At 71.4% G+C, this 55361-nt stretch carries 53 protein-coding genes (2 of these 53 running past the window's edge); 25 read left to right on the plus strand and 28 right to left on the minus strand.

Going from position 1 to position 55361, the window contains the following annotated elements; all coding sequences use genetic code 11:
- The 3 genes in view from ACLQ3F_RS02590 to ACLQ3F_RS02600 are tightly spaced (at most 7 nt apart) and all read right to left on the minus strand, a layout consistent with a single transcriptional unit that may run on beyond the window.
- Positions 1 to 1085 carry the beginning of an FtsX-like permease family protein gene (locus ACLQ3F_RS02590; RefSeq protein ID WP_425845601.1) on the minus strand. Its footprint begins 2080 nt before the window's first position, so the window shows 1085 of its 3165 coding nt (coding positions 1-1085); it begins with the start codon at positions 1083 to 1085; its stop codon lies off the left edge, out of view.
- 7 nt (positions 1086 to 1092) lie between these two features.
- Positions 1093 to 1815: an ABC transporter ATP-binding protein gene (locus ACLQ3F_RS02595; protein ID WP_357202232.1), complete on the minus strand. Its 723-nt coding sequence runs from the start codon at positions 1813 to 1815 to the stop codon at positions 1093 to 1095.
- The gene (locus ACLQ3F_RS02600) at positions 1812 to 2744 is read right to left on the minus strand and encodes an ABC transporter ATP-binding protein (RefSeq protein WP_357202235.1); all 933 of its coding nucleotides are present in this window, start codon (positions 2742 to 2744) and stop codon (positions 1812 to 1814) included. Before ACLQ3F_RS02600 ends, ACLQ3F_RS02595 begins: the two co-directional genes overlap by 4 nt.
- 203 nt (positions 2745 to 2947) lie before the next feature.
- Between ACLQ3F_RS02600 and ACLQ3F_RS02605 the strand changes: the two genes are divergently transcribed.
- From ACLQ3F_RS02605 to ACLQ3F_RS02615, 3 genes are all read left to right on the plus strand, one after another.
- Positions 2948 to 3370 (plus strand): RNA polymerase sigma factor, encoded by a 423-nt coding sequence (locus ACLQ3F_RS02605; RefSeq protein WP_425845605.1) that lies wholly within the window; start codon positions 2948 to 2950, stop codon positions 3368 to 3370.
- Between the two features lie 91 nt (positions 3371 to 3461).
- Positions 3462 to 3929, plus strand: a complete 468-nt coding sequence (locus ACLQ3F_RS02610) for a hypothetical protein (RefSeq protein WP_425845608.1) — start codon at positions 3462 to 3464, stop codon at positions 3927 to 3929.
- A gap of 93 nt (positions 3930 to 4022) precedes the next feature.
- Entirely contained in the window at positions 4023 to 5015 is a 993-nt protein-coding gene (locus tag ACLQ3F_RS02615; protein WP_425845610.1) for an NAD-dependent epimerase/dehydratase family protein, read from the plus strand.
- 15 nt (positions 5016 to 5030) lie between these two features.
- Here the strand turns inward: ACLQ3F_RS02615 and ACLQ3F_RS02620 are convergent, their stop codons facing one another.
- Complete coding sequence (locus ACLQ3F_RS02620) at positions 5031 to 6005, minus strand: Acg family FMN-binding oxidoreductase (RefSeq protein ID WP_425845612.1); 975 nt, start codon at positions 6003 to 6005, stop codon at positions 5031 to 5033.
- A gap of 193 nt (positions 6006 to 6198) precedes the next feature.
- Between ACLQ3F_RS02620 and ACLQ3F_RS02625 the strand changes: the two genes are divergently transcribed.
- The gene (locus ACLQ3F_RS02625; protein WP_425845615.1) at positions 6199 to 6837 is read left to right on the plus strand and encodes a response regulator; all 639 of its coding nucleotides are present in this window, start codon (positions 6199 to 6201) and stop codon (positions 6835 to 6837) included.
- 15 nt (positions 6838 to 6852) lie between these two features.
- On the opposite strand, the gene ACLQ3F_RS02630 is transcribed toward ACLQ3F_RS02625, so the two are convergent.
- Together ACLQ3F_RS02630 and ACLQ3F_RS02635 are read right to left on the minus strand one after the other, a co-directional pair.
- Positions 6853 to 8583 carry a GAF domain-containing protein gene (locus ACLQ3F_RS02630; RefSeq protein ID WP_425845618.1) on the minus strand — a complete coding sequence of 577 codons (1731 nt, stop codon included), beginning with the start codon at positions 8581 to 8583 and terminating at the stop codon, positions 6853 to 6855.
- Between the two features lie 40 nt (positions 8584 to 8623).
- Positions 8624 to 9607 (minus strand): Acg family FMN-binding oxidoreductase, encoded by a 984-nt coding sequence (locus ACLQ3F_RS02635; protein WP_425845621.1) that lies wholly within the window; start codon positions 9605 to 9607, stop codon positions 8624 to 8626.
- A 232-nt stretch (positions 9608 to 9839) separates the two neighbouring features.
- Here ACLQ3F_RS02635 and ACLQ3F_RS02640 point away from each other — a divergent pair, with 232 nt between their 5' ends.
- Positions 9840 to 12185 carry a heavy metal translocating P-type ATPase gene (locus ACLQ3F_RS02640; RefSeq protein ID WP_425845623.1) on the plus strand — a complete coding sequence of 782 codons (2346 nt, stop codon included), beginning with the start codon at positions 9840 to 9842 and terminating at the stop codon, positions 12183 to 12185.
- 46 nt (positions 12186 to 12231) lie between these two features.
- Here ACLQ3F_RS02640 and ACLQ3F_RS02645 read toward each other — a convergent pair whose 3' ends face one another.
- The 3 genes from ACLQ3F_RS02645 to ACLQ3F_RS02655 all read right to left on the minus strand — a co-directional run bounded on the left by ACLQ3F_RS02645 (position 12232) and on the right by ACLQ3F_RS02655 (position 16410).
- Positions 12232 to 13128 carry a universal stress protein gene (locus ACLQ3F_RS02645; protein ID WP_425845625.1) on the minus strand — a complete coding sequence of 299 codons (897 nt, stop codon included), beginning with the start codon at positions 13126 to 13128 and terminating at the stop codon, positions 12232 to 12234.
- Complete coding sequence (locus tag ACLQ3F_RS02650) at positions 13089 to 15482, minus strand: phosphoketolase family protein (RefSeq protein WP_425846173.1); 2394 nt, start codon at positions 15480 to 15482, stop codon at positions 13089 to 13091. The genes ACLQ3F_RS02645 and ACLQ3F_RS02650 overlap by 40 nt, the downstream gene beginning before the upstream one ends.
- Positions 15483 to 15549: 67 nt before the next feature.
- The gene (locus ACLQ3F_RS02655; RefSeq protein ID WP_357263756.1) at positions 15550 to 16410 is read right to left on the minus strand and encodes a universal stress protein; all 861 of its coding nucleotides are present in this window, start codon (positions 16408 to 16410) and stop codon (positions 15550 to 15552) included.
- Between the two features lie 152 nt (positions 16411 to 16562).
- Between ACLQ3F_RS02655 and ACLQ3F_RS02660 the strand changes: the two genes are divergently transcribed.
- From ACLQ3F_RS02660 to ACLQ3F_RS02685, 6 genes are all read left to right on the plus strand, one after another.
- Positions 16563 to 16799, plus strand: a complete 237-nt coding sequence (locus ACLQ3F_RS02660) for an HTH domain-containing protein (RefSeq protein WP_030336062.1) — start codon at positions 16563 to 16565, stop codon at positions 16797 to 16799.
- On the plus strand, positions 16799 to 17377 hold the full coding sequence (locus ACLQ3F_RS02665; protein ID WP_357204523.1) for a Clp protease N-terminal domain-containing protein: 579 nt from the start codon (positions 16799 to 16801) through the stop codon (positions 17375 to 17377). The genes ACLQ3F_RS02660 and ACLQ3F_RS02665 overlap by 1 nt, the downstream gene beginning before the upstream one ends.
- 93 nt (positions 17378 to 17470) lie before the next feature.
- Positions 17471 to 18475 carry a diacylglycerol/lipid kinase family protein gene (locus ACLQ3F_RS02670; protein WP_393225581.1) on the plus strand — a complete coding sequence of 335 codons (1005 nt, stop codon included), beginning with the start codon at positions 17471 to 17473 and terminating at the stop codon, positions 18473 to 18475.
- Positions 18468 to 19469 carry a YihY/virulence factor BrkB family protein gene (locus ACLQ3F_RS02675; RefSeq protein WP_425845628.1) on the plus strand — a complete coding sequence of 334 codons (1002 nt, stop codon included), beginning with the start codon at positions 18468 to 18470 and terminating at the stop codon, positions 19467 to 19469. Before ACLQ3F_RS02670 ends, ACLQ3F_RS02675 begins: the two co-directional genes overlap by 8 nt.
- A 68-nt stretch (positions 19470 to 19537) precedes the next feature.
- Positions 19538 to 21028, plus strand: a complete 1491-nt coding sequence (locus ACLQ3F_RS02680; RefSeq protein WP_357204510.1) for a phosphatase PAP2 family protein — start codon at positions 19538 to 19540, stop codon at positions 21026 to 21028.
- An 8-nt stretch (positions 21029 to 21036) separates the two neighbouring features.
- Positions 21037 to 21846, plus strand: coding sequence for an endonuclease/exonuclease/phosphatase family protein (locus ACLQ3F_RS02685; RefSeq protein ID WP_425845631.1), 810 nt, complete (start codon positions 21037 to 21039; stop codon positions 21844 to 21846).
- A gap of 111 nt (positions 21847 to 21957) precedes the next feature.
- Here ACLQ3F_RS02685 and ACLQ3F_RS02690 read toward each other — a convergent pair whose 3' ends face one another.
- The 3 genes from ACLQ3F_RS02690 to ACLQ3F_RS02700 are packed head-to-tail and all read right to left on the minus strand — an operon-like array spanning position 21958 to position 23917.
- A complete protein-coding gene (locus ACLQ3F_RS02690) occupies positions 21958 to 22086 on the minus strand; it encodes a hypothetical protein (RefSeq protein WP_256443305.1) in 129 nt (42 codons plus the stop codon).
- Positions 22083 to 22958 (minus strand): alpha/beta fold hydrolase, encoded by an 876-nt coding sequence (locus ACLQ3F_RS02695; RefSeq protein ID WP_425845633.1) that lies wholly within the window; start codon positions 22956 to 22958, stop codon positions 22083 to 22085. Before ACLQ3F_RS02695 ends, ACLQ3F_RS02690 begins: the two co-directional genes overlap by 4 nt.
- Positions 22955 to 23917, minus strand: a complete 963-nt coding sequence (locus tag ACLQ3F_RS02700) for a TIGR03557 family F420-dependent LLM class oxidoreductase (protein ID WP_357204517.1) — start codon at positions 23915 to 23917, stop codon at positions 22955 to 22957. Before ACLQ3F_RS02700 ends, ACLQ3F_RS02695 begins: the two co-directional genes overlap by 4 nt.
- Before the next feature lie 374 nt (positions 23918 to 24291).
- Here ACLQ3F_RS02700 and ACLQ3F_RS02705 point away from each other — a divergent pair, with 374 nt between their 5' ends.
- Positions 24292 to 25653, plus strand: a complete 1362-nt coding sequence (locus ACLQ3F_RS02705) for a cellulase family glycosylhydrolase (protein WP_425845637.1) — start codon at positions 24292 to 24294, stop codon at positions 25651 to 25653.
- A 55-nt stretch (positions 25654 to 25708) separates the two neighbouring features.
- Here ACLQ3F_RS02705 and ACLQ3F_RS02710 read toward each other — a convergent pair whose 3' ends face one another.
- From ACLQ3F_RS02710 to ACLQ3F_RS02740, 7 genes are all read right to left on the minus strand, one after another.
- Positions 25709 to 26029, minus strand: coding sequence for a DMT family transporter (locus ACLQ3F_RS02710; RefSeq protein WP_112585076.1), 321 nt, complete (start codon positions 26027 to 26029; stop codon positions 25709 to 25711).
- Positions 26030 to 26555: 526 nt separating this feature from the next.
- Complete coding sequence (locus tag ACLQ3F_RS02715) at positions 26556 to 27836, minus strand: RNA polymerase sigma factor (protein ID WP_425846177.1); 1281 nt, start codon at positions 27834 to 27836, stop codon at positions 26556 to 26558.
- A 3-nt stretch (positions 27837 to 27839) separates the two neighbouring features.
- Entirely contained in the window at positions 27840 to 28241 is a 402-nt protein-coding gene (locus ACLQ3F_RS02720; protein WP_425845639.1) for a YciI family protein, read from the minus strand.
- Between the two features lie 94 nt (positions 28242 to 28335).
- The gene (locus ACLQ3F_RS02725; RefSeq protein ID WP_425845641.1) at positions 28336 to 30471 is read right to left on the minus strand and encodes an alpha-galactosidase; all 2136 of its coding nucleotides are present in this window, start codon (positions 30469 to 30471) and stop codon (positions 28336 to 28338) included.
- Positions 30468 to 31382: a carbohydrate ABC transporter permease gene (locus ACLQ3F_RS02730; protein WP_355007034.1), complete on the minus strand. Its 915-nt coding sequence runs from the start codon at positions 31380 to 31382 to the stop codon at positions 30468 to 30470. Before ACLQ3F_RS02730 ends, ACLQ3F_RS02725 begins: the two co-directional genes overlap by 4 nt.
- A complete protein-coding gene (locus tag ACLQ3F_RS02735; protein ID WP_357263776.1) occupies positions 31379 to 32335 on the minus strand; it encodes a carbohydrate ABC transporter permease in 957 nt (318 codons plus the stop codon). The genes ACLQ3F_RS02730 and ACLQ3F_RS02735 overlap by 4 nt, the downstream gene beginning before the upstream one ends.
- Positions 32336 to 32356: 21 nt before the next feature.
- A complete protein-coding gene (locus tag ACLQ3F_RS02740; protein WP_357201524.1) occupies positions 32357 to 33685 on the minus strand; it encodes an ABC transporter substrate-binding protein in 1329 nt (442 codons plus the stop codon).
- Positions 33686 to 33967: 282 nt separating this feature from the next.
- Between ACLQ3F_RS02740 and ACLQ3F_RS02745 the strand changes: the two genes are divergently transcribed.
- A complete protein-coding gene (locus tag ACLQ3F_RS02745; protein ID WP_425845645.1) occupies positions 33968 to 35986 on the plus strand; it encodes a beta-galactosidase in 2019 nt (672 codons plus the stop codon).
- Between the two features lies 1 nt (position 35987).
- Positions 35988 to 36764 carry a DeoR/GlpR family DNA-binding transcription regulator gene (locus ACLQ3F_RS02750; RefSeq protein WP_425845648.1) on the plus strand — a complete coding sequence of 259 codons (777 nt, stop codon included), beginning with the start codon at positions 35988 to 35990 and terminating at the stop codon, positions 36762 to 36764.
- Between the two features lie 289 nt (positions 36765 to 37053).
- Here ACLQ3F_RS02750 and ACLQ3F_RS02755 read toward each other — a convergent pair whose 3' ends face one another.
- Both ACLQ3F_RS02755 and ACLQ3F_RS02760 read right to left on the minus strand, forming a co-directional pair.
- Positions 37054 to 37314, minus strand: coding sequence for a hypothetical protein (locus tag ACLQ3F_RS02755; RefSeq protein ID WP_425846180.1), 261 nt, complete (start codon positions 37312 to 37314; stop codon positions 37054 to 37056).
- Between the two features lie 86 nt (positions 37315 to 37400).
- Positions 37401 to 37673: a DivIVA domain-containing protein gene (locus ACLQ3F_RS02760; protein ID WP_425845650.1), complete on the minus strand. Its 273-nt coding sequence runs from the start codon at positions 37671 to 37673 to the stop codon at positions 37401 to 37403.
- 330 nt (positions 37674 to 38003) lie between these two features.
- On the opposite strand from ACLQ3F_RS02760, the gene ACLQ3F_RS02765 reads away from it, so the two are divergent.
- The 3 genes from ACLQ3F_RS02765 to ACLQ3F_RS02775 all read left to right on the plus strand — a co-directional run bounded on the left by ACLQ3F_RS02765 (position 38004) and on the right by ACLQ3F_RS02775 (position 40235).
- Complete coding sequence (locus ACLQ3F_RS02765; RefSeq protein WP_425846183.1) at positions 38004 to 38867, plus strand: helix-turn-helix domain-containing protein; 864 nt, start codon at positions 38004 to 38006, stop codon at positions 38865 to 38867.
- The gene (locus ACLQ3F_RS02770; protein WP_355007027.1) at positions 38864 to 39085 is read left to right on the plus strand and encodes a DUF397 domain-containing protein; all 222 of its coding nucleotides are present in this window, start codon (positions 38864 to 38866) and stop codon (positions 39083 to 39085) included. Before ACLQ3F_RS02765 ends, ACLQ3F_RS02770 begins: the two co-directional genes overlap by 4 nt.
- A 181-nt stretch (positions 39086 to 39266) precedes the next feature.
- Positions 39267 to 40235, plus strand: a complete 969-nt coding sequence (locus ACLQ3F_RS02775) for a sporulation protein (RefSeq protein ID WP_425845652.1) — start codon at positions 39267 to 39269, stop codon at positions 40233 to 40235.
- Between the two features lie 67 nt (positions 40236 to 40302).
- Here the strand turns inward: ACLQ3F_RS02775 and ACLQ3F_RS02780 are convergent, their stop codons facing one another.
- Together ACLQ3F_RS02780 and ACLQ3F_RS02785 are read right to left on the minus strand one after the other, a co-directional pair.
- Positions 40303 to 40680 (minus strand): hypothetical protein, encoded by a 378-nt coding sequence (locus ACLQ3F_RS02780; protein WP_357231521.1) that lies wholly within the window; start codon positions 40678 to 40680, stop codon positions 40303 to 40305.
- Positions 40681 to 40858: 178 nt separating this feature from the next.
- On the minus strand, positions 40859 to 42901 hold the full coding sequence (locus ACLQ3F_RS02785; RefSeq protein WP_425845655.1) for a glycerophosphodiester phosphodiesterase family protein: 2043 nt from the start codon (positions 42899 to 42901) through the stop codon (positions 40859 to 40861).
- A gap of 191 nt (positions 42902 to 43092) precedes the next feature.
- Between ACLQ3F_RS02785 and ACLQ3F_RS02790 the strand changes: the two genes are divergently transcribed.
- Positions 43093 to 43512 (plus strand): hypothetical protein, encoded by a 420-nt coding sequence (locus tag ACLQ3F_RS02790; protein WP_425845657.1) that lies wholly within the window; start codon positions 43093 to 43095, stop codon positions 43510 to 43512.
- A gap of 90 nt (positions 43513 to 43602) precedes the next feature.
- Here ACLQ3F_RS02790 and ACLQ3F_RS02795 read toward each other — a convergent pair whose 3' ends face one another.
- A complete protein-coding gene (locus tag ACLQ3F_RS02795) occupies positions 43603 to 45915 on the minus strand; it encodes a HelD family protein (RefSeq protein WP_425845660.1) in 2313 nt (770 codons plus the stop codon).
- Positions 45916 to 46061: 146 nt separating this feature from the next.
- Between ACLQ3F_RS02795 and ACLQ3F_RS02800 the strand changes: the two genes are divergently transcribed.
- Positions 46062 to 46688 (plus strand): SGNH/GDSL hydrolase family protein, encoded by a 627-nt coding sequence (locus tag ACLQ3F_RS02800; RefSeq protein ID WP_357201494.1) that lies wholly within the window; start codon positions 46062 to 46064, stop codon positions 46686 to 46688.
- A 67-nt stretch (positions 46689 to 46755) separates the two neighbouring features.
- Here ACLQ3F_RS02800 and ACLQ3F_RS02805 read toward each other — a convergent pair whose 3' ends face one another.
- Positions 46756 to 47883: a LolA family protein gene (locus tag ACLQ3F_RS02805; protein WP_425845663.1), complete on the minus strand. Its 1128-nt coding sequence runs from the start codon at positions 47881 to 47883 to the stop codon at positions 46756 to 46758.
- 95 nt (positions 47884 to 47978) lie between these two features.
- Here ACLQ3F_RS02805 and ACLQ3F_RS02810 point away from each other — a divergent pair, with 95 nt between their 5' ends.
- Together ACLQ3F_RS02810 and ACLQ3F_RS02815 are read left to right on the plus strand one after the other, a co-directional pair.
- The gene (locus ACLQ3F_RS02810; RefSeq protein WP_355007020.1) at positions 47979 to 48635 is read left to right on the plus strand and encodes a response regulator transcription factor; all 657 of its coding nucleotides are present in this window, start codon (positions 47979 to 47981) and stop codon (positions 48633 to 48635) included.
- A gap of 74 nt (positions 48636 to 48709) precedes the next feature.
- Complete coding sequence (locus ACLQ3F_RS02815; RefSeq protein WP_425846185.1) at positions 48710 to 50116, plus strand: sensor histidine kinase; 1407 nt, start codon at positions 48710 to 48712, stop codon at positions 50114 to 50116.
- Positions 50117 to 50405: 289 nt separating this feature from the next.
- Here ACLQ3F_RS02815 and ACLQ3F_RS02820 read toward each other — a convergent pair whose 3' ends face one another.
- The gene (locus ACLQ3F_RS02820; RefSeq protein WP_425845666.1) at positions 50406 to 52034 is read right to left on the minus strand and encodes a tetratricopeptide repeat protein; all 1629 of its coding nucleotides are present in this window, start codon (positions 52032 to 52034) and stop codon (positions 50406 to 50408) included.
- A gap of 57 nt (positions 52035 to 52091) precedes the next feature.
- Positions 52092 to 52553, minus strand: coding sequence for a MarR family winged helix-turn-helix transcriptional regulator (locus ACLQ3F_RS02825; protein ID WP_425845668.1), 462 nt, complete (start codon positions 52551 to 52553; stop codon positions 52092 to 52094).
- Positions 52554 to 52602: 49 nt separating this feature from the next.
- Between ACLQ3F_RS02825 and ACLQ3F_RS02830 the strand changes: the two genes are divergently transcribed.
- Both ACLQ3F_RS02830 and ACLQ3F_RS02835 read left to right on the plus strand, forming a co-directional pair.
- Complete coding sequence (locus ACLQ3F_RS02830; RefSeq protein WP_357201482.1) at positions 52603 to 53124, plus strand: VOC family protein; 522 nt, start codon at positions 52603 to 52605, stop codon at positions 53122 to 53124.
- Between the two features lie 24 nt (positions 53125 to 53148).
- Entirely contained in the window at positions 53149 to 54033 is an 885-nt protein-coding gene (locus ACLQ3F_RS02835) for a hypothetical protein (protein WP_425845670.1), read from the plus strand.
- A gap of 81 nt (positions 54034 to 54114) precedes the next feature.
- Here ACLQ3F_RS02835 and ACLQ3F_RS02840 read toward each other — a convergent pair whose 3' ends face one another.
- Positions 54115 to 54294, minus strand: a complete 180-nt coding sequence (locus tag ACLQ3F_RS02840) for a DUF4236 domain-containing protein (protein WP_030333600.1) — start codon at positions 54292 to 54294, stop codon at positions 54115 to 54117.
- 248 nt (positions 54295 to 54542) lie between these two features.
- Between ACLQ3F_RS02840 and ACLQ3F_RS02845 the strand changes: the two genes are divergently transcribed.
- The gene (locus ACLQ3F_RS02845) at positions 54543 to 54620 is read left to right on the plus strand and encodes a putative leader peptide (protein ID WP_349881247.1); all 78 of its coding nucleotides are present in this window, start codon (positions 54543 to 54545) and stop codon (positions 54618 to 54620) included.
- A gap of 131 nt (positions 54621 to 54751) precedes the next feature.
- Positions 54752 to 55361, plus strand: partial view of an ABC transporter substrate-binding protein gene (locus tag ACLQ3F_RS02850; RefSeq protein ID WP_425845673.1) — the 5' portion only. The gene runs 422 nt beyond the window's last position; the window shows 610 of its 1032 coding nt (coding positions 1-610); it begins with the start codon at positions 54752 to 54754; its stop codon lies beyond the right edge, outside the window.

Raw genomic sequence — 55361 nt, forward strand, 5'->3', positions numbered from 1 at the left:
GCGACGGCGACGGCGGCGACGAGCCCGGCCTCGAGTGTCGCGGTGGCGGCGAGCTGGCGACGGCTGGCGCCCAGGGCGGCCCGCAGGGCGGTCTCGTCGGCGCGGATGCCCGCGGTCAGCCGGCCCGCGAGGACGAGTGCTGTCGCGGCCAGGACACCGCCGAGGACGGCGACGGCGAGCACGACGGCGGCGGTGACGTGCCGTTGGTCGTCGGCGGCCCGCAGGGTCAGCGGCAGGTCGGAGGCGACCCGTGCGAGCTGGACGCGCTCGCCGAGGGTGCCGGCCAGCCGGCGGTCGGCGTTGTCGACGGCCCCGGCCACGGTCTCCAGGTTGCTGCGGTTGTTGTGGGACAGGTCCGGATGGGCGGTGACCTCCATCCGGTCGACTGTGGCGCCGGTGGTGAGCAGGTCGGCGAGGTCGACGAGGAACGGGCCGTAGGCGTTGACCGGCTGCATGAAGCGGCCGTCCCGGTAGCCGATGGCGGAGCCGGCCGCGGCCAGCGGGTCACGGTCCCAGCCGCGTCCCGCGAGGGGGCGCACCACACCGACGACTGTCACGTCGATGGCCGGGACGGGCGCGTGGGCCAGTTCGGCGCCGAGGCGTACCCGGTCACCGGGGGTGAGGCCGAGCAGTTGTGCGGTGGACTCCAGCAGCATCGCGTCGCCCGGGTGCTGTGGCCAGCGCCCGGTGGCCAGCTCGGCTCGGGTCGGCAGGTCGTCCAGCCCCGACAGGTAGGCCTGCGGCGGGACTGTGGTGCCCGTGGCGAGCGTGGGCGGCAGCGCCCGCAGCACCGTTGACGCCCGCGCGGTTGTCGTCACCGGGATCGGTGCGAGCGTGGAGGCCACCACGGTGCGGGTGTCGGCGGCGACGGACTGCGTGTCGCGGCCCTCGACGGTGCCGGTGTAGACGGTCACGTCGACGTCGGCGGGGGCGGCGCGAGCCATGGCGACCTCCAGCGCCCGCTCGGCGGTGCGGGTGACGAGCAGGGTGCAGGTGCCCAGCAGGGTCGCGCCGATCGTGACGACCCCGAGGAGGGCTGCCAGCAACGGCCACTGCGCGCGGGCGCGCCGGCTGACCAACCTCATCGTCGCGTCACCCGGCGTCCGGCACGGGTACGTACGGCTGCCCGGCCGCCTGTTCGTCGAGGTGCCCGTCGTGGATGCGGATCACCCGGTCGGCCAGGGCCATCATCACCGCGTCGTGGGTCGACACCAGTACCGTGACGCCCTCGGATTCCACTATCCCGCGCAGCAGCGCCATCACCGACAGGCCGGTCTCGGCGTCCAGTTGCCCGGTGGGCTCGTCGGCGAGCAGGAGCTTGGGTGAGGCGGCCAGCGCGCGGGCGATCGCCACCCGCTGCTGCTGGCCGCCGGACAGCTCGGCCGGCCGCTGCCGGGCGTGGTCGGCCAGGCCGATCAGCTCCAGCAGCAACTCGACCCGCCGCTCGCGCTCGGGTGGGGCGACGCGGGCCATCCGCAGCGGGGCCGCGACGTTCTCCGCCGCCGACAGCACCGGGATCAACCCGAAGCTCTGGAAGACGTACGACACCTTCTCGCGTCGCAGCCGGGACAGGCCGTCCTCGTCGAGCGCTGTCACGTCGGTGCCGTCGACGTGCACGGTGCCGGCGTCCGGGCGGTCCAGGCCACCGATGACGTTGAGCAGGGTGGTCTTGCCCGAGCCGGACCGGCCGACCAGCGCCACCATCGAACCGGCGGCCACGTCGAGCGACACGCCGTTCAGGGCGTGCACGACGGTCGGCCCGGTACGAAAGCGCCGGTGTACGCCGCGGACGCTCAGCAGCGGCTCGCTACTCATTCGCCGCTTCCCGAGTCGGGGTGGATCGTGATGTGGTCGGGTTCCAGGGCCAGCCGGACCCGTCGGGTCAGCGCCAGCGCCTGGCGGAACTCGCGGGGCACCTGGACCCGCCCGGCCCGGTCCATCACGGCGTACTCCTCGGCGATCATGTGCGTGTCGCCCTCCGCGTCGGTGGTGGTGCGGCGCAGCACCTCGCTGCTGGTGCGTCCGTCCCGGATCGCGACGGTCCGTTCGACCTGGCCGCTGACCTCCGGATCGTGGGTGACCACGACGACGGTGACGCCGTAACGCCGGTTGACATCGCGCAGCACACCGAAGACCTCGGCGGACGTGGCGGCGTCCAGCTCGCCGGTCGGCTCGTCGGCGAGCAGGACCCGCGGCTGGTTGGCCAGCGCCACCGCGATCGCGACCCGCATCTGCTGCCCTCCGGAGAGTTGCCCGGGGCGGCGATCGGCGCAGTCGGCGACACCGAGGCTGTCCAGCAGCTCGGCCGCGCGGTCCCGGCGTTCCTGCTTCGGGGTACGGGCCGCCGTCATCGGCAGGTCCACCATCTCCCGTGCGGTCAGGTAGGGGATCAGGTTGCTCGCCGTCTGCTGCCGTACGAACCCGACGGTGTGCCGTCGGTAGTCCACCCGGTCAGCGCGGGACATCGCCAGCAGATTCCACTCCTCGACCCGGACCCGCCCGGCGGTGGGGGCGTCGATGCCGGCCAGGATGGAGAGCAGTGTCGACTTGCCCGATCCGGAGGCACCGACGACGGCGACCAGCTCACCGCTCTTCACGGCCAGGTCCAGCCCCTGCAGTGCCTGCACCTCGATCGAACCGGTCTGGTAGATCCGCACCAGGTTCTCGCAGACGATGAGCGCGTCGTGGCCGAACTCGGGTGCCCGTGCGGAGGGCTGCGGCAGGGACAGCGGGGTGCTGGACATTCCCTGCTCCGTCCGGGTTGTGCTGAGGCAGATTGAAGCAGTTTCGCAATCGGCGGCTTCGTTGACCATGCCCGGGGTGGCTTTCCTGCATTCTGGGCGGGGGTCTACCGTCGCGACCCTCCCACCCGCCGAGGCCGGTTTCGCTGTGGCGGGTCGTGAACCTGCCGGGCTTCCACGCCGACTGAACAGGCGAAGGAGGGCCGATGAGCGATGAGTTGCTGGTGGTCCGCTGCCAGTTGGGTGAACGGGAGGCGTTCGCCGAGCTGGTGCAGGGTTGGCATCCGGCGGTCGAACGGTACGTCGGGCGGATGCTCGGTGGGTCCGACGACGATGTGGTGCAGGAAATCTGGTTGGCGGTCTTCAAGGGGTTGCCGACGTTGCGGCAGCCGGACCGGTTCACCCCGTGGCTGTTCATCATCGCCCGGCGGGCGGTGATGAACCGGCTGCGGGACGCGTACGCCCGTCCGGAGCCCGAACCGATCGACGACCTGCCCGGCGGTGACGAGGCGCAGGAGGTCGTCGACCGGGAGACGCTGGCCGGGGCGCTGGCGGCGCTCCCCGCCCGGGAACGGGAGGTGCTTCTGCTGTTCTACCTGGAGGACCAGCCGTTGGCGCCTGCGCGCTGATCTGCGGCGTACCCGTCGGCACTGTCAAGTCGCGGCTCAACCGGGCCCGCAGGTTGTTACGTCACGAGCTGGTGCGGAAGGGGTACGAGGCATGACTCCGGAAGAGGTGCTGGCGCGACTGGACGCGCCGTTGTCGCTGCGCAGGCGGGTCGGCTACCTGGCCCTGGCCTTCACCGGTCTCACCGCCAGCGCCCTGATCGGCCTGCTCTGGGCCACCGAGCCCGGGTTGCCGACGCGCACCAACGTGGCCTTCGCCGTCCTGGTGGTGATCGGCCTGTGCTGGGCGGTGTTCGGTGGTTGGGCAGTGACTCGACGGACTCCGCTGTTCGCCCGGGATCGGGTGGTCGCCGGCTGGCTCGGCGTCGGAGCCTGGCTGGCATTCAGCGTTGGCGCGCTGGTCATCAGCCTGCTGCGACACGAACTGGAGCCGGCGCTGCTGGGCGTTGTGTTCCTGCTCGGCGCGGTGGCGGCCCTGAACCTGCGGGCGGCCCGTCGGGCGCGTGCGGCGCTGCTGCGCCGCAGGAGGGTGCTGGCCGGACCGGCGACCGGCAGCAGGTGAACGGCGGCATCACCGTCCGGTTCTGCCACGGGCAGATCCGCTGCCGGCGAACGGGGGTGCCCTTCGCCGACCGGTGCCAGCAGGGTGGAGCGCATGAGACTGCTGGTGCTGGGTGGTACGGGATTCGTGGGCGGGGCCACCGTCGCCGAGGCGGTACGCCACGGCTGGTCGGTGACGGTGTTCAACCGAGGGCTGCACGGCACGGTGCCGTCCGGCGTACACCGGTTGCGGGGTGACCGCACCGCGCCGGACGGTCTGGCCGCGCTCGCCGACGGCGAGTGGGACGTCGCTGTGGACACCTGGGACGGTGCGCCGAGGGCCGCCGGCGACGCCGCACGCGCCCTGGTCGACGCGGTCGGCCACTACGTGTACGTGTCCAGCGGCTCGGTCTACACCGACCATGCCGCAGCGGGGTTGCACGAGGACTCCCCGGTGGTGGACGCCGACCCGGGCTCCGTCGACGGCGACTACCCGCAGCTCAAGGCCGGTGCCGAGCGCGCCGTGCGGGAAGTGTTCGGTGGGCGTGCGCTGGTCGCCCGGGCCGGCCTGATCCTGGGCCCGGGCGAGGACATCGGCCGGCTGCCCTGGTGGCTTCGGCGCATCGAGCGGGGCGGGGACGTGCTCGCCCCCGCCCCGGCCGACCTGCCGGTGCAGTACGTCGACGTCCGCGACCTGGCGGGGTGGATGCTGGCCGCGGGCGCCCAGCGGGTGGGCGGCACGTTCAACGCGGTCGGCCTTCCGACGCAGACCACGATGGGCGAGCTGCTCGACGCGTGCGTGGCCGCCACCGGTGCCGACGCCCGGTTGCGGTGGACGGATCCGGCGGCGATCCTCGCCGCCGGGGTGCAGCCGTGGAGCGACCTGCCGATCTGGCTGCCGCGTGGGCACCCGTCCCGGGGGTTGCTGGAGCGGGACGTGACCCGGGCCCTCGCTGCCGGGTTGACCTGCCGGCCGGTGGCCGAGACCGTCGCCGACACCTGGCGGTGGCTACGCGAGGTCGGTGCGGTTCCGCCGCGCGCCGGGCGACCGCACCGCAGCTCGATCGGGTTGAACCCGACCCTGGAGGCCGCCGTGCTCGCCGCCTGACCGTGCCCCGGCGGGTCAGGCGGGCACCACCGGCAGGTCCAGCACCTCGTCGACACCACGTCGGGGGGTCGGTCGACCCGGCTGGCCGTACCCGATCCGCAGCACCATCTGCGGTGTGCCGAACCGGCCCAGTGCCAGCCGCAGTTGCTCCCGCGCGGTGGGCACCTCGATCGGCTGGGAGAGCATCGACACGCTGAGCCCGGCGTCCGTGGCGGTGAGCAGCAGGCGTTGCAGGGCCTGCCCGGCGATCACCTGGTCCACGGCGGTGTTGCCCGCCGAGCCCAGCACCCCCACCAGGGGCTCCGGTTCGAAGTCCCGCCCGGGGGCGCGGTCGCGCCCACCGTAGCCGCGCGTCGGGAGGACGTCCTGCGGCTCGCCCTGCGGTCCTCCGGCTGAGACGGGTACGCCGTCCGGGGTGGACTCCCGGCGCAGCCACCGATCCCGTTCGGCCCGGTACGCGGGGTCGCGCTCCAGCACCCGGTGCGCGCTGCGCGCGATCTCCCCGAACGCGGAGACCGCGCTCACCCCGATCAGCAGCTCCAACCAGCACTGCTCGGCACGGGCCGCCTCGCCGAGGCGCCAGCGGGCGTCGGCCGGCACCGGGTCCGGCCAGAACGGCAGGCGGTTGCTGAACCGGCGCGGGATGGCCCCGTGCAGGCTCTGCTCGGCGGGGGTGGGTCGACGCAAAAGGTCCGGTACCAGCCGGGCCAGCAGGTCCGGCTCGGCCGGGTCGGGGCGCAGCCGCACCCGGGCTGGGACTCCTGCCACGGCCAGGGCGATGCGCAGGTTGAACAACGCCGCGCCGCAGGCGATCCGGACACCCCACCCGCTCGGGTCGGTCGCCGGCAGCCGGCGGGCCGGGTCGGCCAGCACCTCGATGCCGCCGTCGCGCAGCCGTAGCCGCCACGGTTGGGTGTTGTGCAACGACGGTGCCCGGACCGCGTCCACGGCGGCGGTCCGCAACTGGGCTGCGGTGTAGCCGATGTCCATGTCGGTGCTCCTCTCCCGCTGGGCCGGCGGCGGGTGGTGCCGCTGTGCTGGCGTACCTCCACGGTCCGTCGTTCGGTCGTCGCCCAGCAGGGCCGGACGTCCCGACCAGTCGGGTCCGAGCGCCCGCTCGCTCCGTGCCGATCGGGACCTTCGGCCCGTGCGGTGGGCCACGGGCAGCGGGTAGAAAAGAGGGATGATCCGGGTTTTCCTCCTCGACGACCATGAGGTCGTCCGCCGTGGCCTGGCCGACCTGTTGCAGAGCAGCGGCGACATCGAGGTGGTCGGCGAGTCCGGCTCGGCGCAGGAGGCGGCCCGCCGCATCCCGGCGCTGCGGCCCGACGTGGCGATCCTCGACGCGCGGCTGCCCGACGGCAACGGCATCGACGTATGCCGCGACATCCGCGCCGTCGACTCGTCCATCAAGGGGCTGATCCTCACCTCGTACGAGGACGACGAGGCGCTGTTCGCAGCCATCATGGCCGGTGCCGCCGGGTACGTGCTCAAGCAGATCCGTGGCACCGACCTGGTCGACGCGGTGCGTCGCGTCGCGGCCGGGCAGTCACTGCTCGACCCGGCGATCACCACCCGGGTGCTGGAGCGCATCCGCAACGGCGTCGAGCAGCCGCGCGAGCTGAAGTCGCTCACCGAGCAGGAACGGCGGATCCTGGAGTACGTGGCCGAAGGGCTGACCAACCGGGAGATCGCCGGTCGGATGTTCCTGGCGGAGAAGACAGTGAAGAACTACGTCTCCAGCGTGCTGGCCAAGCTGGGCCTGGAGCGCCGCACGCAGGCCGCCGTTCTGGCCACGCGTCTGCTCGGCAAGGCGCCCTGACCCGGGTCGCGGGAGTCAGTCGCGCAGCGGCACGGCCCAACACACCTCGGTGCCGCGCGACTCGGCCGCGGTGACAGTGAAGGTGCCGTCGAGGCGGCTGGCGCGTTCGCGCAGGTTGACCAGGCCACCCCGGGCGGCGGCCGGGTCGCAGCCCACCCCGTTGTCGGTGACCGTCACGGTGACCTGGCCGGAGTCGACGCGTACGGCGACATCGACGCGGGTGCACTGCGCGTGGCGGACCACGTTCGACAGCGCCTCGCGCAGCACGGCGGTGAGGTCCGGGCGGATGGCGTCCGGCACGGCGCTGTCCACCGGCCCGGAAAGCTCCAGGTGCGGCTTGAAGCCCAGCGCTTCGGCGGCGGCCTCGACCGCCGCACGGATCTCAGTGCGCAGCTCCGAGGTCATCGGCGTACGCAACTCGAAGATCGTCCGGCGGATGTCGCGGATGGTGGCGTCCAGATCGTCGACGGCCGCGTTGATTCGCTTGGCCACCTCAGGGCGGGCCATCGGTGCGGCGCTCTGGAGTTGCAGGCCGGTGGCGAAGAGTCTTTGGATCACCACGTCGTGCAGGTCGCGGGCGATCCGCTCGCGGTCCTCCAGAACCACCAGCAGTTCCCGTTCCTCCTGGGCGCGCGCCCGTTCCATGGCCAGCGCGGCCTGCCCGGCGAAGCTGCCCAGCAGCGTCAGGTCCTCCTCGCTGGCACCACCGCCGCGCTCCGGCCGGTGCGCCACGATCAGCACGCCGTGCAGGGCCTCGGCGGTGGTGAGAGGCGAGATCATCGCCGGGCCGGTGTGCAGCAGCGCCGGCCACGGCGCGGCGTGCGCCAGGTCGTCGACCTGATCGTGCCGGCCCTCGGCGACAGCCGCGCCGAAGCTGGTGTCGGCGGCGGGCAGGACCGCGCCGACGAGCGCGTGGGCCTGCTCGTCGGGGCCGTCGACCACCTCCACGGAGAACTGCTCGCTGTCGGTGTCGTAGAGCAGCACCAGCGCCAGCTCGGCCTCGGCGACCTCGCGGGCTCGGCGGGCGACCAACGCCAACGCGTCGGTACGGCGTACCTCGCCCAGCAGCACCGAGGTGATCTCGGCCGTGGCGGCGAGCCAGCGTTCCCGCCGGTGCGCCAGGGCGTACAGGCGGGCGTTCTCGATGGCCACGCCGGCGGCGGCGGCGAGCGCGACGACGATCTCCTCGTCGTCCTCGGTGAACTGGGCACCGCCCTGCTTCTCCGCCAGGTAGAGGTTGCCGAAGATCTGGTCGCGGATGAGGACCGGTACGCCCAGGAAGCTGTGCATGGGCGGGTGGTTGGCCGGGAACCCGTAGGAGCGGGGGTGCTGGGTGATGTCGGGCATCCGCAGCGGCCGGGGATCGTCGATGAGCAGGCCGAGCACGCCCCGCCCGTGCGGCAGGTCGCCGATCTGCTCGTGCTGCTCGGGCGTGATGCCGTGGACGATGAAGTCGTGCAGCAGCCGGTCCGGGCCGACCACGCCGAGCGCGCCGTACCGGGCGCCGACCAACTCGCAGGCCGCCTGCACGATGCGTTGCAGGGTGGTGCGCAGATCCAGGTTGGTGCCGATGCCGACCACCGCGTCGAGCAGGGCCCGCAGGCGCTCCCGGCTGGTCACCACCTCACCGACGCGGACCAGCATCTCCTGCAGCAGCTCGTCGAGGCGGACCCGCGACAGCGGGCTCAGCCCGAGCGACGGTGTCGCCGTTGGTTCCGGACGGGGCGGCGGCACGCTGCTGGTCATCGAGGCATGGTAGCGCCGGTGCCGTTCGTCCCCAGACCCGTCAACGGACAGCAGAGGTGTCGACCATCTGCGCGGTGGTCAACCGCGGCGTGTGCGGCGGACCCGCCTGCGTCGGGTCCGCGATGCCCAACCGCAACGCGATGTACGGGAAGCCGATCCCGGAGAGCATCTGACGCAGGGTCTGCCGGGTGCCCGGCACCTCCACCACCGCGCTGAGCGGCACCACTGACACGCCAAGCCGAGTGGCGGTCAGCCAACCGGCGGAGAGGGCCTCGCCCGCGCGCAACCAGCTGTCCCGTTCGTCCTCGTCGCCGTGCAGCATCGCGTACACCGCCATCCGGTCGTGGCCCGGACCTATCGGCAGGCTGCCGGGACGGCCGAAGTCGCGGCCCGGCACTGTGGTCTGCGCGGGCTGCTCGGGCAGCACCTCCGCCGGCAGGCCGGTGCCCGGGTCGGCCCGGCTGGTCCAGTACGCCAGCTCGGCGCGCAGCTCCGGATCCTCGGCCTCGACCGTGTCGGCGTGCCCGGCGGTGGCGGCCAACTCCAACATCTCGTCGCGGTCGAGGATCTGCAAACGACAACCCTCGGCGGTGACCGCCCGGGTGATCTCCTCGATCGCGGTCGGCGGCACCGGCTCGTCGCTGACCGGCCGCCGGTCGGTGTGCCGGACCTGCATGCACTGCACCATGCGCATGGCGTCCGGGTCGGCCGTGGTGTGGCTGAGGTCGGTCAGCCGGGCCAGTAGCTCGCTGTCGGCCGGGTCGGGCAGCCGTTCCACCACGGCTCGCCACCCTTCGGCGGCCAGCGCCAGTCGGGCGTGGTGCAGGGCGGTGCCGCAACTGATCGCGAGCAGTCGACCCTCGGGATCGCTGGCGGCGAGCTGTCGGTCGGCGACCGAGCGCAGCTCCAGCGCGTCGGGCAGCACCCGCCAACGCCACGGCTGGGTGTTGTGCACCGAGGGGGCGTGGCCGGCTGTGGCGGCGGCCTCCGCCAGCGCGGTGGTCAGCTGACTCTCCTGACTCATGGTCACGACCTTTCCGTCTCTGCTCATCGTGCCGTACGGCGCGTCGCCGTGTCTGGGGTTGCCGCCTCATCCTGTGCCATCCGGTGGTGTGCCCGCAGGGGCCGCAGGTCCCGACCACGCCGAGCCGTTACGCCCGCCTTACCAGGTCCGGCACACCGCCACGACGTCCGGACACCGGGTAAAACGTCCGGTGTCCGGCCGCTGGCCGCCCACCGGCTGCGACGATGCGCAGGTGGGGGCCGAGCCGAACGAGTGCGTACCGGAGCAGCCGGTCCGCGGACGTGTCCGGCGGTGGTGGGCGTGGGCGCCGCTGGTCGGGCTCACCGCCGCAGTGCTGGCGGGTGCGGTGTTGCGCATCGCCGGCCGGGCCGGCGCGGCCGACCTGATCTGGGCGGCCGTCACGGTGGTCGCGCTGCTGCCCGCCGTCTGGTCGATGTTGCGGGCGTTCTGGCACCGGCACTTCGGCGTGGACGTGATCGCCGTGCTGGCGCTGGCCGGCGCGCTCGGGGTCGGGGAGTACCTGGCCGGGGCGGTGATCGCGGTGATGGTGGCGACCGGACGGTCATTGGAGGCGTACGCGCAGCGCCGGGCCACCCGCGACCTGCGGGCCCTGCTGGAGCGCGCTCCGCGTACCGCACGTCGGCGTGGGCCTGCCGGCGCGATCGAGGTGGTGCCGCTGGAGCAGGTGGCGGTGGAGGACCGGTTGCTGGTCGGCCCGGGAGACGTGGTGCCGGTCGACGGGACCGTCGACGAGGCGGCCACGCTGGACGAGTCGGTGGTGACCGGAGAGTCGCGGCTGGTTCAGCGGGCCGCCGGGGAGGCGGTGGCCAGCGGTGTGGTCAACGCCGGCGCGGGGTTCGGCATGCGCGCGACAAGGAGCGCGGCGCAGAGCACGTACGCCGGGATCGTCCGGTTGGCCCAGGAGGCGACCGCCCGCAAGGCCCCGATGGTGCGGCTGGCCGACCGGTACGCCGCCGCTTTCGTGCCGTTCACGCTGGTCCTGGCCGGGCTGGGCTGGCTGCTCTCCGGCGACGTGGTCCGGGCGGTGGCGGTGCTGGTGGTGGCCACCCCCTGCCCGCTGCTTCTGGCCACCCCGATCGCGATCGTGTCCGGCCTGTCCCGGGTGGCCCGGCGCGGGGTCCTGGTCCGCGACGGTGGCGCGCTGGAGCTGCTCGGCCGGGCTCGGACACTGCTGGTGGACAAGACCGGCACGCTGACCGCCGGCCGCCCGCGCGCCGCCGAGACGGTGGTCGCCCCGGGCGGAGACCGGGACGAGGTGCTGCGGCTGGCCGCCTCGGTCGAACAGCTCTCCCCACACGTGCTGGCCGCCGCGCTGGTCCGGCAGGCCCGGGAGCGCGGGCTGGCGCTGACCGAGCCGACCGGAGTCACCGAGGAGCCGGGCCGGGGGGTCAGCGGCCGGGTCGACGGGCGGCTGATCCAGGTCGGCCAGTTCACCGGTGAGCTGCCCGACTGGGCGGACCGGGCGCGGGCCCGCACCGAGCTGGCCGGTTGGTCCGCGGTGTGGGTCAGCGACGAGGGTGGCGTGCTCGGCGCGATTCTGCTGGAGGATCCGGTGCGCCCCGACGCCCGCCGAACCGTACGCCGGCTGCGCGCGGCAGGGCTGCGGCGCATCGTGATGGTCACCGGTGACCAGCCGGCCACCGCCGCTCAGGTCGCCGAGGCGGTCGGCGTGGACGACGTACTCGCCCACTGCACGCCGCAGGAGAAGGTGAACCGGGTACGGGCCGAAGCCGACCGGGCGGTCACCGTGATGGTCGGCGACGGGGTCAACGACGCTCCTGCGCTGGCTGAGGCGCACGTGGGCGTGGCGATGGGCGCGACCGGCGCGAGCGCCTCGGCGGACGTGGCGGACGCGGTGCTCACCGTGGACCGGCTGGACCGGCTCGCCGACGCGGTGGAGATCGCCCGGTACGCCCGGCGGATCGCCGTGCAGAGCGCCACCGTCGGGATGGGGTTGGCCGTGCTGGCGATGCTCGTGGCGGCAGCCGGTCGGCTGCCCCCGGTCGCTGGCGCGTTCCTTCAGGAGGGCATCGACGTGCTGGTGATCCTCAACGCGCTGCGGGCACTGGGAGGTGGGCTGCGCCGGCGCGACGTCCCGCCGCGCACCCGGGAGTTGCTCGCCCACTACGGGGCGGAACATCAGGCGGTCCGCGACGTGCTGGCCGGGTTGCGGGACACCGCCGACCTGGTCGCCACCGACCCGGCCTCGCCGAGGTGCCTGCCGGCGGTACGCGAGACGCACCGCCGGTTGACCGAACGCGTGCTGCCGCACGTGACTGCCGAGGAGCGACAGCTCTACCCCGCGCTGGCCGCCCCGCTGGGCAGCGAGGAGGCGACGTCGACGATGAGTCGGGCACACGTGGAGATCCGCCGCCAGGTGGACCTGCTCGGCGCCCAACTCGCCCAGACCGCCGACGGCCGGCCGCGCCCCGATCAGGTTCCCGATCTGCTGGCCACCCTCTACGGGTTGGACGCGGTGCTGCGCCTGCACCTGGCTCAGGAGGAGGAGGAGTTCTTCTCCCTCGACCCGTCCGACCCGACGATCGCGCGGCGGTGACTTCGGGCCAGGTCGCGCACACCGGTGCGGCCCCGCCCGGTGGATGTCAGCGTTCGCGGACCACGGCGACCGGGCAGTGGGCGTGCTGGATGAGCTGTTGGCTGACCGAGCCGAGCAGCATTCCGGCCAGCCCGCCCCGGCCGCGGCTGCCGACCACCACCAGCTGCGCGTCCCGGCTCGCCTCGATCAGCATGGCCGCCGGGCTGGTCGGGACCAGATCGACGGCGATGGTCAGCTCGGCGAACGTCCGCCGCCACGGCTCCAGCGCCTGCTCCACGGCGGCCCGCTCGTCGGGCACCCCGGCCTCGGCGTTGGGGCCCGGTGTCCAGGCGTGCAGGACACGCAACGGCACCTGACGCTGTGCCGCCCGTTCGGCCGCGAAGCCGAGCGCCACCAGCGACGGTTCCGAGCCGTCCACGCCGACCGCCACGGGGCCGGCCAGGGCTTTGTCGGCTCCGTCCCGGACCACCACGACCGGGCAGTGGGCGTGCGCGGCGACCGAGACCGCCGTCGACCCGGCCAGCAGGCCACCGAAGCCGCCGTGCCCCCGGCTGCCGAGCACCAGCATCCCGGCGTCCGCCGAGCGTTCCTGCAACACCAGCGCGGGCGGCCCGTCGTACACCTCGCCGGTGATGGTCAGCCCGGGGTTTGCCGCTGTGGCGTCCGCCGCGGCCTTGCGCACCAGGTCGTCGACCTGACGGCGGGCGGTGTCGTCCGGCCACACGCCGGGGGCCACGCCCGGACCGACCCAACTGGCCACCGTCAGCCATTCGAAGACGTACGCCAGCCGCACCGGCTGGCCGCTGTGCCGCGCCTCGTCGATGGCCCAGTTCAGGGCCATCGAGGCGTCGGTGGAGCCGTCGTAGCCGACCAGGATCTCCGCGTTGCGCACGTCGTCCTCCTTCAGGGGGTGGTCGGGTCGGTTTCGCGGACCCAGCGCCATTCGGCGACCTGGGGGTCGTCCTCGCCGTACTGGCGGGTGTAGTCGCGGGCCGCCTGCCGGGCGTCGACCATCCGTTGGCGCAGGTGCGCGGCGCTGGCGGCCAGCCCGGGCACCCGGTCGATGACGTCGATGACCAGGTGGAAGCGGTCCAGGTCGTTGAGCATCACCATGTCGAACGGGGTGGTGGTGGTGCCCTCCTCCTTGTAACCGCGCACGTGCAGGTTCTCGTGGTTCGTGCGGCGGTAGGTGAGTCGGTGGATCAGCCATGGATAACCGTGGTACGCGAAGATGATCGGCCGGTCCTGGGTGAAGATGGTGTCGAACTCGTTGTCGGTCAGACCGTGTGGATGCTCGGTGTCCGGCTGGAGGCGCATCAGGTCGACCACGTTGACCAGGCGCACCTTCAATTTCGGCAGGTGCTGGCGCAGCAGTTCGGCGGCGGCCAACGTCTCCAGGGTGGGCACGTCTCCGCAGCAGGCGAGCACCACGTCCGGTTCGGTGTCGCCGTCGTTGCTGGCCCATTCCCAGATGCCCAGGCCGCGCCGGGTGTGCTGGATCGCCTCGGTCATCGTCAACCAGTTCGGGGCGGCCTGCTTACCGGCCACCACCACGTTGATGTAGTGCCGGCTGCGCAGGCAGTGGTCCATCGTGGCGAGCAACGTGTTGGCGTCCGGCGGCAGATAGACCCGCACCACCTCGGCCTTCTTGTTGACGACGTGGTCGATGAAGCCCGGGTCCTGGTGGGAGAAGCCGTTGTGGTCCTGCCGCCAGACGTGGCTGGAGAGCAGGTAGTTCAGCGAGGCGATCGGCTGCCGCCAGGGGATGGCCCGGGTCACCTTCAGCCACTTGGCGTGCTGATTGAGCATCGAGTCGACGATGTGGATGAACGCCTCGTAGCTGGTGAACACGCCGTGCCGGCCGGTCAGCAGGTAGCCCTCCAGCCAGCCCTGGCACAGGTGCTCGGAGAGCACCTCCATGACCCGCCCGTCGGGGGAGAGGTGGTCGTCGCCGGGCACGGTGGCGGCCACCCAGGCCCGGTCGGTCACCTCGAACGCCGCACCCAGCCGGTTGGACGCGACCTCGTCCGGGCCGAACAGCCGGAACGTCTCCGGGTTGGCGCTGATGACGTCGCGGATCCACGGGCCGAGCACCCCGGTCGCGCCGGCGATCGGCGTACCAGGTTCGGGAACCTCCACGCCGTAGTCGCGGAAGTCCGGCAGGGTCAGGTCGCGCAGCACCACGCCGCCGTTGGTGACCGGGTTGGCGCTCATCCGCCGGTCACCGCTCGGCGGCAGCGTCAGCAGCTCCTCCACCGGCGCGCCGGTCGCGTCGAACAGCTCCTCCGGCCGGTAGCTGCGCAGCCAGCGCTCCAACTCGGCCCGGTGCGCCGGGTTGTCGCGTACGCCCGACAGCGGCACCTGGTGGGCGCGGTAGGTGCCCTCCACCTGGGTGCCGTCGACCTCACTCGGGCCGGTCCAGCCCTTCGGCGTCCGCAGAATGATCATCGGCCAGCGGGGGCGTTCGACGACGCCTCCGGAGCGCGCCCTCCGCTGGATCTCGGCGATCTCGCTCAGCACGCGGTCCAGCGTCGCGGCGAGGGTCCGGTGCACCCGGGCGGGCTCGTCACCGGCCACGACGTACGGCTGGTAGCCCGATCCACGCATGAGGTCCAGCAGGTCGTCCTCGGGGATCCGGGACAGCACCGTCGGGTTGGCGATCTTGTAACCGTTGAGGTGCAGGATGGGCAGCACCGCGCCGTCACGGGCCGGGTTGAGGAACACGTCGGAGAGCCAACTGCCGGCCAGCGGCCCGGTCTCCGCCTCGCCGTCGCCGATCACGCAGGCCACCAGCAGGTCCGGGTGGTCGAACGCGGCGCCGTAGGCGTGGCTCAGCGCGTACCCCAGCTCGCCGCCCTCGTGGATCGAACCCGGCACGTCCGCCGCGACGTGGCTGGGGATGCCGCCCGGGAAGGAGAACTGGCGGAACAGCCGGGACATCCCGGCCTCGTCGCGCGCCACGTCGTGGTAGCGCTCCGACCAGGTGCCCTCCAGCCAGGTGTTGGCCACGATGGCCGGGCCGCCGTGGCCGGGGCCGGTGACCAGCATGGCGTTGAGGTCGCGCGCCACGATCACCCGGTTGAGGTGGGCGTAGATCAGATTGAGGCCGGGGCTGGTGCCCCAGTGCCCGAGCAGTCGGGGTTTGATGTCGTCGGGGGTCAGCGGCTCGCGCAGCAGCGGATTGTCCAGCAGGTAGATCTGCCCGACGGTGAGGTAGTTCGCGGCGCGCCAGTAGGCGTCCAGCCGGCGCAGCTCGTCGTCGGTGAGGGCGTGGTGCACGTCGAGAGCGGTCTCCATCATGCTGCCTCTCGCGGGTAGGAGTGGGGCCTCCGGCGTCCAGCCTGACCGGTGCGGACGCCCGGGGTCAGGGCCGTTGGTCCCGCGCCGGGCGGGCACCGGGCCCGGTCAGCGGCGCCTCGGCCAGGCCGCGGACGACGACCACCGGGGCCGGGGAGTGGTAGAGCAGGGACTGGGCGACCGCGCCCAGCATGGCCCGCCCCGGCTCGTCGCCGCGGGCGGCGACCAGCGCCACCTGCGCGTTGCGGGAGGTGTCGATCAGCACGTCGGCGGGGTCGCCGCGTACCACGCGACACTCGGTCGGCACGGTGTTGTCGCGGCCGGCGTGCCGGGCCATTGCCTCGTTGAGTTGCTCGGCGACCGCGTCGGTGTCCTCGTCGTACTCCACCACCCGCAGGGCCAGCAGTCGGGCGTCGCGGCGGGCCGCGCACGTCAGGGCCCATCGCAGGGCGAGGTGTGAGCTGGGGGAGCCGTCGACGCCCACCAGCACCGGGCCCTGTGGCGGCGGTTCACGTCGGACCACCAACAGGGGGCATCCGGCCCGGGCGGCCAACTGCACGGCTGTCGTCTCGGCTGGAACGCACTGACCGCTGCCAGCCATGCCGCTGTCGCCGACGGCCAGCAGGAAGGCGACCTCCGAGCGGCGGATGAGGGTGGGTAGCACGGAGCTCTCGACGATCTCCCCGCGTACGGTCAGCCCTGGCTCGGTCTGGTGGGCGAGTTGGGCGGCGCGGGTGATCAGTTTTTCGGCCTGGTCGCGGGGTGCGGCGACGGTGTCCGCGGCGAAGGCCGCGCGCCAGTCGAAGGTGTGCAGCAGGTGCAGTGGCCGGCCGTGTCCGGCGGCCTCCTGCGCGGCCTGTTCGACGACCGGGAGGTCGAGTTCCGACCCGAGGCCGACCAGCACCGCTGCGTCGGCGGGTGCGGCCATCCGATATCACCTCCCGGGCGTCGCGCCCGGCACGACCAAGCTGTCCCTGACCGAGGGTAGTCGGATGAGCACGGTGGCGGGTCCGATCCGCTGCGGTCCCCGCTCGTCAACCAGGGTTGACAGGCGGGGAGTTGTCAACGTATGTTGACGGCATGAGTCAGGCGACAGAACTAGCGGCGGCAGCCGGCAGCACCGACCCCCGGGTCGGGCTGCGCGCCGTCCGCGCGCTACGCCGGCTTCTCGAGCGGCTCGAGGTGGTCCAGGTCGACAACGCCCGACGGCAGGGCTGGTCCTGGCAGGAGATCGCCGACACGCTCGAGGTCAGCCGGCAGGCAGTGCACAAGAAGCACGCCGGGCGACCGGCGGTCAACTCATCCTGGGAGGCGTGATGTTCGAACGGTTCACCGACCGGGCACGCGACGTGGTGCGACGGGCGCTGGAGGAGGCGCGGGTCGAGGGCCAACGCCCGGTCGGCACCGAGCACCTGCTGCTCGCCCTGCTCGCCGACGACGCCGGGCTGGCCAGTCGGGTGCTCGCCGACGCCGGGGTACGCGCCGACGACCTGCGCGAACGCGTCCGCCGGCACACAGTCAGCGGCGGCGCCGGCCTCGGCGACGCGGACGCGGCGGCCCTGCGGGAGATCGGCATCGACCTGGCCGCGATCGTGGCCCGCATCGAGCAGTCCTTCGGACCGGACGCGCTACGGGAGGCGGTGCCGGCGCCGCGTCGCCGCTGGGGGCGTAAGCGTTACCTCGGCGGCCCGTTCTCGCCCCGCTCCAAGAAGGCGCTGGAGCTGTCCCTGCGGGAGGCCCTGCGACTGCGACACAAACACATCGGCACCGAGCACATCCTGCTCGGGGTGCTCCGGGAGGGCCACGGGCTGGGAGCGGTGGTGCTCACCGAGTCCGGGGTCGACCTCGATGATCTGCGCCGACGGGTGGAGATCGCCTTGCGGGCGGCGGCCTGACGGGCAGGAGCATTCTGAAACCTGTCTGTGGCACTTCCGACGCCACGTCGCCGCCGGGTCGCTGAAGCCGTCCGGGTGCTGCACACTGACGCCGTGGATGCTGGACAGGACAGGCGGCCCGCTGGCGGCGACGGCGGGTTGCGCTCCGCCGTGGTGGTGAACCCGTCGAAGGTCGACGATCTCGACGAGCTGCGCCGCACCGTCGACGACGCCCTCGCCGCGGCCGGCTGGCCCGAGCCGCAGTGGTACGAGACGACTGTCGAAGACCCCGGTCGGGGCCAGACCGAAGAGGCCGTCAAGGCCGGCGTCGACCTGGTCTTCGCCTGCGGCGGCGACGGCACCGTGATGGCCTGCGTCAGTGGGTTGGTCGGCACCGACGTGGCCCTCGCCGTGCTGCCGCAGGGCACCGGCAACCTGCTCGCCGCCAACCTGGGGCTCTCCACCGATCTGGCCGCCGGGCTCCAGGTCGCCGTTGAACGCGGCCGGCGACTGCTCGACGTCGGCGCGGTGGAGGACAAGTACTTCACAGTGATGGCCGGCATGGGCTTCGACGCCCAGATGCTCGAAGCCACAAACGAGACGACAAAGGCTCGTATCGGCTGGCCCGCGTACGTGGTGGGCGCCGTCCGCCACCTGCGGGACCGGCCGATGCGGGTGCAGATCCGCATCGACGACCGGCCGGCGGTGCGCCGCCGGGCCCGTTCGGTCCTGATCGCCAACGTGGGCCGGCTGCAGGGCGGAGTGACACTGCTGACCGAGGCCGAGCCGGACGACGGCTGGCTCGACGTCGCCGTGCTCACCCCCCGAAACCTGCGGCACTGGCTCGCGCTCGGTTGGGCGGTGATCCGCCGCAGCGGCCAGGTGCCGCAGTTGGAGGTGTTCCGGGGTCGGCGCGTGGTGGTCAGCAGCAACCGGGCGCAGCCTCGGGAGTTGGACGGCGACCTGATCTCCCCGGGGCGGCAACTGCGGGCGGAGATCCGACCCCAGGCGCTCTGGCTCTGCGTTCCGCAGCCCGAAGGCGCCCCCGACCTGGCCGTTGACGCGCAAGGCGCCGGGGAGCGGGGCGAGCAGCTGATCGAGGAAGCGCGCCGTGAGTAGCACCCGGATCGTGCCGGAGACCCGGCTGATGGCCGACGAGGAGCTGTCCGCCGACGACGCCTGGCACACACTGCGCCGGCAGGGCGGCTGGCACCTGCTGCGGGACGCGTTCATCCGGTTCCGCTACGGCGACGGGTTCAGCCACTCCCGGGCCTTCGCGCTGCAACTCTGCCTCGCCGTGGTGCCGTTCCTGATCGCCCTCACCGGGCTGATCAGCGAGCTGGGCGTCCGGGAGGGCGGCCAGGTGGTCGCCGACACCGTCCTGGCGCTCACCCCCGGCCAGAGCGAGCAGGTGGTCTCCGAGCTGCTCGGTGAGGGCGAACGCGTCGAGGACGCCGGCGAGCTGGCGCTCACCCTCGGTCTGCTCACCGGCCTGTTCGCGCTCACCACCACGATGGCCCAGATCGAGCGGGGCGCCAACCGCATCTACGGCGTCGAGCGGGACCGTCCGGCGTTGCGCAAATACCTGCGGGCCGCCGTGCTGGCCGTCACCGCCGGCCTGCCCGCCCTCGCCGGCTTCCTGATCCTGGTCGGCGGCGGCGCGATCGGCGACTCGGTGCGCGAACACTACGAGTGGGGCGCGCTCGCCAACGGCATCTGGGACGTGATCCGCTTCCCGCTGAGCCTCGGGTTGACCATCGTCGCCGTCGCCGTGCTGTTCCGACACGCGCCGCGCCGCAACCAGCCCGGCCTGTCCTGGCTGTTCTTCGGAGCCGGCATCGCCACCGCGCTGTGGTGGCTGGCCAGCCTGCTGCTCGCCGCGTACGTGCGGTTCAGTGACGGTTTCGGGCAGACCTACGGCGCCCTGACCGGCATGATGGCGCTGCTGCTCTGGGCCAACCTGACCGGGATGGCGCTCTTCGGCGGGCTGTCCTTCGCCGCGCAACTGGAGGCGCTGCGCATCGGTGTGCGGGAGCCCGCCCAACCGGATCTGTGGGAGCCCGACCCGGACCGCGCCGAGCTGTACGACACCGGGGACATGTCGGCGCTCTAGCGCTGTGGCGTGTACGACGGACGCAGATCGGGTAAAGCGCCTCGCCAGACAGGAAAGGGAGGTGCGGGGTGGCCGCGGTCAAAGAGGTGGCGCACCGTCCGGTCGGTCATTTCGCCGAACGGAGCATTGCCGGTCTGGTGGCCGTCACCGGTGCCGGGGTGGCCTTCGGGCTGCTGTTGTTGCTCGTCCGGGTGCAGTGGAGCCCGTTGCAGGACGTCGACCACGGGCTCGCCGAGTGGTTCAACGGGCTCGTCGCCCCGCACCACGCGCTGGTCACCGTGCTCCAGGCGGTGACGGACCTGGGCGGTCGGCCGATCCTCATCTGGCTGGTCACCATCGCCGTGGTCGGTCTGCTGATCCGGCGGCAGCCCCGACTCGCCGTTTATCTGATCATCACGGGGGTCGGTGGCCTGATCCTCGACCCGTCACTGAAGACGCTTGTCGGCCGGCTCCGCCCGGTGGTGGACGTGCCGATCGCCAGCGCACCCGGCAACAGCTTCCCGAGCGGGCACGCGCTCGGCTCGTTCGTCGCGTACGGAGCGCTGCTGCTGGTGTTCCTGCCGGCGATGGCACCCCGCTGGCGCAAGCCGGCCATCGTGGGCGTCGGTGTGCTGGTGGCGCTGGTCGGGCTGACCCGGATCGCGCTGGGCGTGCACTTCGTCTCCGACGTGCTGGCCGCCTGGCTGCTCGGGGCCGCCTGGCTGGGCGTCACCGCGTACGCCTTCCGCCTGTGGCGGCGGGAGCGGGGTAAGCCGGTGCCGCCGCTGACCGAGGGCCTGGAGCCGGAGGCGGGGCACGACATCGCCCCCGCCCCGGCCGAGGAACACGTGCTGGCTCATCCCCGCTCGGCGGTGGCCGAGCTGCTGGTCGGCTGGGTGATCGTGTTCGGCGCGCTGTACGGCTTCGGCACGTACGTCAGCTACCACGCCAAGGGCACCTTCTTCGACACCCTCGACACCAAGGTGCCGCAGTGGTTCGCCGAACGGCACACCGAGGTGCTGACCGACGTCAGCTGGTGGTGGAGCAAGTTCGGTGACACCCACGCCATCCTGCTGATCTCGCTGGTGTTCTGCCCGCTGGTGCTGGCGGTGTGGCGGCGCTGGCGCCCGGTGCTCTTCGTGGCGCTGGCGATGGTGGGGGAGTTGACGCTCTTCCTCGCGTCGGCCCGCGCGGTCGACCGGCCGCGTCCGCCGGTGGAGAACCTGGACGGGCAGATGCCCACCTCGTCGTTCCCGTCCGGGCACATCGCGGCCACGATCTGCGTCTGGCTGGCGATCACCCTCATCGTGTTCCCGCGTACCGACCGGTGGTGGCGCTGGATCTTCGTGGGGCTGGCCGTGATCATGCCGGTCGGGGTGGCCACGTCCCGGATGTACCGGGGGATGCACCACCCCACCGACTTCATGGGCGCGATCCTGCTCTCCGCGCTCTGGATCGGCTTGCTCTACCTGGTGATCCGACCGAACGAGGACCTGAAGGAAGGCAACCAACCGGCCATCGAGTCGGAGGACGTGGACACCCTCGACGACGAGCTGGCGCGGGCCGGCAGAGCTGACTGAGTGCCGTCGTGCTGCGGGTGATGACCTGGAACATCCGCACCGGCGGCCGGGACCGTGGCGGCCTCGACCGGCTGGATCAGGTGGTTCAGGTCATCGACGAGCAGGCACCGGACGTGCTGGCCCTGCAGGAGTTGCGAGGCTTCGACAGGGACGGCTTGATGGCCGGCGTGGCGGGCCGGGTGGGGATGGTTCCCCACCTGGCCCGGTCCTGCTTCGGGCAGCCGGTGGCGGTGCTGGTCCGGCCGCCGTACCGGGTCGTCGACGCGAGGCCGGTGCGTCGGCCGTTCCACCATGCCGCCGCCCGCGTCGTGATGGCCACGTCGGCCGGCCCGCTCACTGTGCTGGGCACCCACCTCTACCCGTACTCCGGGGGTCGGCGGCGGATGGAGGTGGACTGGTTGATCGCCGCGATGCGCCGCGACCAGGGGCCGTTGACGTTGATCACCGGTGACCTCAACTCGCTCGATCCGACCGTCGACCACACCGACCGGCTGGCCGGTATGCCCACCCTCTACCGGCGGCGGCACCTGCGTCGCTCCGGCGACACGGTGGACACCCGGGCGGTCGCCCGGCTGCTCGCCGCCGGTCTCGTCGACCTCTGGCCGTCGGGAAACGCCGACGCGCCGGAAGCCGCTGGCTACACGGTGCCCACCGGGCTGGGTGGGGCCGAGTTCGCCGGGATGCGGTTGGACTACCTGCTCGGCAGTCCGGCGGTGGCGCAGCGGGTGCGCGACTGTCGGGTGATCCGCGACGGGGTGGCGGCCACCGCCTCCGACCACTATCCGCTGCTCGCCACGCTGGAGCTGTCTCCCGGCTGACGCGGACGGCCGGCCGGGTGCTGCGACTGCTCCACCGACTGCTGCTGCGCCCGCTGCTGTCCGGAGTCCGGTGGGTCTGGTCGGTGACGGTCGTGCCGGTGGCGCGAGGGCTCAGAGCACCAGATTCAACAGGACGGTCAGCACCACCGACGCCACGATCGAGAAGAGGATCATCAGGAGGCAGCCGAGGCCACCGCCGAGCGGGCGGATCTCCGTGTTGCCGAAGCGCATGATGGTCACCTGTCCGTGAGTGCGGGATGAGGGGCGAGCAGGTGCCGGATCGCGTCAGCGACGGCAGTCGGAGCGGTCGTGACCACGTTGTGCGCGGCACCGGGAACGACCACCAGGGACGCCTGCGGCACCAGCCGTGTCGCCTCGTCCCGCCACCGCTGCGGTACGACCGTGTCGCGATCGCCGGCCACGACGACGGTCGGCGCGGTGACGCGGACGAGGTCCGCCTCGACGGCGTTGTGCACCGAGTGCGACAGCGTCGCGAGGACCCGCCAGGGCCGGGCGTTCCAGACGTCGCGCACCAGGATCGGGGCCTGGAGTGGCGCTTCGTGGAGGCTGTCCACCAGCCACCGACCGAACTGTCCCCGCCGGGTTCGGGCCGCCGGGTCGCTCGTCGGTCCCGCCAACGCCAGCGCGCGTACCGCATCGGGGTGAAGCGCGGCGACCGCGGCGACCACCTCCGCGCCGAACGAGTGCCCCAGCAGACAGGCCGGAGGCAATTGGTACGCGGCCAGCCAGGCGGCCAGGTGCTCCGCGTGCCGGCGAACGTCGTACGCGCCTCGGGGGTGTTCGGTCAGCCCGAAGCCGGGCAGGTCCGGCACGTACACCTGATGGGTGGTGGAGAGCGCGACGGCCAGCGGGGTGAGATACCGGTGCGAGACGGCCAGGCCGTGCACCAGCACCACGGGTGGCGTGCCGGTCCCCGGGTCGGCGCTGCGGCGGGTGTGGGTGCGCAGTCCGTCGACGAGTCGCCACTCGCTGGTGAGGCCTGCGGCTGGCCGGGGCGCGGCCATGGCGAGCCGCAACTCGGCCGGCCCGAACCGGCCGAGGGCGCTGCGGTGGGTCGACCCGGGCCTCCGGGGTGCCGCGCCTTGGCTCACAGTTCGCGCAACCGGGGCAGCAGCTGCTCCTGGGCCCAGTCCAGGAACATCGGCTGGCTCTCCCCACCCACCTGGATGATCGCCACGTGCGTGAAGCCGGCGTCGACGAACTTGCGGAACGCCTCGACGTGCGCGTCCACGTCCGGGCCGCAGGAGATGCCCTCGGCGACGTCCTCCTCACGGACGAACTGGGTGGCGGCGGCGAACGACTCCGGGCCGGGCAGGTCGGCGTTGACCTTCCAACCCATTCCGAACCAGCGGAACTGGTCGTGCACGATCTTGCGGCACTCCGCCTCGTCGGGGCCGTAGCAGATGGCCACCTGGCCGTAGCGGGGCTGGCCGGCGCCCCCGGCATCGTCGTACATCTCGATGATGTGCCGGTCCGGTTCGGTGGAGATGAGGCCGTTGCCGTACTCGGCGGCCAACGTCGCGGACTGTCGACCGGACGCGGCGACGGCCATCGGCACCGGCCGTTCCGGGCGGTCCCAGACGTAGGCGTCGGGCACGTCGAAGTGGTTGCCGGAGAAGGTCAGCGTCTCGCCGTTGAGCAACGGCCTGATGATCTGCAACGCCTCCTCGAACATCTCGTGCCGCTGCTGCACGTGCGGCCAGCCGCCGACCACGTGCTCGTTCAGGTTCTCCCCGGCACCCAGGCCGAGGGTGAACCGGCCGTCGGAGAGCGCGCCGATGGTGCTGGCCTTCTGCGCCACCACGGCCGGGTGGTAGCGGCGGATCGGGCAGGTCACGAATGACATCAGCTCCGCGCGGGAGGTGGCGTGGGCGACAGCGCCGAGCACCGACCAGGCGTACGGGGAGTGGCCCTGGGAGTCCAGCCACGGGTAGTAGTGGTCGGACACCACCAGTTGGTCGAAGCCAGCCGCCTCAGCCCGTACCGCATGGTCCACCAGCTGCTTGGGCCCGGCCTGCTCGCTCATCAGGGTGTAGCCGACGCTGACCATCCTGGTATCCCCTCTCACTGACGGATCGTTCCCGGGATACCCCGGTGCACGGCGGTCAACCCTCCCGTCCGGTTCGGTTGCCGCGATGCTTGACGGGAGCCGACCGCCTGCCTACCGTCGCTCTTAACCGGTTAAGACCCGGGTGTGGCGCACATCCTGTGGTGGGGATGACCGCCCCGTGACGGCCCGCGTCCGCGTGGGCCGTTGCGGCTGTCCGGGCTGCGGGCCCGTCAACTGAACCGGTTGCGAGGACCAATCCATCGTCCTACGCTGATGCCTGCGCCGGGAGCCGGGCGCGGCTGCCGGGCTGCAGCCGCCTTCCCCGTCACGTCCCCACCCCTGTCGGGCACCGGGGGTCCTCCCTGAGGAAGGCCATGAAGACTCGACTCTCCGCCGCCGGCGCGACACTGCTCGCGTTGCTCGTCACCGTGCTGGCATTCGGCCAGCCGGCACACGCCGCGGCTGGGTTCTCCGTCGCTGGCGGCAAGTTGTACGACGCCAACGGCGCCGAATTCATCATGCGCGGCGTCAACCACGCGCACACCTGGTACCCGCAGCAGACCAGCTCGTTCGCCGACGTCAAGGCGCTCGGCGCGAACACCGTGCGGGTGGTGCTCTCCAGCGGCGACCGGTGGACCCGCAACACCAACGCCGACGTCGCCAACGTCATCTCGCTCTGCAAGGCCAACCGGCTGATCTGCGTGCTGGAGGTGCACGACACCACCGGGTACGGCGAGCAGAGCGGCGCGATCACCCTCGACCGCGCCGTCGACTACTGGCTCAGCCTCGCCGACGTCCTCGCCGGCCAGGAGAGGTACGTCCTCGTCAACATCGGCAATGAGCCGTACGGCAACCAGAACTACGGCTCGTGGGCCACCGACAACGCCAACGCGATCAAGCGGCTGCGGGCCGGCGGGTTGACCCACACGATCATGGTGGACGCGCCGAACTGGGGGCAGGACTGGTCGTTCACCATGCGCGACAACGCCGCGTCGGTCTTCGCCGCCGACCCGGCCCGCAACACGGTGTTCTCCATCCACATGTACGGGGTCTTCGACACCGCCGCGGAGATCAGCGACTACCTGGGCCGGTTCCGCACGGCGGGGCTGCCCATCGTGGTCGGTGAGTTCGGCTTCAACCACTCCGACGGCAACCCGGACGAGGACGCCATCCTCGCGTACAGCCAGGCCAACGGGATCGGCTGGCTGGGCTGGTCGTGGAGCGGCAACGGCGGCGGCGTCGAGTATCTCGACCTGGCCACCAACTTCAATCCGGCGAGCCTGACCGACTGGGGTCAGCGCCTCTTCAACGGGGTCAACGGCATCCGGCAGACCGCCCGCGAGGCCACCGTCTTCGGCGGCACCCCACCGCCGACGACGCCCCCGCCGACCACCCCACCCCCGACGACGCCCCCGCCGACCACGCCGCCCCCCAGCGGTGGCTGCACGGCGACGTACACGGTGACCAACCAGTGGCAGGGCGGCTTCCAGGGTGAGGTACGGGTGACCGCCGGCGCGAGGGCGATCACCGGCTGGACCGCCGGGTGGACCTTCGCCAACGGCCAGCGCGTCACCCAGTCCTGGAATGTGGCGCTCACCAGCAGCGGAACCACGGTGACCGCCCGCAACACGGACTACAACGGACGACTGGCCCCCGGGGCCAGCGCCAGCTTCGGCTTCCTCGGCAGTTGGAGCGGCACCAACAGCCTGCCGGCGGTGAGCTGCACGGCGAGCTGACCGTCGGACCGGTGGCCGGGCCCGCACCGGGCCCGGCCACCGGAAACCGTCCCGGTCAGTGCTCCCCGGCGAGGTTCACGATGACCACCCCGGCGATGATCAGTGCGATGCCGGTGAGCTTGGCGAGCCCCACCGACTCACCCAGGAAAACCGCCCCGATCGCCACGATGGCCGCGGTGCCCAGACCCGACCAGAGGGCGTACGCCACCCCGACGGGGATCTCCTTGACGGCCTGGGCCAGCAGGAGGAACGCCAGCGCGTAGCCGCCGAGGCACGCCACCGTCGGCCAGAGCCGACTGAACCCGGCGGTGCTCTTGATCAGGCTGGTCGCCACCACCTCGGCGAGAATGGCGATCCCCAGCAGCACGTACGCCATGCGTCCCCTCGGTCCTCCGTGATCGATGAGCCCATCGCCACCCAGGCTAGTGCCGGCGAGGTCCCCGCCCGGCGGGCCCGTGCACGTGACGTCCGCGCACCCCCCGGCACCTACCACCGAATGCCTTTGGAGCTGATGCCACAAACGAATCGGCCACATGGCGCCGGGCCGCGCCGGGCCGCGCCGGGCCGCCGCGCAGGGCCGCCGCGCAGGGCCGCCGCGCCGGGCCGCCGCGCAGGGCCGCCGCGCCGCCGGGCGGCGTCGCCCCGGCGCTCAGGCCATGGATGAATCGTTTACGGCATCAACTCCAAAGGCGTCCCCGCACACACCCGCCCGCTGATCCGCGTCGAGTGAGGGGCGCTGGCTCGCCCGTTGGTCCCGGCCAAGCCGGCGACGCCGGTAGGGGCGTGCGAAGGAGCCGGCAGGGTAGATCTTGGACACTTTCCGTTTCGTGCTGACGGAAACTGTCCAAGATTGCCAGCCGTGGTGCGTGAGGCTGCTGCCGTCGCACCCAAACGGGCTCTCGTCACGGCGACCACCCGCGAGGCGGGCAGTCCCCGGGCTGGGCGGCCAGTCGGGCTGCTCGCATCGTCAGGTAGAGCTGCTCGGGGCGGCTGCTCGTGCGGGCGGCGGCGATCCGATAGTCGGCGACCGCGCGGGCCTGGTCACCGGCCATCTCATGCAGGTGGGCGCGGGCGGCGGCCAGCCGGTGGTGTCCGGCCAACTGCGGGTCGTCTGTCAACGCGTCGAGGGCAGCCAGGCCGGCGGCTGGTCCGTGCACCATGGCAGTTGCCACGGCCCGGTTGAGGGCCACCACAGGGCTGGCGGCCAAGCGTTCCAGCACCTCGTACAGCGCCAGGATCTGCGGCCAGTCGGTCTGCTCGGTGCTCGGCGCCTCGTCGTGCAGGGCGGCGATGGCGGCCTGCACCTGGTACGGACCGACCGGCCCGCGCGGTAGGGCCCGGGTGACCAGTGCGACGCCTTCGGCGATCGCCGTCGCGTCCCATCGGCTGCGGTCCTGATCGGCGAGCGAGATCAGCTCGCCGGAGGGCCCGGTCCGCGCCGGTCCACGGGCCTCGGTGAGCAGCATCAACGCCAGCAGCCCGGCTGATTCGCTGTCGTTCGGCAGCAGCGTGTGCAGCGCGCGGGTCAGCCGGATCGCCTCCGCCGCGAGGTCGACGCGACGCAGGTCCGGGCCGGTGGTGCTGGTGTGGCCCTCGGTGAAGACCAGGTAGAGCACCTGTCGTACGGCGACCAACCGGTCCGCCCGATCCGCCGGCTCGGGCATCCGGAACGGCAGCCCGGATACCCGGATGCGGTGCTTGGCCCGGCTGATCCGCTGCGCCATCGTCGCCTCGGGCACCAGGAACGCGCGGGCGATCTCGGCGGTGCTCAACCCACCGACGGCGCGCAGGGTCAGCGCCACCGCCGATGTCGGCGCGAGCGCCGGGTGACAGCAGAGGAAGAGCAGCACCAGCGTGTCGTCCCGCTCGGCGGTCAATTCCTCGTCCGGGGCTGGCGAGTACCGCTGGTCGTCCGGATCCCGGCGGGCGACCAGGTCCTCCCGGCGGCGTCGGGCCTGCTCACCGCGGACTAGCTCGATCATCCGCCGGTAGCCGACCTGGATCAGCCAGCCACGGGGGTTCGCCGGCAGTCCCTCGGCCGGCCACTGGGTGGCGGCGGCCAGCAGCGCCTCCTGCACCGCGTCCTCAGCGGTGGCGAAGTCACCGAAGCGGCGGCTGAGCACGCCGAGGACCTGCGGCGCCAACTCGCGCAGCAGGTCCTCGATGCGGGGATCGGTGTTCAGCCCTCACAGCTCCTGTGCCGGGGCGGACATCACCGGGTGCACCTCGATCGGCATGTTCAGCGGACGACCACCGGGGCCGGGCGCCGTGGAGATGTGCGCGGCCACCTCCACGGCCCGCTGCGGGCTCTCGCAGTCGACGATCCAGAAGCCGGCCAGGAACTCCTTGGTCTCGGCGAACGGCCCCTCGGTGACCACCGGTGCCCCGCCCTCACCGGCGCGGACGATCCGGGCCTGCTGCGGGCCGCCGAGGCCCTGCCCGTCGACCCACTCACCGGCGGCGGTGAGCTTGGCGTTGACCTCGCCCATGAACGCGATGTGCGCCCGGACCTCGTCCTGGGTCCAGGTGTCGATGCTCGGGAAGTCGGTCCCGGCGGCGCTGAACTGCATCAGCAGCATGTACTTCATTGTTGGCTCCTCACGCCTGGGCACCGTCGTCGGTGCTCTCACCCTGAGGTAGAAGCCGGCCCCGCCGTTCTCGACACCCCGAGCAAAGAAATTTCTAGCCGACGGCGTCGACCTCCAGCACCAGGCTCTGCTCCGGGTGCAGGGCGGGCAGTTGCACACCCACCCGGGCCAGCGCCGCCCCGCTGACTGTGAGACCACCCGCCAGCCAGGTGGGCGGGGACAGGTCGATGCTCGCCGGGCCCGGTACGCCCGACACCTGTCGCACCCGGTATCGCCGGCCGGGGTCGAGGCCGGGCAGTCGCACGGCGCCGGGCACCTGCGTCACCGATGTGGTCAGCCGGGCCACCGCGTACACCGCTCGGGTGTTGTCGTGGGCGACCACGCCGTGCGCCCAGACGGCCGGGTCGGGGTGGTCGACCCGGACCACCCGACCAGCGTGCAGCAGCGGGCGCAGCCGTTTGTGCAGCGCCACCCAGGCGGCCAGCTCGGTCTGCTCGGCAGCGCTGATCGAGGCGATGTCCCACTCGATGCCGTGGTGGCCGAAGAGCGCGGTCGCCGCCCGGAAACCCAGGTCGTGTACGCGGTTGGTGGTGTGCGAGCGTTCCGGGCCGATGTGGGTGCCGATCAGCTCCGGTGGCAGCAGCAGCCCCGTCCAGCGCTGGATGCTGAGCCGCTCCAGGGCGTCGTTGCAGTCGCTGGCCCAGACCCGGTCGGTACGCGCCAGGATGGCGAGGTCCACCCGGGCTCCGCCGGACGAGCAGCTCTCGATCTCGACGCCCGGGTGCCGAGCGCGCAACTCGTCGAAGAGCCGGTAGACCGCCAGGGTCTGCCCGTGCACCCCGGGGAGGCCGTGGTGCCCGGCCTCGGTGAGGTCCCGGTTCTGGTCCCACTTGAGGTACCGGATGCCGGGGTGGTCGGTGAGCAGCGTGTCGAGACGTTCCCGCACGTAGTCGTACGCCTCGGGGCGGCCCAGGTCGAGCACCTGCTGGTGACGCCAGGCCGGCGGCAGCCGCCCCGGCACGGCGAGCACCCAGTCGGGGTGCGCGCGGAACAGGTCCGAGTCGGGGTTGACCATCTCCGGCTCGACCCAGAGGCCGAACTGAAGGCCCTGGCCGGTGACGTGCTCGATCAGCGGTTGCAGGCCGTCCGGCCAGACACCCTCGTCGACGTACCAGTCGCCGAGCCCGGCGGTGTCGTCGCGCCGGCCGCGGAACCAACCGTCGTCGAGTACGAACCGCTCCACGCCGATCTGCGCGGCCCGGTCGGCGAGCGCCCGCAGCCGGTCCAGGTCGTGGTCGAAGTAGACCGCCTCCCAGACGTTGAGGGTCACCGGACGGGGGGAGCGCGGGTGCCCGGTGCGGGCCCGGAGGTGGGTGTGCAGCACGTCGCTGAGCCCGTCCAGCCCGGTGTCGGACCAGACCGCGTAGAGCAGGGGAGTCTCGTACGACTCGCCAGGACCGAGCCGGACCTCTCCGGGGGCCAGCAGCTCGCCGCCGCCCACTGTGGACTCGCCGGTGGGCCGACGTTCGGCGAACGTGACGTGGTCGCCGCTCCAGGCGGTGTGCACCGCCCAGACCTCCCCATGGCCGAAGCCGAACCCGGCGGTCCCGGCCACCAGCAGCAGAGTGGCGTCGTGCCCGGTACGGCCGCGCCGGCCCTCGCGGACCCAGGTGCCGTGCTGCCACGGGTGCCGCTGCGGGGACCGTTCCCGACACCATCGGCCGGTCAGATCGAGCAGCTCGGTGGCGACCGCCGGCACCGGCAGCGCCGATGTCAGCTCCCGCAGCTCGTACGCGCTGTCGCCGTCGTTGCGCAGCCGGTGCCGAACGGTCAGCAGGCCGTACGGGTCGAGCGTGATCTCGATGGTCAGGGCCAGCCTGGCGGCCGGGTCCGACGCCCGCACGATCAGCAGCGCCCCGCCCGGCCCGGTGTCGTGCACGTCCAACCCGTCCAGCCGGAACGCGGTGGACCAGTCTCGTCCGTCGCGGTGCCCGGCCAGACCCGGTCGGCCGCTCCAGCCGGCGCTCGCCTCCGGCAGCAGTGACAGCACTGTCGGCTCGTCGAAGCTGCTCGGCACCACCGGCGGTACCGTCGCGTCGCAGAGCTGGCGCAGGTCGTCGTCGTCGAGGGCGCCCACGTCGCCGCCCCAGTGCACGACCCGGGGCAGCCCCGGGCCGCGCGCGTCGAGCACCAGGCTGGTCCGCGCCCGGCGCAGGTGCAGGATCGTCATCCTTTGGATGCTCCCAAGGTCAGGCCCCGAACGAAGTGCCGCTGGAGCATAAAGAAGATCACCAGGGTGGGGATCGCGACGAGCACGCTGCCCGCGGAGACCAGGTTGTTGTCGGTGAAGAACTCACCGCGCAGGTTGTTGAGCGAGCTGGTCACCGGGAACTTGTCGCCGGTGCGCATGAGGACGGTGGCCCAGAAGAACTCGTTGTAGATCCAGGTCACCTCCAGCGTCGCCAGCGCGGCCAGGGCCGGCCGACACAGCGGCATGGTGACCTGCCAGTACTGTCGCCAGATGCTCGCCCCGTCGACCATCGCCGCCTCGTACAGGTCGCGGGGCAGCGCCTTCATGTAGTTGCTGAGCACGAAGACACAGAAACCGCACTGGAAGGCCACGTTGATCAGGATCAGGCCCCAGTAGCTGTCGTAGAGCAGCTCCGAGTCGCTCATGAACTCCGGCAGCGGCACCTCGGTGAACAGTCGGAACAGCGGGATGAGCAGCGCCTGCTGGGGCAGCAGGTTGGCCGCGGTGAAGACCCCGAGCAGGACGAGGTTGAGCTTCCAACTGAACCGGGCGATGACGAACGCCACGCAGGACGCGAGGAAGAGGGTCAGCAGCACCGCCGGCACGGTGATGTAGACCGAGTTGAGGAAGTGCTGTCCGAACTCCGCCGTCCGCCAGGCGGTGACGTAGTTGTCGAAGGTCCAGCCGCCGAACGAGACGTAGCCGTTCGCGGCGGTGTAGTCGTACGAGCGCAGCGAGGTCAGCACCGCCCAGGCGATCGGGAAGAGCCAGGCCAGCGAGACGACGATGAGGAAGCCGTGCAGCAGGATCCGTAACGGGGTCAGCTTGCGGCGGGGCGGCGGCGCGTCGGCCCCGCCCTCGGTACGCCGGGTGACGGTCGCGGTGCTCATTGCCGGTTCTCCCTCATCACGGTCGCCAGGTAGATGGTGATGAAGACCAGCGAGACGACCAGCATGATCGTCGCCAGTGCCGAGCCGAAGCCGATCCGGCTCGCCTCACCCACCACGTTCTGGGTGACCAGCGCGGAGATCAGCTCCAACCCGTTACGGCCCTTGTTGACCACCCAGACCAGGTCGAACGCGCGCAGCGACTCGATCACGGTCACCACCAGCACGATGATGTTGATGGGCCGCATGACCGGGAACACGACGCGGAAGAACGTCCTGCGCTCCGAGGCGCCGTCGACCGCCGCGGCCTCGCGCAGCGACGGATCGACGCCCTTCAGGCCGGCCAGGTAGAGCAGCATGATGTACCCGACGTGCCGCCACCCGGAGGCGACCATCACCGCCCAGATGTTGACGTTCGAGTCGCCGTACCAGTCGATGCTGCTGCCGAAGACGGCGTTGATCAGCCCCTGGTCGCGGGAGTAGAGCAGCTGCCAGACGAAGCCGATCAGCGCCAACGAGAGCACCACCGGCAGGTAGAGCGCGGTCTGGTAGAAGCGGCTGCCGCGCAGTTCCTTGTCCAACAGCACGGCCAGGAACATGCCGAACGGGGTGGCGACCACGAACAGCGACGCCAGCCAGAGCAGGTTGTGCTGGATCGCCGGCACGAACGGCGGGTAGATGTTCACCACGTCGCTGTAGTTGCGGGCGCCGACGAACTCGATCTCGTTGAGTGGGCCGATGCCGTCCCAGTTGGTGCCGGAGAGCAGCACTGTGGCTGCCGCCGGCAACCAGACGAACCCGGTGACGAGCAGCAGTGGGACGAGCACCATCAGCGTGATGACCACGCGGTCGGTGCGGGACAAGAGCCGTAGCCGCCGACGACGACCACCCGTGGAGGTGGTCGTGGCCGGCGGCGGCACGGCGCGATCCGCTTGGATCAGGGGCAGGTCGGACACGATGTCCTCCCCCTTCCGCCGTCAGTCAGTGAAGATCGACTTCTTCTGGTTCTCGATGGACGAGGTCAGGCCGTCGATGTCCTTGGGGTTCTTGATGAACTGCTGGATCGCCGGGATCATCACGGTGGAGGCGAAGTCCGGCCGGGTGTCGCGGTCGAGGAACTGGGCGATCTCGGTGGCCGACCCGACCAGTTCGGCTGCCTTCTTCTGCAGCGCGGTGTAGCCGTTGACGTCCGCGCCGCTGTTGGCGACGAGGACGGCCGGGTCGTTCTTGAGGTTGATGTCCGCGGCCGCCTTGCCACCGAGGTACTCCAGCAGCTTGCGCGCGTTGTCCTCGCTCTTGGGCTTGCGGGCCATCATGTAGCCGTCGATCGGCGCGTCGAGGGCCTTGGCGCCGATGGCCGGGTCGATCTCGGGGAAGGTGAAGAAGTCGAGGTCGTCCTGCTCGTCGTTGCTGAACTGCTGGCCCACGAAGAGGCCGAGCAGGTACATGCCGCTCTTCTTCTGCTGCAACGACTGCGCGGCCTCCTGCCAGGTGCGACCGAGGCTGTCCGGCTGGTGCAGGGGGAGCAGGCCGGCCCAGGTGTCGAAGACCTTCTTGACCTTGTCGGAGGTCCAGGCCTCCTTGCCGGCCATCAGGTCGATGTGGAACTGGTAGCCGTTGATGCGTAGGTTGAGGATGTCGAAGGTGCCCATCGCCGGCCAGCCGTCCTTGTCGGCGAAGGCGATCGGGATGAGGCCGTCCTTCTTCATCTGCGCGCCGAGATCGGTGAACTCGGTGATGGTCTTCGGCACCTGGTAGCCGCGCTGCTGCCAGACCGACTTGCGGTAGAAGACGGCCCACGGGTAGTACGTCGCCGGGACGAAGTACTGCTTGCCGTCGTCGCCGGTCGATGCCTTCTTGAAGGCCTCCGAGTAGCCGGAGAGCTTGCCCCACACGTCACTGATGTCGCTGGCCAGGCCCTTCTGCGCGAAGAAGCGCATCCGGTAGCCGGCGAACCAGGTGAACACGTCGTCCGGCTTGCCCTGTAGGTAATTGTTGATGTTCTCCTGGAACGTGTTGTGGTCGACCGTGTTGATCGCGACCTGCACACCGGACGAGGTCTTGAAGCCGTCGGTGACCTTGACGACGACGTCCTTCGGCTTCGGGTCGGACTGGTTCGAGCCGAGCGACACGTCCTTGCTGGACCCGCCGGAGCCGGAGTCGTCGCCACAGCCGGCGAGCAGGCCGGTGCCGAGCAGCGCGCCCGTGCCGGCCGCGCCGGCCAGCAACGATCGTCGGTTGATGCCGGCGACTGAGGGCGGTACGAGCCGAGCCAGGTACTCGGCTTGGGATTGGGGACGGGACATCTGTGCCTCCTGCGGATGAGAAGGAGCTACGCCCAAGGGCCTCAGGGTGGTGAAGGCAGGTCCAGCGTCGTGATCACACATTGAGATCCACCGAGAATCCACATTGGCGAACACGAACGGCCATTGGGGCCTCAAGCTACCCTGCGGTCGGGCCCTGTCAAGAGGGCAGTTCGCCTCTGATAACCCAGTCGTGATCCGGCTGTTACCCGGTAAACGTTGGAAAGAAGCTCGATGTTGGAACCTGTTGACTTCGCTGGGCCAGCGGGTGCACCCTCAGCTGTCATGCGACGTTGGCAGGGTGACGGCATCTATTTCGGCGGCGACTACAACCCCGAGCAGTGGCCCGAGGAAACCTGGTCCGAGGACGTCGACCTGATGCGCCAGGCCGGGGTCAACCTGGTCTCCGTCGGCATCTTCTCCTGGGCGTTGCTGGAGCCCACCCCGGGGCGGTTCGAGTTCGGCTGGCTGGACCGGGTGCTGGATCTGCTGCACGACGGTGGCGTCCAGGTCGACCTGGCCACCGCCACGGCCAGCCCGCCGCCGTGGTTGGCCCGCGCGCACCCGGAGACGCTGCCCCGCCGGGCTGACGGCGCGATCCTCTGGCCGGGGGGACGGCAGGCGTACTGCCCCAGTTCACCGGTGTTCCGCGAGCGGTCGCTGGAGTTGGTGCGCGCGGTGGCCGGCCGGTACGCCGAGCATCCCGCCGTGGTCATGTGGCACGTCTCCAACGAACTGGGCTGCCACAACGTGCACTGCTACTGCGACGTCAGCGCCGAGGCGTTCCGCGGCTGGTTGTGCGAGCGCTACGGCGACCTGGACCGGCTCAACGACGCCTGGGGCACCGCGTTCTGGAGCCAGCGCTACGGCGACTGGGCCGAGATCAACCCGCCGCGTGTCGCGCCGACCTTCGCCAACCCGACGCAGCAACTGGACTTCCTGCGGTTCTCCTCCGACGAGCAGCGCGCCCAGCTGCGCGCCGAGCGGAAGGTGTTGCAGACGCTGGTCCGGCAGCCGATCACCACCAACTTCATGATCGGCCTCGGCATCAAACACATGGACTACCACTCCTGGGCGTCCGACGTGGACCTCGTCTCCAACGACCACTACCTGACCGCCGCCGACCCGCAGGCGCACCTCGGGCTGGCGCTCGCCGCCGATCACACCCGGGGCGTCGCCGGCGGCGACCCGTGGCTGCTGATGGAGCACTCCACCAGCGCGGTCAACTGGCAGCCCCGCAACGTTGCCAAGCTGCCCGGGCAGATGCGCCGCAACAGCCTCGCGCACGTCGCCCGCGGTGCCGACGGGGTGCTCTTCTTCCAGTGGCGCGCCTCCCGGGCCGGGGCGGAGAAGTTCCACTCCGCGCTGGTCCCGCACTCCGGGCCGGACACCAAGGTGTTCCGCGAGGTCTGCCAGCTCGGAGCGGACCTCAAGGCCCTCGCGGAGGTGCGCGGCAGCCGGGTGGACGCCGACGTGGCGATCCTGTTCGACTGGGAGGCGTGGTGGGGTGTCGAGCTGGATTCGCACCCCAGCGCCGACGTCACCTACGCCGACCGGCTGAACGCCCTCCACGGCTCGCTCTGGCGTGCCGGTGTCACGGCCGACATCGTCCACCCGTCGACCGACCTCAACGGCTACCGGCTGGTCCTGGTGCCGACCCTCTACCTGGTCCGGGACGCCGACGTCGCCGCGCTGCACCGCTTTGTCGAGGCCGGTGGCACGGCGGCGGTCACCTACTTCAGCGGCATCGTCGACGCCGACGACCACATCCGGCTGGGCGGCTACCCGGGCGCGTTCCGGGAGCTGCTCGGCGTCCGGACCGAGGAGTTCTTCCCGCTGCGTGAGGGTGAGCAGGTCCAGTTGGACGACGGCAGCACCGCCGACGTGTGGACCGAGTGGGTGCACCCGGACGGCGCCGACGTGCTCGCCTCGTACACCGATGGGCCCTTGCCGGGCGTGCCGGCGCTGACCCGGCACCGGGTGGGCGACGGCGCCGCCTGGTACGTCGGCACCCGGCTGGACGATCCGGCCACCGACCGGTTGGTGGCGCGGCTGCTCGCGGAGGCCGACGTCCGCCCGGCGGCGTCGGCACCCTCGGGCGTCGAGGTGGTCCGCCGCCGCGACGCCGACCGGACCTGGCTGTTCGCGATCAACCACACCGACACCGAGGTACGCCTACCGGCGCGCGGCGTCGAGCTGTTGACCGGGGGATACTGCGCCGGTGAGCTGGCACTGCCGGCCGGTGAGGTGGCGGTCGTCCGTGAGGACCGGGCCGATGCCTTCGCTGTGAAGGAGGTTCCCTGAGTTGCTCGCCCAACAACGGCAGACCGCCATCCTCGATCTGATCCGCCAACGCGGCGGGGTACGGGTGAGTCACCTGGTCAGTCGGTTCGGCGTCTCCGACATGACGATCCGACGCGACCTGGAGGTGTTGGCCGACCGGGGCCTGGTGGACAAGGTGCACGGCGGTGCGACCCTCGCCGGACCCGGCTCGGCCGAGGAACCCGGCTTCGCCGCGAAGTCGATCCGCCAGCAGGCGGAGAAGCGGGCCATCGCCGAGCGGGCGGCGACGATGGTGGAGCCGGGAATGGCCGTCGCGCTCTCCGCGGGCACCACCACCGCCGCGCTGGCCACGCTCCTCTCCGACGTACGCGGGTTGACAGTGGTGACGAACTCGATCCCGGTGGCCGACGCGCTCTACCAGAACCCGCGCGCCGACCAGACCGTCGTGCTGACAGGTGGCATCCGTACCCCGTCGGACGCGCTGACCGGGCCGGTGGCCGAGGCGGCGATCAGCGCGCTCAACGTCGACCTGCTCTTCCTCGGTGTGCACGGCCTCAGCCCACGAACCGGCTTCACCACACCCAACCTGCTGGAGGCCGGGGTCAACAGGTGTCTCATCGGTGCCGCGCGTCGACTCGTGGTGCTCGCCGACCACACCAAGTGGGAGACGATCGGCATCGCCACCATCGCCCCACTGGAGGCCGCCGACGTGCTGATCACCGACCGTGGGCTGCCCACAGAGGCACGCACCACGATCGGCGAACAGGTCGGCGAGTTGGTGATCGTGGAACCTGACTAGCGCGGAAGCTGAGTTGGGTGGCCGGTTCGTGGCCCGCCGACCAGAGCCGGGCGACTGTCGATCACTGCTATGTGACCCACGATCGGCTGGAGGCCATGCACAGCCGGTGCGTCGGCAACTGGACCCGCGGCGGCCGCGGGCGGCAGGGGCCGATCCGTCGCCGCGTGCCCTGCCCTGGGGGCTGCTCCCCGCCGGTCTCGTGGCGCTGCTGGCCGCGCTCGCCTGGTTGATCACCGCGACGGTCAGGGCGCCGCAGCGAGCACGGCTGGCCGTGCCCGTCTCCCCGTCGTCACCGCCCAGACTGTAGATCGATCTGTGAACCGTCGTCAGGCAGGCAGACGCCGACGTGGTCGGCCTGCCGCGCGCAGCGACGGCGACCGGGCATGAGTCGGTCGCAGAAGACCCAATGTCGTACGTGCTGCGCGTCCTCGGCCGAGACGGTGGTGCCGCCGAGGTCGACCTGCGGCGTGGAGGCCAGCGAACGGGCGAGCGTCCGCGCCAGGTCCAATGCCTCGGCCAGGTCGGTGACCGCCACCGGCAGGTGGATCACATGCCGAGCCTTCTGCGGGTGCGTCTCGACGGCGAACCGCGGCAACGGCGTGAAGAGCCCGCTGTACTGATGCTCCCAGCCCGGGCTCACGGCTGACCCCGCTCGGACCAGGCGCTCTGCCAGTCGCGCAGCGCCCGCTTCACCCGGGCGTTCTCCTCGCTGAGCCGAGCGACATCGTGGTGCAACGTCGCCAGGTCGAGTGCGACGCGGTGCAGGAACCGTCGTACCTCCCCGGGGTCCAGGCCTCGCCGGCCGAAACCGACGACGGTGAAGTGCCGGTCGCGGACCTGGCTCGGGTGCAGCCGAGCCAGCCGGGTGCTGCCGTGAAGCGTGCCGTCGTAGATCGACCCTCTGGTCATTCATCACCTCGCGCGTCGTCGACCAATGGGCGGGTCAGGGTCGCGAAGGGCCCTTTGCCGTGGTAGTTATTCGTTCAAGTCGGTTCGGAGCCGGGATTCGCACATCCCGACGCTCTAGTTGAGACCCGACGAGAGCCGGTATGCGGATGCCACTCGCGAGGCCGTCTCTCGTTACCTTCTCGGCTGTTGGCACAGCCGCGGTTGCCGTGTTTGCACCGGGCGTCCCCGGGGGCCGGTGATCACCCTCACCCGAAGGCCACATTTCCAGTGGCTCGGAGCTGGAGCAATGGTTCCTGCGTGGGCGTCGCCAACATATTTGAGAGGTGGATCATGCCGCACAAGCCGTTCATCCGAACCTTGCGTGCGCAGTGGCTGGGTCAGCGATTGCGGACCCTGCGGGAGGAGCGGGGGATGACGCTCAAGTTGGTCGCCGAGCATCTGCAACGAGACATGTCCGCGCTCGGTCGGTACGAACGCGCGGACTGGCCGATTCGCAAGGGTGATGTGATCGCGCTGCTGGATCTCTACGGGTTCCACCACGCAACAGAGCGGGCCCGCCTCCTGGCGCTTGCCGAGGAGGTGTGGCGCACCGACCGGTGGGACGAGGACTACGGCGACGTCGTGGACGCCTCCTTCATCGAATATGCCTGGTTGGAGGGTCGCGCGGAGCAGGTCTGCTGCTTCCACCTCACATTGGTTCCAGGGCTGCTTCAAACCCGCGAGTACGCCGAGGCCTTGATTCGTAACGCAGCAGAACCGGGAGTTACCGAAGGCACGATCAATCGCTGGGTGGAACTTCGGATGAGCCGTCAAGCGGTCCTGCGACGACGACGCCCACTCAGGATTTCGGCGGTGATCGACGAGGGTGCGCTGCGTCGGATGGTCGGTGGGCCGGAGGTACGGGGGCGACAACTACACCACCTGGCGCAGGCGCAGCGAATGAGCAACGTGGCAATCAGAGTCATGCCGTTCGACGTGGCACTGCATCAGGGGCTCGACGGCACGTTCTGGATATTCCGTCTGCCGGAGCCGTATCCTGCGGTGGCCTACGTGGAGTCTCTGGGAGGGCGGCTCTACCTGGAGTGGCCGAAGGCTGAGCGCTTTGTTCATGCCTATGGTCGTCTGCTGGACTCAGCGCTCACCGAGAGCGAATCAACGAAGTTGATCACGAGCATCGCGGAGGAAATGTCATGAACGAGAGCATTCCCGATGTCGCCTGGCACATCAGCAGCAAGAGTGACAGCAACGGTGGCAGCTGTGTCGAGGCCGGTCCGGTGCTGGACGGGTCTGGCCGGGTGGCGGTGCGCGACAGCAAGGATCGCGCGGCGGCAACCCTCGTCTACAGCGCCGACCGATGGACCGCGTTCGTCGCCGAGGTGAAGGACGGCGCGTTCGCCCGCACCCAACCCTGATCGACTCGGCTTCCTGCAAACCGGGGCAACCCGGTTGCCAGGACACCCCGCTTTCCAGCGGACATCGAGCGCCGCCAGCGGGACGCGCTTCACAGCCACCTCACAGGGGTGCCGGATAGGGTGCCGTTCGAGTCAACGTCCGACTCCAACCTGGAGCGGTCGGCGTCGCACAGGAGTTCCGATGGTCTTCAAGAAGATGTTGAGCGCGTTCGGTGTGGGCGGTCCCAGCGTGGACACCGTGCTGACCAACCCCAACACCCGGCCCGGCCTGACCCTCGACGGGCAGGTCAACCTCGTCGGCGGCGACGCTGAGGCAGCCATCGAGCAGGTGGTGATCGGCCTGGTCACCCGCGTCGAGGTCGAGGGACACGACACCGAGTACGCGGGCATCATGGAGTTCCACCGCATGGCGGTCAGCGGTGCGCTCCAGCTCGCCCCGAAGCAGCAGCTCTCGATCCCGTTCCAGCTGCCGGTGCCGTGGGAGACCCCGATCACCGACGTGTACGGCCAGCGCCTGCACGGCATGACGATGGGTCTGCGTACCGAGTTGGCGATCGCCCGCGCCGTGGACAAGAGCGACCTGGACCAGGTGGCGGTGCACCCGCTGCCGGTGCACGAGCGGATCCTGGAGGCGTTCCAGCGGCTCGGCTTCCGGTTCAAGCACGCCGACCTGGAGCGTGGCCACATTCGGGGCGTGCAGCAGACGCTGCCGTTCTACCAGGAGATCGAGTTCTTCGCCTCCCCGCAGTACGCGAGCACCATCAACGAGGTCGAGCTGACCTTCGTGACCAGCCAGCGCGGTGTGGAGGTCATCCTGGAGTGCGACAAGCGCGGTGGATTCCTCAGCGCCGGGCACGACGCGTTCGGCCGCTACCAGGTGGCGCACACCGACGCTGACCGGGTGGACTGGGCGCAGGTCGTCGACGGTTGGCTGCGCGAGACCACGTCCCGCTACGGCAGCCTGCGCTCGCAGTACGGCCCGAGCCACGGATACGGCCCGGGTCACGGTCACGGTCACGGCCGCGGCGGGATGGGCGTGGGTGGCGTGGTGGCCGGCGCCGCGCTCGGTGTCGCCGGCGGCATGATCGCCGGCGAGATGATGGAGGACGCGTTCGAGGGCGACTTCGGCGACTTCGGCGGCGACGAGTAACGAGTCCACGCACGACGACAGTGGCCTCCGGGAGAGTCTCCCGGAGGCCACTGTGAGCTAAGGCCGGTCAGTGCCGGGCCTTGCGCTCCTCGCTGCTGCGGTGGTTGCTGCCGGCCTTGGCCAGGCCTCGGCTACCGAGGTAGCCAAGCGTCAGCAGGGTGATCAGGAACCAGGCGTTGTCGGCCCGGAAGATGTCCACCCCAGCGGAGTTCTGCCCGACGACCTGCGACGCGCCCAGTACGGCGGCCACCGCGATCAGGTAGATCCAGAACTCGGTGGTCTTGAACGCCTGCTTTGTCTCCGTACCGGGTGCCTGCATGTCGTTCCGGTGCCCGTCCCGCATGACCGGCATCTGCTGGGTCTGCATGTCCCGCATCTGAGCGGGGTTCTGCGGGTCGTTCATGGGCCGGTTCATCGGCCGGGTGGAAGCAGCCTGCGTGCTCATCTGGTCCTCCTCAGGATGCGATGAGTCGTACCTGCATTCCCTCGCCCCGCTACCGCGTTTCGGCCACGGCACGGTTCGCTTTCGTGGCGGGGACAACCCCCGACTACCCGAGGCCCCGGAGCAGGTAACACCGATCGCCGGCCGGAAAAACCCGGCCGGCGATCGCCTGGTCGGCAGGTCAGCGCAGGCCGTTGCGCATCGCCACGCTCACCAGAAGGCCCGGGTCGTCGGTGATGATGCCGTCGACGCCCAGGTCGATGACCCGCTGCATCACGGTGGCGTCATCGACGGTGTACGGGATCACCTTCAGCTTGTCGCGCGTCTGAAGGGTCCGGACGTCCGGTCCGTGGAAGTATGCCGGGTTCTCCCGCAGGTACCAGTCGGCCGAGGCGACAGTGCCCTGCTTCGGGTCGTGCACCTGCCAGTTGGCGGAGACCGTGCCAGCGCCCGCGGCCCGGGTCAGCTTGCCGAGGTCCTGGTACTTCCACCAGTCCAGCCCACCGGTCCAGGGGCTCTTCACCGACGGGTTGCCGTAGACCGCCTCCAGCGAGCACTCGTCGGCGAGGGTCGCGCACTCGGCCGGGCCGTACTGCCAGACCAGGGCGACAGTGCCGATCCGCCGGTCGAGCTGCCGGGCGTACGTGATGGTGCGCCAGTCGAACGACTGGATGGTGGCCCGGCTGGTGACGCCGGCCCGCTGGATCGCGTCGACGAGCTTGCGGGTGAAGCTGCGGTACGGCTCGGTGTCGTTCACCACCGGGCTGATCTTCGTCTCGATGTTCATGCCAATGTCGGTGCGGCCACTCGCCTTCACCAGGGCGAATACCTCGTCGAGGGTCGGGATCCGGGCACCGGGAGCGGGCATCTGGGCGGGCAGTTCGGGCAGCGTCTTCGTGCCGCAGTCCACTGTTTTGAGCTGTGCCAGGGTCAACTCGTGCACCGGCTTGCCCACGTACGGGAACTTCGGGTCACCGCGGCGCACCGGCTTGGTGTCGACGCAGTGCGACCCGTTGACGGTGCGGTCGTGCAGCACCACGAGCTTGCCGTCGGCCGTCACGTTGGTGTCCAGCTCCAGCGTGGAGATGGCCCGGTTGGACAGCGCGTTCGCGAACGCCGGCAGGGTGTTCTCCGACCGGGTGGCCCGACCGCCCCGGTGCGCCTGGATGTCGAACGGCGCGGCGTACGCCTTCGGCAGCCGGTAACCGCGCTGGGCCAGCACGCCCCGCAACCGGTCCGGGTAGTCGGTGATGAGACCGTCCACACCGTCGTCGATCAGCTTGGTCATGGTCGGCACGTCGTCGACCGTCCACGGGATCACCTTGATCCCGTAGCGGTGCGCCTGGGCGACCATCTCCTTCGTGACGTACGGCTTGTAGCCCGGGTCGGTGACAGTGCCGTTCTGCGGCATGCCGTGCACGGGCGAGAAAGCGCTGGCGCCGAAGCTGCGGATCGCCGTGATCGGGTCGCCGCCGAAGTCGTCGATGTCCAACCCGCCCAGCCACGGCGACGCACCCGGCTGACCGGTCTGGAGGAAGTCGTAGTTGGTCAGCGCGACCAGCGGCAGCTTCGGCTCGACCTGACGCATGCGCATCAGCGCGCCCCAGTCGAAGCTCTGAATGGTGACCTGCTTGAGCAGCCCGGCGGCGCGGATCTCGCCCGCGGTGACCCGGACGAACTGTTCGCGGGGGGCGGTCTCGGTCGGCGCGCCGGCCTCGACCTTGGTCTCGACGTTGAGCGTCACGTCCTTGGCCCGGTAGCGGTTGACCAGCGCGAAGACCTCACGCAGCAGCGGCATCCGGGCACCGGGGACGGCGACCTGACCGGGCTTGTCCGACAGCGTCTTCGACCCGCAGTCGAGCGAACGCACCTGGGCCAGGCTGAGCGTGTTGATGTACTTCCCGACGTACGGGAACTCCGGGTCGCCGGGCGTCACCGGAGCGGTGTCGACGCACTTGGTGCCGGTGACCTTCCGGTCGTGGGTGACCACGGCCTGACCGTCCTCGGTGATCTGCACGTCCAGTTCGAGGGTGCTCACCCCGAGCTGGAGGGCGTTGCCGAAGGAGGCGAGGGTGTTCTCCACCCGCAGCCCGAGGCCGCCCCGGTGGGCCTGCACGTCGAATGTCCGGTCCGGTCGTGGCTTCGCCTGAGCGGGCACCGCGAGCCCGGTCGTCACCGTCGCGGCCACCAGCGCAGCGACGGCGGTACGGTGTACTGTGCGCACGCTGTCATCCCCTCCTGCCGGCGGGCATCTCCCACCGGTCGCGGGACAGCATGGACATCTCGGGCTGCGGGCAGGCGGCCAGCGGACGGCGTGACGGTGAACCGCCGTGGACGACCTCCCGGTCACGCCGGGTTTGGTCGGCCGATGGTCGGGCACGCAGTCAGTTCCACAGCTTCTGCGAGGTGATGGACGTGCGTGAGGACGACATGCGGCAGGACGCCGCCCGCGAGGCCGAGGATCGGATCGCCGGCGGTGTGTACGGCAAGGGCGCCCTCGACGAGGTGACGGTGCCCCGCACCGATGTGGAGAGTCAGATCCAGCGCGATGACCCGTTCGACCCGGCGAAGGAACGGATCGACCCACAGGTGCTGCGCGACGGTGGCCCCGTCGGTGGGCAGGGCGCGGTGACCACCACCGGTGGCACTGCCGGGCCGGCGAGCGTACGGCGGGTGGCCCGGCAACCGGAGCGACACCCGGGCACTGTCGCACCGACCACCACCGGCGATGCCACGACCGGCGGCCTGAGCACCCCGATGGGCGGCGGCACCAGCGACCAGTCAACCTCGGCGACCGCCCCAGCAAAGTCCATCAAGGACAAATCAACCGACTAACCCCACCGACCCACCGCCCCCCTTGGCGGCGTGATCATGAGGTTGACGTGGCTGTGGAAGATCACAGTCCACGTCAACCTCATGATCGACTCAGCGGGTTGGGGCGGGGGTTGGGGTTGGGCGGAGGACTCCTAGGCGTTGGGTGGCGCGGGTCAGGGCCACGTAGAGGTCGCTGCGTCCGCGGGGGGACTCGGCCACCATCCGGTCCGGGTCGACCACCAGCACCGAGTCGAACTCCAACCCCTTGGCCTGGGCGACTGTCAACACCACCACCCGGCTCTCCAGCTCCGGATGCTCGCCGACGGCAGCCTCCGGCAGGGCGGCGGTCACCGCCGCACCCAACTCACCCACCAGGCCGGCCGGCACGAGCACCCCGAGCCGCCCCTCGCTGAACCCGGCCGCCTCCCGGGTGGCCTCGGCGACCAACTCCGCCGCCAACCGACCGTCGGGGACCGCCCGGTCCCACGGCGGTACGCCGCTCTCCCGCACCGAGCGCGGCGGACGCAGTGCCGGGTCGATCTCGGCCAGTACGTCGGCGGCGACCGCCATGATCTCGGCCGGAGTGCGGTAGCTGACCGTCAGCTCGGTGAGCCGCCACCGCTGCTCGACGTACGGGGCGAGGGCGTCCGCCCACGATGGCGTGCCGCTCAGCGCGCCGGTCTGTGCCACATCGCCGACGATCGTCATCGACCGGCTCGGGCAGCGGCGCATCAGCAGCCGCCAGGCCATCGGCGAGAGCTCCTGCGCCTCGTCCACGATCACGTGGCCGAACGCCCAGGTGCGGTCGGCGGCGGCGCGCTGCGCGGTGGTCAGCCGGTCGGCCTCCTCCTGCCGCTCCAACAGTCGATCCGCGTCGATCAGGTCGGTCACGCCGAGGATCTCACCGCCCTCGGCCTCGTCCTCGACGTCGATCGAGCGGGAACCCTTGGCGATCTCGAGCACGCCCTCGGCGTACTCCCGTTCCATCATCCGGATGCGGTCCCGCCGGGCGGCGGCGGCGCGTTCGTCCTCGCCGAGCAGTTCGGCGGCCTCGTCCAGCAGCGGGACATCGGCCGGCGTCCAGCTACCGCGCTCGCGGCGCAGCAGCGCCCGCTCGTCCTCGCCGAGCATCGGCGCGGCGGCGGCGATCCGGTCCCGGTCGGCGTACAGGTCGGCGAGCAGTTGCTGCGGGGTGAGCACCGGCCACAGCCGGTCCAGGGCGGCCTGGATCTCCGTCTCCTCGCGCAGCTCGCGCCGGATCTCGGCGCGGTCGGCCTCGTCGAGGAGGTTGTCCCCGCCGAGCGGGTCGGCGCCGATCCGCTCGGCCACCTGGTCGGCGAGCGCGTGCACGATCTCCACGTCGAACAGCGCGCGGGCCAGGTTGTGCGGTCGGTCGACGCGGCGGACCCGATCCCGGGCCGCGCGAACGATCTCCGGGTCGAGGGTCAGCGTCTCCCGCTCGACCTCGATTTCCAGCGGCTCGTCCGGCACCCACTGCCGATCCCGTACGGCCAGCGCCAACACCTCGGCCAGCACCGCCCGGCCCTTGAGCGCAGCGGTCTCGGCCGGCTCGGTCCGTTGGGCGCTCACCCCGGGAAAGAGATCACCCTGGGTACGCAGCAGCACGCCGGTCTCGGCCAGCGTCGGCAGCACCTGGGAGATGTAGCGCAGGAAGGTCGCGTTCGGGCCGACCAGCAGCACGCCACGGCTGGAGAGTTCCCGCCGGTGCGTGTAGAGCAGGTACGCCGCCCGGTGCAGCGCGACAGCGGTCTTGCCGGTGCCGGGGCCGCCCTGGACCACCATCACGCCCGGAAGTTCCGCGCGGATGACCTCGTCCTGCTCGGCCTGGATGGTCTCGACGATGTCGCGCATCCGGCCGGTACGGCCCGCGTTGAGCGCGGCGAGCAGCGACGCCTCACCGGTCAGCTCCTCGTGGGCGCCGGGGGAGGCGGTGTCGATGTCGAGCACCTCGTCGTTGAGCCCGGTCACCTTGCGCTGCCGGGTACGCAGGTGCCGGCGACGGCGTACGCCCTGCGGGTTCGCGGCGGTGGCGAGGTAGAACGGCCGGGCGGCGGGTGCCCGCCAGTCCATCAGCAGCGGATCGTAGTCACCACTGGTGTCGAAGATGCCGATCCGGCCGATGTAGCGGCGGGAGTCGTCGTCGCCGTCGAGACGGCCGAAGCAGAGCCCGTTCTCCACGGCGGAGAACTGTTCGACCTGATCGGCGTACATCGCTACCGAGCTGTCGCGCTGCGAGCGGTCCTGGAGGGTGCCGCCGGTGTTGTGCAGCTCGGCGGTGAGCCGGTGGGCGGCCTGCTGACGCAGTTGGTCCAGCCGGTTGTAGAGCATCGAGACGTACTCCTGCTCGCGACCGATCTCGTCGTCGAGCGGCAATTCGCCGGAACCGCCGGAGTGCCTTGACAAGCCGTCTCCCTAAAGATTAGAATCCTTTGCAGGAACGGCTTTTAGCCGTTCTTTTTTGTGCCTTCGAACTGTTGAAGATAGCGCGTTCCGCCGGTTCTCACCAAGCCGGGCGGTCCGGCGCGCCGGTGATCGCGAGGTGACGGCAGATGATCCTGCGGACCGGCCAACGGGTGGTCTTCATCGGGGACAGCATCACCGATTGTGGTCGACGTGACGTCGCCGCGCCCTACGGCAGCGGATATGTGAGTCTCGTGCGGGCCCTGGTCGACGCGCGGCACCCGGAGTTGGAGCTGGAATGGGTCAACCGGGGTGTGGGCGGCGACACGGTGCGGGACCTGGCCGCCCGCTGGGACGACGACGCCATCGCCGAGCGCCCCGACTGGCTCGCGGTGCTGATCGGCATCAACGACATCTGGCGGCACTACGGTGACCGGCCCGATGAGGCAGTCGGCATCGAGGAGTACGAGCGCACGCTGCGCGACCTGCTGCGTCGGGCGGTCGACGCGACCGGCTGCCGACTGATCCTCGGTGACCCGTTTTTCATCGAGCCCGACCGGAGCGTCCCGCAGCGCGCTGACACTGACCGGTACGCGGCGGTCATGGCGGGGCTGGCGACCGAGTTCGACGCGGTGCACGTGCCCAACCAGGCGGCGTTCGACCGGGTGCTGGCGGTGAGTCCGGCGACGCGTTGGGCCGACGACCGGGTCCACCCGTACCTGCCCGGCCACGCGGTCCTCGCCGACGCGTATCTCAGCGCCCTCGGCGTCTCCTGACCCGGGCTGACCCACAGCGAAGCGCCGGGCCGACCGTGAGGTCGACCCGGCGCGAACACCGCGGAGATCAGCCGCGCGCGGCCTCGTAGAGCCGCTCCGGAGTCACCGCTCCGGCGAGCACCCGGCCGTCGTCGGTGAGCAGCACGCTGAACAGCTTGCTGGTGAGGAGCCGACCGCTGCCCCAGTCACCACTGACCGCCGGCAACCCGCCGAGCAGCTTCGACATGTCCAGGTCCGGCCCGGCTCCCGCCGGGGGAGTTGCCTGCTTCGGGGCGGGCTTCCGGTCGGCACCGGCCCCGTCGAGGCGGCCGACCAGCACTGTCGTCCAGCCGTCGCCCACAGTGCGGACCTGCGGGTCACCCGCCGGCTCGACGTGACCGGGCTTGCCCGTCGGGCGCTCGGCCTTCTCCTCGTCGACAGTCGCGCCGGGCGGCGGGTTGAAGCGGAACTGGTCGGCGTCCGGGCGGCGGTAGTCGACCTGGGTGAAGGCCACCTCGAACGCCGGCCGGTCGCTGCCCTTCGCGAGCACCTCGAAGCGCAGCGGCACGTGCTGCTTGGCGTCGATGGCGATCCGCAGCTGGTGCACCAGGGAGGCCTGGTCGCGCGGCTGGAGCACCAACTCGTACGCGTCCTGTCCGGCGACGGTCGCCGACCGGCCCACGCTGACCTCGGTGCTCGGGTCGATCGCGTTCAACGCCAGGTCGGCGGCCTGCTGCGGGGTGGAGGGCAGGCTCGCTGCCGGTTCCGGCGCGGGCTTCCAGGCTCCGGCGTCGCCGCCCAGCGTGCGGTGGGTGGCGGTGTTGCTGCGGCTCTGCCACGTCCACAGGTCCTGGCCGTTGCGGATGATGTCCTGCTCGCCCAGCGTGTCCATCAGCGCGACCCGCTGCTTGTCCGGCCCGGAATACCAGACGCGCAGGGTGTGGGTGCCGGTCAGCAGGGTGGTCAGCTCGTTGCCGGGAACCAGCCCGACGAGGGACGGCAGGCCGAGGTCGGCGCGTTGCACGACGGTCCCGGACAGCCCCTCCAGCCGGGATGTCTGCAGGTCGACCAGGAGCTGAGCGGCGTTTCGGGGCGGCAGGCTCGGCTCGGCCTCGGCGGCGAACGTGCCGATCGCCGCGCCACCGCCGATAACGGCGACGGCCGCGGTGGCCGGAACCAGCCAGCGAAGGACGGGACGGCTTCTCAGGACGGACATGGTGGCACCTCCTGCGGCCATCTTGCCTCGTCCGTGCTGTGAACGCGCTGAGGACACCAAACCGCTCCGATTGACCCGGGTGGCACCCTTGAGCTGTGCGGGTGCTGGTGGTGGAGGACGAGGCCCGGTTGGCGGCTGCCCTGCAACGGGGTCTCCAGGCGGAGGGGTTCGCGGTGGACGTGGCGACGACCGGCCCGGCGGGCCTGGACGCGGCCCGGCACGGCGGGTACGACGCCATGATCCTCGACGTGATGCTGCCCGGCCTCTCCGGGTACGAGCTGGTCCGGCGGCTGCGCGCGGAACAGCACTGGCTTCCGGTGTTGATGCTCTCCGCCAAGGACGGCGAGTACGACCAGGCCGACGGCCTCGACTGCGGCGCCGACGACTACCTGACCAAACCCTTCTCGTACGTGGTGCTGCTGGCCCGGCTCCGGGCCCTGCTGCGTCGGGGCGCGCCGGAGCGCCCGACCGTCCTCGCCGTCGGTGACCTGCGGTTGGATCCGGCCCGCCGACGGGTGACCCGGGCGGACACCGAGGTGGCGCTGACCGCGCGGGAGTTCGCGTTGCTGGATTACCTGATGCGCCGGCCGGGCCAGGTCGTCTCCAAGGTCGAGTTGTTGGACCACGTCTGGGACGCCAGCCTGGAGACCGCGCCGAACGCCGTCGAGGTGTACGTCGGCTACCTGCGCCGCAAGCTCGGCCGGGACCGGCTGGAGACGGTCCGGGGTGCCGGCTACCGGCTGGCGACGTGACCGCCGAAGGCCCGGCCACCACCCGTCGGGTCAGGCCCGGCTGGATGCCGGTCCTCGGACTGCGCGGGCGACTCATGGCGATCGGTGTGGTCGGTCTCACCATCGGGCTGGCCGTGGGCGGGGTGGTGCTGCTCGGCGCGCTCGGCTTCGTGCTCCAGCGCACTGTCGACACCGAGGCGTTCCGCACCGCCGACGCGGTCGCCCTGCTCGCCGCCGAGGACGCGCTGCCCGACCCGCTGCCGGTGGCCGGCGGACAGGTCCGCGTGCAGGTCGTCGACGGGCAGGGACGGATCCGGGCGGCCTCGATCGACGCCGACCGTCTGGTGCCGATGGTCCGCCCGGAGCGGCTGAACCGCGACGGTCGGCAGCGGCTTGAGGTGCCGGCCGAGCGGGTCGGGCTCGTCGGCCCGGTCCGGGTGGTCGCCGTACCCGCCGGCACCGCGGCCGACCCGCTCACCGTGCTGGTCGCCCGCTCGATGGCCGACGTGCGGCACAGCACCCACGTGGTCCGGACCATCCTGCTGGTGGCGTTCCCGCTGCTGGTGGCCGTGCTGGCCGGGGTGGCGTGGCGGGTGGTGGGGGCCACCCTGCGGCCGGTCGAGGCGTTACGTCGAGGTGCCGAGGAGATCACCGGGAGGGCCGGCGCCGGCCGGCTGCCGGTGCCGGCGTCGGCCGACGAGATCCACCGTCTGGCGGTCACCCTCAACGGCATGCTGGGCCGGCTGGAGTCCGCCCGCGTCCGGCAGCGGGCCTTCGTCTCCGACGCCGCGCACGAGCTGCGCAGCCCGTTGACCAACATCCGGACGGAGCTGGAGGTGGCCCAGCACCTCGCCGACCGGACGGACTGGACGGCGGTGACGGCCAACCTGCTCGCCGACACCGAGCGGTTGAGCCGCCTGGTCGACGATCTCCTGCTGCTGGCCCGCCTGGACGAGACTCCGCCGATCCGGGGGACCGGCCCGGTGGAGCTGGGCGCGTTGCTGACCGAGGTTGCCGCCCGCTACCCGTCGCCGCCGGTGCGGGTGACGCCGCCGACGGGCCCGCTCTGGACGATCGGCACCGTCGAGGAGTTGCGTCGCGTGCTGGCCAACCTGGTCGACAACGCGGTACGGCACGCGCACGGCAGCGTCGTGCTCGCGGCCGAGGCGACGTCGCTGGGCGAGGCGATGTCGATGGCCGGCGCGATGTCGACGGCGGGGGCGGGGCTCGGGCCCGGCGTCGGGGCGTACCACCTGGTGACGGTGACCGACGACGGCCCGGGGATCGCGGTGGCGGACCGGGAGCGGGTCTTCGACCGGTTCACCCGGCTGGATGACGGACGGGCCCGCGACGACGGGGGCGCTGGCCTGGGGCTGGCCATTGTCCGGGAGCTGGTCCGACGCGCGGGCGGCAGCATCACCCTGACCGACGCGCCGGAGCAGCGAGGCCTGCGGGTGTGCCTGCTGCTGCCAGCGTTGCCAGCCGAGGACGGCCACAGGTAGACGGTCCGTGACGGCGTCCTCCCCCCAACCGCCCACCGATGCCCCTTTGCTCTGCACCCGCGGATGCGACAGCTACGCAACGTGATCATCGCCGATGCGTGTTGTAGCGGCAGTTGCGACGTTTTAGCTGCTCATCCCAAGTGGTGCATATAGGTAAGCAGAGCAAAGCCTGGGCCGGAGTTGTGGGCGGGGCGTCGGGTGTGACGGCGTGTCACGGCGGGCCCGCCAACGGGTAGCCCACGCTGAGTGAGGTCTGCGGGGCGTAGCTGGCGGGGCAGAGGCTGGCGGGTCAGCGGCGGCGGGTGCAGACCTGCTTGGAACGGGCCACGGTGTCGGTGGACCAGGCGACCGCGACGGTGAAGCAGAAGTCGTTCGTGCGGTTGAGCGCGTAGATGACGAAGCTGGTGGTGCCGGCGGGCAGCGTCGCGAAGATGTTGTGGGCCTGGCCGGTGCGGCCGCCCGCGATGACCACCGGACCCTCGCCGCCAGCCGGGTAGGTCCAGTTCAGCGCGATGCTGTCCCGGGTGTCGCGCAGGGTCACCGCGCTGGGTGGAGTGCCGGGCGGGGCCGCGGCAGCAGCCGACGTGGGTGCCGTGCCGCCCGGGGCGGGCGCGGTGCTTGCCGAGGCGCTGGCCGTGGGGGAGGCGCTGGCTGGCGGCGGGGTCGGTTCGTCGTCGCCGTCGACCCGGGCCACCCCGGCGATCACCGCTGCCGCACCGAGGAGCACCACGACCACACCGGCCACCAGCACCGGTACCAGCCGGTTGCGCTGCTCCGGCGGCGCGCGGTGCACGGGCACCGGCAACAGCCGCGACGGCGTGTACGGCTCGACCTGCGCGTACGGGTCGGGCCGGGCGTACGGGTCGGACGGCGGGTTCTGGTCGGACGGCGGGTTCAGGGCGTGCGACCCGTACGGGTCGGCGGTGCGGTGCAGCCGGTACACCCCGGGCTGCTCCTCCGTGCCGCCGGCCAACCCGACCACCGACGGGGGCACCGACGGGTCGGTGGGGTGGGGCGAGGGGTCGTCCGCCGGTTCGGGCGACCACCTGCTGCCGATCGATCCGACCGCCTCGTCGGAGGGCAGCCGGGGGTTCGGCACCGCTCCGGCGTGGTGGGCCGCGGCTGCCTGCGGGTGGTAGCCGGATTCGGCTGGCCCGTCGTCGGGCGGTGGGACGCGGGCGGCCGGCACGACCGGAGTGTCCCGAGCTGTTGGCGGGTTGTCGGCGCAGGCGTGGTCGGGATTGGCCGCCGCCCGGGCCAGGGCCGCCACCTGGGTGGCCAGCGGGTCGTCGGCGGGCAGGTGCTGCCGGCACAGCTCGCGGGCGAGCGCCAGGTTGTCGTGTGCCTCGGCGAACTGCCCGCAGTCGCGCTGCATGGCCCCGAGCCGCGCCAGCATCTTGATGCCGCTGGGGTGGCCGTCGCCGTACACCTCGCGGTGCAACTCCCAGGCGTCCTGGAGGCGGTCGCGGGCCACAGTGCACTGGCCCCGCGCGTATTCGACGGTGGCCAGGTCGGCGTGCGCGGCGAGCACCCGCAGTGACTCCGGGCCGTCCTGTGCGGTCAGCTCGATGATGACTTCCTGGTAGAGCCGCGCCGCCCGGGAGTGGCTGCCGACCCGGTGCAGCACAGCGGCCAGAGTCGCCGCCGCAGCCACCGTGCGCGGGTCGGCGCGGCCGTGCAGGCGGGTGGTGGCCGCGTACGCGAAGGCGGCCCACCCCCGGGCCGAGTGCGGCTCGCCGAGGGCGATCAGCACCCGCGCCTGAAGGCTGGCCGCCTCGGCCAGCTCGGGCGTGGCGTTGGCCGGGCGGGGGTCGGCGTCGGTGAGCGCGTCGGACAGCAGTTGCTGTGCGCCGGCAAGATCGCCGGAGGACACGAGGTGGTGCGCCTGATCAGTCAGTTCACCGAAGCCGGAAGACACGCCCCATCGTGCTCATCCGACGACGGTAAGTACAAGACCCGCGCCGGTGTCGATTGGTCAGGATCCGGTCATATGCTCGGCCAGGGTCTCGCTGATCCGGCGTAGCTGATCGACCTGGGCGGGGCTCAACGCGTCGAACAGGTGTCGGCGTACCCCCTCGACATGGCCGGGTGCGGCGGCCGCGAGGGTGGCGAAACCCTCCTCGGTGAGTAGCGCGATCTGCCCGCGCCGGTCGGTGGGGCAGTCCTCGCGGCGCACCCAGCCGGCGGCCTCCAGCCGGGCCACGGCGTGCGAGAGCCGACTGCGGGACGACCCCGCGGCCTGCGCCAACTGGCTCATGCGCAGTTGACGACCAGGGGCCTCGGAGAGCTGGACCAGGATCTCGTAGTACGCGTGCGGCATGCCCGCGTCGCGTTGCAGCTCGCGGTCGAGAGTGTCCATCAGCACCCTGGAGGCGGTGAGGTACGCGCGCCAGGTGCGCTGCTCGTCGGGGTCCAACCAGCGGGTCATGACCGCCATCATACCCCCGGTAGTTGAATGCTCAACTAAACCGCGCTACTCTCGGGTCATGGGTATCCACCGGCTCAACCACGCGGTCCTCTACGTCAGTGACCTCGCCCGCAGCGTCGCGTTCTACAGCGACGTGCTGGGCTTCCGCCCGGTGGCGATGACCCCGGACGGCTTCCGGGGCGCCACCTTCCTCCAGGCCCCCGACTCCACCAACGACCACGACCTCGGGCTCTTCGAGATCGGCGCCGGCGCCGGTCGGTCCACCGCCGGCCGGTCCACCGTCGGCCTCTACCACCTCGCCTGGGAGGTGGACACGCTCGACGAGCTGGCCGCCACCGCCGAGCGGCTCGCCGCGGCCGGCGCACTGGCCGGCACCTCGGACCACGGCACGACGAAGAGCCTCTACGGCAAGGACCCGGACGGCCTGGAGTTCGAGGTGGTCTGGCTGATCCCGGCCGACCTGCTCGACGACACCGCCCTGGCCGCCCGCAAGCAGATCGGTCGGCTCGACCTGAACGCCGAGCGGCAGCGTTACGGCGGGCAGACCCGGGGCGGGGTGGGGATCTCCGTCCCGGTCTGACCGCTCGTAGGGTAGAACGGACCGATGCCGACCGACCGGACCAATGATTTCCTCCGCGAGCTGCTGGTCCGCCAGTTGACGACCTGGCTGCCCGCGGCCCTGCACCGCTCCCGGCGGGCCACCGTCGCGCTCGCCGGGGTCGACGCGGCAGCCGCCGAGGCCGCGCTCCGGTTGGTCGGCGGACACGGCGACCAGGTGCGCGGCCGGCAGGTGACGGTGCTGGTGCTGGCCGACGGCGCGCCGGAGCTACCGACCCGGCTCGGCCCGATCGAGGCGGAGCTGCCCGCCGAGGTCACCGTGCACCTGCTGCCCGGCGACGCCTACCGGCTGCCGGTCGCGGTGAAGGCCGCCGGGGCGGCCGGCGCGCCGCTGTTCTCCTTCGTGGACCTGCCCGGCGCGGTGACGCCGAAGGTGCTCACCGCCGCAGCCAACGGCCGGACCGGTGAGCTGCTGCTGCACACCGGAGACAGCGCCCGAGACGTGCTCGCCTCCGCCGGCTTTCCCCTGGTCGCCGAGGTGGCGCCGGTGCTGCCCGACGGGGAGGCTGCCGGTGTCGTCGCGTTCGGCAGCCGCTCCGACCGGAGTCTGGAGGCGGTGCGCGACGCGCTCTGGGCGGTCGGCGCGCAGTTCGACGTACGCTTCCGCGACCCACTCGACCCGACCGGCACGACTGTCGACGTGGTTAACGACCCCGACCTCGAACCGCTGGCCCACGAGTTGCTGGCCGAGCTGCGGGCGGGCGGGCCACGGCAGGTCACCGAGCTACGCCGGCACACCCTCGCCGCGACCGTCTACCGTGCCGCCGACGCCAACCGCGCCCTCACCACCCTGCTCGACGCCGGCGTCCTGAGCCGCGACCGCGAAACGGGCCGCCTCGCCGGCGACGAAACCATCAGAGCAACCCCCTAACCCAGGGAACTGGAGGGGGGTGCGCAGACGCCGAGCGGGGTGCCGGTGAATCACCGGCACCCCGCTCGACTCCCGGGATGATTACGACCGGGACTTGTCCTGCTTCCAGGAGAGCGGACCCGGCAGGTCGACCCGGTGCGCACGCGCCTTGGAGTTCCAGGACCAGCGACCGATCTTGATGCTCCACGAGGAGAAGCCGTTCTCGGTGAAGTTCAGGATGATCGGACCGTACTTCTTGCGCTTGCGAAACATGAGGCCCATCGGAGGTCTCCCCTCGTCACCGTTCCCTGCCGTGTCGAGATCGAACATTCCCGAACCGGCGACTGTTGAAACCCTCTCGCCGTCCGTCCTGGACAGTCGCCCAGCGGGCATCGCAATCTCTATCCAACAGATAGGTGTTGCGGCACGGTAAACGCTGGCCGAGGCGCTTCGTAACATCGTCAGCGATAGAAGTCTCATCTTCTGGAAGGCCGTTGACCGCTCGTTCCGATCCCGGGCAGCATGGGGTCATGTCGCAGCGGGATGAGCTTCTCCTCACCGCTCGTGTGCACGTCGACCTGGTCCGGCACGCGAGCGCGCTCTGTTGAGCTGACCGGTCCATCCGGCTCGGCTCCAGCGCCGCACTCCCACCGCCCGCCCGCTCAACGCGGAGCAGCGTGCCCGCACGCCCTCATCCGGGCGTCCCCGCTCCCATCGTGGACAGATCAGGAGACTCCTCATGTCCCCACCCCGTCGTGCCATTCTGCGTACCCTCGCCGCCGTTGCCGCGCTGGTCGTGCTCACCGCCACCGCCGGCTGCGGCGGTGACGCGGCAGCCGACGGCGCCCAGGCCAGCGAGCTGCGCTACCAGGGCTCGGTCGGCCAGGTCACCCTCCCCGAACTCGCCGCCGACCTCGGCTACCTCGGCGACGTCAAGCTCAACTGGATCGGCAACGTCACCGGCGGTCCGCAGGACATCCAGGCCACGGCCACCGGGCAGAGCGACTTCGGCGGCGCGTTCAACGGCGCCATCGTCAAGCTCGCCGCCGCCAACGCCCCGATCACGGCCGTGGTCAGCTACTACGGCTCGGACGCGCAAACCTTCCAGGGCTACTACGTGCTCGACGACAGCCCGGTCCGCGGCCCCCGTGACCTGATCGGCAAGAAGGTCGGCATGAACACCCTCGGCGCGCACGCCGAGGCCGTGCTCAAGACCTGGCTCGCCCGTGGCGGGCTCACCCCCGCCGAGATCAAGCAGGTCGAGCTGGTCGCCCTGCCACCTGTCAACACCGAGCAGTCGCTGCGGCAGCGGCAGATCGACGTCGCCGTGCTCGGTGGGGTGATCCGGG

The organism is Micromonospora sp. DT15, assembly GCF_049841475.1.
Lineage (GTDB): Bacteria > Actinomycetota > Actinomycetes > Mycobacteriales > Micromonosporaceae > Micromonospora.

Bases quoted from the DNA above. Each gene is read 5' to 3' on its own strand.
- ACLQ3F_RS02775 (WP_425845652.1), top strand. From the start codon at position 39,267: ATGGTCTTCAAGAAGATGTTGAGCGCGTTCGGTGTGGGCGGTCCCAGC.
- ACLQ3F_RS02660 (WP_030336062.1), top strand. From the start codon at position 16,563: ATGAGTCAGGCGACAGAACTAGCGGCGGCAGCCGGCAGCACCGACCCC.
- ACLQ3F_RS02600 (WP_357202235.1), bottom strand. From the start codon at position 2,744: ATGTCCAGCACCCCGCTGTCCCTGCCGCAGCCCTCCGCACGGGCACCC.
- ACLQ3F_RS02830 (WP_357201482.1), top strand. From the start codon at position 52,603: ATGGGTATCCACCGGCTCAACCACGCGGTCCTCTACGTCAGTGACCTC.
- ACLQ3F_RS02740 (WP_357201524.1), bottom strand. From the start codon at position 33,685: ATGTCCCGTCCCCAATCCCAAGCCGAGTACCTGGCTCGGCTCGTACCG.
- ACLQ3F_RS02765 (WP_425846183.1), top strand. From the start codon at position 38,004: ATGCCGCACAAGCCGTTCATCCGAACCTTGCGTGCGCAGTGGCTGGGT.
- ACLQ3F_RS02725 (WP_425845641.1), bottom strand. From the start codon at position 30,471: ATGACGATCCTGCACCTGCGCCGGGCGCGGACCAGCCTGGTGCTCGAC.
- ACLQ3F_RS02845 (WP_349881247.1), top strand. From the start codon at position 54,543: ATGTCGCAGCGGGATGAGCTTCTCCTCACCGCTCGTGTGCACGTCGAC.
- ACLQ3F_RS02760 (WP_425845650.1), bottom strand. From the start codon at position 37,673: ATGACCAGAGGGTCGATCTACGACGGCACGCTTCACGGCAGCACCCGG.
- ACLQ3F_RS02595 (WP_357202232.1), bottom strand. From the start codon at position 1,815: ATGAGTAGCGAGCCGCTGCTGAGCGTCCGCGGCGTACACCGGCGCTTT.
- ACLQ3F_RS02625 (WP_425845615.1), top strand. From the start codon at position 6,199: ATGATCCGGGTTTTCCTCCTCGACGACCATGAGGTCGTCCGCCGTGGC.
- ACLQ3F_RS02610 (WP_425845608.1), top strand. From the start codon at position 3,462: ATGACTCCGGAAGAGGTGCTGGCGCGACTGGACGCGCCGTTGTCGCTG.
- ACLQ3F_RS02655 (WP_357263756.1), bottom strand. From the start codon at position 16,410: ATGGCCGCACCCGCCGACGCAGCGGTGCTGGTCGGCCTCGGGTCGGAA.
- ACLQ3F_RS02840 (WP_030333600.1), bottom strand. From the start codon at position 54,294: ATGGGCCTCATGTTTCGCAAGCGCAAGAAGTACGGTCCGATCATCCTG.
- ACLQ3F_RS02710 (WP_112585076.1), bottom strand. From the start codon at position 26,029: ATGGCGTACGTGCTGCTGGGGATCGCCATTCTCGCCGAGGTGGTGGCG.
- ACLQ3F_RS02700 (WP_357204517.1), bottom strand. From the start codon at position 23,917: ATGGTCAGCGTCGGCTACACCCTGATGAGCGAGCAGGCCGGGCCCAAG.
- ACLQ3F_RS02635 (WP_425845621.1), bottom strand. From the start codon at position 9,607: ATGAGTCAGGAGAGTCAGCTGACCACCGCGCTGGCGGAGGCCGCCGCC.
- ACLQ3F_RS02835 (WP_425845670.1), top strand. From the start codon at position 53,149: ATGCCGACCGACCGGACCAATGATTTCCTCCGCGAGCTGCTGGTCCGC.
- ACLQ3F_RS02665 (WP_357204523.1), top strand. From the start codon at position 16,799: ATGTTCGAACGGTTCACCGACCGGGCACGCGACGTGGTGCGACGGGCG.
- ACLQ3F_RS02730 (WP_355007034.1), bottom strand. From the start codon at position 31,382: ATGAGCACCGCGACCGTCACCCGGCGTACCGAGGGCGGGGCCGACGCG.
- ACLQ3F_RS02805 (WP_425845663.1), bottom strand. From the start codon at position 47,883: ATGTCCGTCCTGAGAAGCCGTCCCGTCCTTCGCTGGCTGGTTCCGGCC.
- ACLQ3F_RS02800 (WP_357201494.1), top strand. From the start codon at position 46,062: ATGATCCTGCGGACCGGCCAACGGGTGGTCTTCATCGGGGACAGCATC.
- ACLQ3F_RS02615 (WP_425845610.1), top strand. From the start codon at position 4,023: ATGAGACTGCTGGTGCTGGGTGGTACGGGATTCGTGGGCGGGGCCACC.
- ACLQ3F_RS02650 (WP_425846173.1), bottom strand. From the start codon at position 15,482: ATGGAGACCGCTCTCGACGTGCACCACGCCCTCACCGACGACGAGCTG.
- ACLQ3F_RS02780 (WP_357231521.1), bottom strand. From the start codon at position 40,680: ATGAGCACGCAGGCTGCTTCCACCCGGCCGATGAACCGGCCCATGAAC.
- ACLQ3F_RS02630 (WP_425845618.1), bottom strand. From the start codon at position 8,583: ATGACCAGCAGCGTGCCGCCGCCCCGTCCGGAACCAACGGCGACACCG.
- ACLQ3F_RS02605 (WP_425845605.1), top strand. From the start codon at position 2,948: ATGAGCGATGAGTTGCTGGTGGTCCGCTGCCAGTTGGGTGAACGGGAG.
- ACLQ3F_RS02815 (WP_425846185.1), top strand. From the start codon at position 48,710: ATGGCGATCGGTGTGGTCGGTCTCACCATCGGGCTGGCCGTGGGCGGG.
- ACLQ3F_RS02825 (WP_425845668.1), bottom strand. From the start codon at position 52,553: ATGGCGGTCATGACCCGCTGGTTGGACCCCGACGAGCAGCGCACCTGG.
- ACLQ3F_RS02770 (WP_355007027.1), top strand. From the start codon at position 38,864: ATGAACGAGAGCATTCCCGATGTCGCCTGGCACATCAGCAGCAAGAGT.
- ACLQ3F_RS02720 (WP_425845639.1), bottom strand. From the start codon at position 28,241: ATGAAGTACATGCTGCTGATGCAGTTCAGCGCCGCCGGGACCGACTTC.
- ACLQ3F_RS02620 (WP_425845612.1), bottom strand. From the start codon at position 6,005: ATGGACATCGGCTACACCGCAGCCCAGTTGCGGACCGCCGCCGTGGAC.
- ACLQ3F_RS02705 (WP_425845637.1), top strand. From the start codon at position 24,292: ATGAAGACTCGACTCTCCGCCGCCGGCGCGACACTGCTCGCGTTGCTC.
- ACLQ3F_RS02745 (WP_425845645.1), top strand. From the start codon at position 33,968: ATGCGACGTTGGCAGGGTGACGGCATCTATTTCGGCGGCGACTACAAC.
- ACLQ3F_RS02645 (WP_425845625.1), bottom strand. From the start codon at position 13,128: ATGGCGCTGGGTCCGCGAAACCGACCCGACCACCCCCTGAAGGAGGAC.